The 53,656-nt window shown below is 66.3% G+C and carries 65 protein-coding genes (2 of these 65 only partly in view); 12 read left to right on the top strand and 53 right to left on the bottom strand.

Features of this window, described 5'->3' with window-relative positions:
- The 7 genes from PUN71_RS14030 to PUN71_RS14000 all read right to left on the bottom strand — a co-directional run.
- A protein-coding gene (locus PUN71_RS14030; RefSeq protein ID WP_277798903.1) for an AAA family ATPase crosses the window boundary here: on the bottom strand, window positions 1-1,682 show its 5' portion. Its footprint begins 1,108 nt before the window's first position; the window shows 1,682 of its 2,790 coding nt (coding positions 1-1,682); the start codon lies at window positions 1,680-1,682; the stop codon falls past the left edge of the window.
- Between the two features lie 328 nt (window positions 1,683-2,010).
- A complete protein-coding gene (locus PUN71_RS14025; RefSeq protein ID WP_133830737.1) occupies window positions 2,011-2,220 on the bottom strand; it encodes a hypothetical protein in 210 nt (69 codons plus the stop codon).
- Window positions 2,221-2,326: 106 nt separating this feature from the next.
- Entirely contained in the window at window positions 2,327-4,270 is a 1,944-nt protein-coding gene (locus PUN71_RS14020; protein ID WP_277798902.1) for an AAA family ATPase, read from the bottom strand.
- A gap of 147 nt (window positions 4,271-4,417) precedes the next feature.
- The gene (locus PUN71_RS14015; protein WP_277798901.1) at window positions 4,418-6,109 is read right to left on the bottom strand and encodes a hypothetical protein; all 1,692 of its coding nucleotides are present in this window, start codon (window positions 6,107-6,109) and stop codon (window positions 4,418-4,420) included.
- Between the two features lie 103 nt (window positions 6,110-6,212).
- A complete protein-coding gene (locus tag PUN71_RS14010) occupies window positions 6,213-7,457 on the bottom strand; it encodes an AAA family ATPase (RefSeq protein ID WP_277798900.1) in 1,245 nt (414 codons plus the stop codon).
- A gap of 220 nt (window positions 7,458-7,677) precedes the next feature.
- Window positions 7,678-8,709, bottom strand: coding sequence for a hypothetical protein (locus PUN71_RS14005; protein ID WP_277798899.1), 1,032 nt, complete (start codon window positions 8,707-8,709; stop codon window positions 7,678-7,680).
- A 137-nt stretch (window positions 8,710-8,846) separates the two neighbouring features.
- Window positions 8,847-9,803, bottom strand: coding sequence for a hypothetical protein (locus PUN71_RS14000; protein WP_277798898.1), 957 nt, complete (start codon window positions 9,801-9,803; stop codon window positions 8,847-8,849).
- Between the two features lie 171 nt (window positions 9,804-9,974).
- On the opposite strand from PUN71_RS14000, the gene PUN71_RS13995 reads away from it, so the two are divergent.
- A complete protein-coding gene (locus tag PUN71_RS13995) occupies window positions 9,975-10,532 on the top strand; it encodes a LysM peptidoglycan-binding domain-containing protein (protein WP_277798897.1) in 558 nt (185 codons plus the stop codon).
- A gap of 70 nt (window positions 10,533-10,602) precedes the next feature.
- On the opposite strand, the gene PUN71_RS13990 is transcribed toward PUN71_RS13995, so the two are convergent.
- The 7 genes from PUN71_RS13990 to PUN71_RS13960 form a co-directional block, all read right to left on the bottom strand.
- Entirely contained in the window at window positions 10,603-10,944 is a 342-nt protein-coding gene (locus PUN71_RS13990) for a hypothetical protein (protein ID WP_277798896.1), read from the bottom strand.
- Complete coding sequence (locus tag PUN71_RS13985; RefSeq protein WP_277798895.1) at window positions 10,937-11,239, bottom strand: hypothetical protein; 303 nt, start codon at window positions 11,237-11,239, stop codon at window positions 10,937-10,939. Before PUN71_RS13985 ends, PUN71_RS13990 begins: the two co-directional genes overlap by 8 nt.
- A gap of 217 nt (window positions 11,240-11,456) precedes the next feature.
- Window positions 11,457-11,984: a hypothetical protein gene (locus tag PUN71_RS13980; RefSeq protein WP_277798894.1), complete on the bottom strand. Its 528-nt coding sequence runs from the start codon at window positions 11,982-11,984 to the stop codon at window positions 11,457-11,459.
- Between the two features lie 170 nt (window positions 11,985-12,154).
- Window positions 12,155-12,601 carry a hypothetical protein gene (locus tag PUN71_RS13975; RefSeq protein WP_283532407.1) on the bottom strand — a complete coding sequence of 149 codons (447 nt, stop codon included), beginning with the start codon at window positions 12,599-12,601 and terminating at the stop codon, window positions 12,155-12,157.
- Between the two features lie 101 nt (window positions 12,602-12,702).
- A complete protein-coding gene (locus tag PUN71_RS13970) occupies window positions 12,703-13,341 on the bottom strand; it encodes a hypothetical protein (RefSeq protein ID WP_277798892.1) in 639 nt (212 codons plus the stop codon).
- The gene (locus tag PUN71_RS13965) at window positions 13,338-14,459 is read right to left on the bottom strand and encodes a hypothetical protein (protein ID WP_277798891.1); all 1,122 of its coding nucleotides are present in this window, start codon (window positions 14,457-14,459) and stop codon (window positions 13,338-13,340) included. Before PUN71_RS13965 ends, PUN71_RS13970 begins: the two co-directional genes overlap by 4 nt.
- Window positions 14,459-15,016, bottom strand: coding sequence for a hypothetical protein (locus PUN71_RS13960; protein ID WP_277798890.1), 558 nt, complete (start codon window positions 15,014-15,016; stop codon window positions 14,459-14,461). The genes PUN71_RS13965 and PUN71_RS13960 overlap by 1 nt, the downstream gene beginning before the upstream one ends.
- 116 nt (window positions 15,017-15,132) lie before the next feature.
- On the opposite strand from PUN71_RS13960, the gene PUN71_RS13955 reads away from it, so the two are divergent.
- Both PUN71_RS13955 and PUN71_RS13950 read left to right on the top strand, forming a co-directional pair.
- Complete coding sequence (locus tag PUN71_RS13955) at window positions 15,133-15,831, top strand: SDR family NAD(P)-dependent oxidoreductase (protein ID WP_056387495.1); 699 nt, start codon at window positions 15,133-15,135, stop codon at window positions 15,829-15,831.
- Complete coding sequence (locus tag PUN71_RS13950) at window positions 15,828-16,919, top strand: hypothetical protein (RefSeq protein ID WP_277798889.1); 1,092 nt, start codon at window positions 15,828-15,830, stop codon at window positions 16,917-16,919. The genes PUN71_RS13955 and PUN71_RS13950 overlap by 4 nt, the downstream gene beginning before the upstream one ends.
- Here PUN71_RS13950 and PUN71_RS13945 read toward each other — a convergent pair.
- The 29 genes from PUN71_RS13945 to PUN71_RS13805 form a co-directional block, all read right to left on the bottom strand.
- Window positions 16,916-17,605 (bottom strand): class I SAM-dependent methyltransferase, encoded by a 690-nt coding sequence (locus tag PUN71_RS13945; RefSeq protein WP_277798888.1) that lies wholly within the window; start codon window positions 17,603-17,605, stop codon window positions 16,916-16,918. The genes PUN71_RS13950 and PUN71_RS13945 overlap by 4 nt on opposite strands.
- 160 nt (window positions 17,606-17,765) lie before the next feature.
- Entirely contained in the window at window positions 17,766-18,113 is a 348-nt protein-coding gene (locus PUN71_RS13940) for a hypothetical protein (protein ID WP_133830752.1), read from the bottom strand.
- 28 nt (window positions 18,114-18,141) lie between these two features.
- Entirely contained in the window at window positions 18,142-18,504 is a 363-nt protein-coding gene (locus PUN71_RS13935) for a hypothetical protein (RefSeq protein WP_277798887.1), read from the bottom strand.
- 108 nt (window positions 18,505-18,612) lie between these two features.
- Entirely contained in the window at window positions 18,613-19,914 is a 1,302-nt protein-coding gene (locus tag PUN71_RS13930; RefSeq protein WP_277798886.1) for a replication-associated recombination protein A, read from the bottom strand.
- A gap of 3 nt (window positions 19,915-19,917) precedes the next feature.
- Complete coding sequence (locus PUN71_RS13925; protein ID WP_277798885.1) at window positions 19,918-20,370, bottom strand: hypothetical protein; 453 nt, start codon at window positions 20,368-20,370, stop codon at window positions 19,918-19,920.
- Between the two features lie 29 nt (window positions 20,371-20,399).
- Window positions 20,400-20,714, bottom strand: a complete 315-nt coding sequence (locus PUN71_RS13920; protein WP_133830755.1) for a hypothetical protein — start codon at window positions 20,712-20,714, stop codon at window positions 20,400-20,402.
- A 29-nt stretch (window positions 20,715-20,743) separates the two neighbouring features.
- A complete protein-coding gene (locus PUN71_RS23100) occupies window positions 20,744-21,154 on the bottom strand; it encodes a WhiB family transcriptional regulator (RefSeq protein ID WP_142133561.1) in 411 nt (136 codons plus the stop codon).
- A gap of 202 nt (window positions 21,155-21,356) precedes the next feature.
- Window positions 21,357-21,701 (bottom strand): hypothetical protein, encoded by a 345-nt coding sequence (locus PUN71_RS13910; protein WP_277798884.1) that lies wholly within the window; start codon window positions 21,699-21,701, stop codon window positions 21,357-21,359.
- A complete protein-coding gene (locus PUN71_RS13905; protein ID WP_277798883.1) occupies window positions 21,698-22,183 on the bottom strand; it encodes a hypothetical protein in 486 nt (161 codons plus the stop codon). The genes PUN71_RS13910 and PUN71_RS13905 overlap by 4 nt, the downstream gene beginning before the upstream one ends.
- Complete coding sequence (locus PUN71_RS13900; RefSeq protein WP_166185630.1) at window positions 22,183-22,524, bottom strand: glutaredoxin family protein; 342 nt, start codon at window positions 22,522-22,524, stop codon at window positions 22,183-22,185. The genes PUN71_RS13905 and PUN71_RS13900 overlap by 1 nt, the downstream gene beginning before the upstream one ends.
- A gap of 59 nt (window positions 22,525-22,583) precedes the next feature.
- Window positions 22,584-23,114 (bottom strand): hypothetical protein, encoded by a 531-nt coding sequence (locus PUN71_RS13895; protein ID WP_277798882.1) that lies wholly within the window; start codon window positions 23,112-23,114, stop codon window positions 22,584-22,586.
- 146 nt (window positions 23,115-23,260) lie between these two features.
- Window positions 23,261-23,530, bottom strand: coding sequence for a hypothetical protein (locus tag PUN71_RS13890; protein WP_277798881.1), 270 nt, complete (start codon window positions 23,528-23,530; stop codon window positions 23,261-23,263).
- A complete protein-coding gene (locus PUN71_RS13885) occupies window positions 23,527-23,727 on the bottom strand; it encodes a hypothetical protein (protein ID WP_056387535.1) in 201 nt (66 codons plus the stop codon). Before PUN71_RS13885 ends, PUN71_RS13890 begins: the two co-directional genes overlap by 4 nt.
- Window positions 23,724-24,041 (bottom strand): hypothetical protein, encoded by a 318-nt coding sequence (locus PUN71_RS13880; protein ID WP_277798880.1) that lies wholly within the window; start codon window positions 24,039-24,041, stop codon window positions 23,724-23,726. Before PUN71_RS13880 ends, PUN71_RS13885 begins: the two co-directional genes overlap by 4 nt.
- On the bottom strand, window positions 23,995-24,660 hold the full coding sequence (locus PUN71_RS13875) for a hypothetical protein (RefSeq protein WP_277798879.1): 666 nt from the start codon (window positions 24,658-24,660) through the stop codon (window positions 23,995-23,997). The genes PUN71_RS13880 and PUN71_RS13875 overlap by 47 nt, the downstream gene beginning before the upstream one ends.
- Window positions 24,661-24,749: 89 nt before the next feature.
- A complete protein-coding gene (locus tag PUN71_RS13870; RefSeq protein WP_277798878.1) occupies window positions 24,750-25,049 on the bottom strand; it encodes a hypothetical protein in 300 nt (99 codons plus the stop codon).
- Entirely contained in the window at window positions 25,046-25,219 is a 174-nt protein-coding gene (locus PUN71_RS13865) for a hypothetical protein (protein ID WP_156400143.1), read from the bottom strand. The genes PUN71_RS13870 and PUN71_RS13865 overlap by 4 nt, the downstream gene beginning before the upstream one ends.
- A gap of 202 nt (window positions 25,220-25,421) precedes the next feature.
- Complete coding sequence (locus PUN71_RS13860) at window positions 25,422-26,498, bottom strand: HD domain-containing protein (protein WP_277798877.1); 1,077 nt, start codon at window positions 26,496-26,498, stop codon at window positions 25,422-25,424.
- A gap of 104 nt (window positions 26,499-26,602) precedes the next feature.
- Window positions 26,603-28,471: an SNF2-related protein gene (locus tag PUN71_RS13855; RefSeq protein ID WP_277798876.1), complete on the bottom strand. Its 1,869-nt coding sequence runs from the start codon at window positions 28,469-28,471 to the stop codon at window positions 26,603-26,605.
- Window positions 28,472-28,510: 39 nt separating this feature from the next.
- Complete coding sequence (locus PUN71_RS13850; RefSeq protein ID WP_277798875.1) at window positions 28,511-29,341, bottom strand: hypothetical protein; 831 nt, start codon at window positions 29,339-29,341, stop codon at window positions 28,511-28,513.
- The gene (locus tag PUN71_RS13845; protein ID WP_056387550.1) at window positions 29,338-29,757 is read right to left on the bottom strand and encodes a dATP/dGTP diphosphohydrolase domain-containing protein; all 420 of its coding nucleotides are present in this window, start codon (window positions 29,755-29,757) and stop codon (window positions 29,338-29,340) included. The genes PUN71_RS13850 and PUN71_RS13845 overlap by 4 nt, the downstream gene beginning before the upstream one ends.
- Window positions 29,754-30,083, bottom strand: coding sequence for a VRR-NUC domain-containing protein (locus tag PUN71_RS13840; RefSeq protein ID WP_071416422.1), 330 nt, complete (start codon window positions 30,081-30,083; stop codon window positions 29,754-29,756). The genes PUN71_RS13845 and PUN71_RS13840 overlap by 4 nt, the downstream gene beginning before the upstream one ends.
- Window positions 30,084-30,089: 6 nt before the next feature.
- Complete coding sequence (locus tag PUN71_RS13835) at window positions 30,090-30,539, bottom strand: hypothetical protein (protein WP_277798874.1); 450 nt, start codon at window positions 30,537-30,539, stop codon at window positions 30,090-30,092.
- A gap of 163 nt (window positions 30,540-30,702) precedes the next feature.
- Window positions 30,703-33,927 (bottom strand): hypothetical protein, encoded by a 3,225-nt coding sequence (locus PUN71_RS13830; RefSeq protein ID WP_277798873.1) that lies wholly within the window; start codon window positions 33,925-33,927, stop codon window positions 30,703-30,705.
- Window positions 33,928-34,225: 298 nt separating this feature from the next.
- Window positions 34,226-34,462, bottom strand: a complete 237-nt coding sequence (locus PUN71_RS13825) for a hypothetical protein (protein WP_056387559.1) — start codon at window positions 34,460-34,462, stop codon at window positions 34,226-34,228.
- Window positions 34,463-34,469: 7 nt separating this feature from the next.
- On the bottom strand, window positions 34,470-36,311 hold the full coding sequence (locus PUN71_RS13820; RefSeq protein WP_056387561.1) for a DNA primase family protein: 1,842 nt from the start codon (window positions 36,309-36,311) through the stop codon (window positions 34,470-34,472).
- A gap of 1,206 nt (window positions 36,312-37,517) precedes the next feature.
- The gene (locus tag PUN71_RS13815; RefSeq protein WP_142133558.1) at window positions 37,518-37,883 is read right to left on the bottom strand and encodes a hypothetical protein; all 366 of its coding nucleotides are present in this window, start codon (window positions 37,881-37,883) and stop codon (window positions 37,518-37,520) included.
- A 215-nt stretch (window positions 37,884-38,098) separates the two neighbouring features.
- Window positions 38,099-38,923: a CPBP family intramembrane glutamic endopeptidase gene (locus tag PUN71_RS13810; RefSeq protein ID WP_277798872.1), complete on the bottom strand. Its 825-nt coding sequence runs from the start codon at window positions 38,921-38,923 to the stop codon at window positions 38,099-38,101.
- 19 nt (window positions 38,924-38,942) lie between these two features.
- Window positions 38,943-40,868, bottom strand: coding sequence for a DHH family phosphoesterase (locus PUN71_RS13805; protein ID WP_277798871.1), 1,926 nt, complete (start codon window positions 40,866-40,868; stop codon window positions 38,943-38,945).
- A 207-nt stretch (window positions 40,869-41,075) separates the two neighbouring features.
- On the opposite strand from PUN71_RS13805, the gene PUN71_RS13800 reads away from it, so the two are divergent.
- Entirely contained in the window at window positions 41,076-41,411 is a 336-nt protein-coding gene (locus tag PUN71_RS13800; RefSeq protein ID WP_056387574.1) for a histone-like nucleoid-structuring protein Lsr2, read from the top strand.
- Between the two features lie 125 nt (window positions 41,412-41,536).
- Here the strand turns inward: PUN71_RS13800 and PUN71_RS13795 are convergent, their stop codons facing one another.
- On the bottom strand, window positions 41,537-41,995 hold the full coding sequence (locus PUN71_RS13795) for an SLOG family protein (RefSeq protein ID WP_277798870.1): 459 nt from the start codon (window positions 41,993-41,995) through the stop codon (window positions 41,537-41,539).
- Window positions 41,996-42,193: 198 nt separating this feature from the next.
- A complete protein-coding gene (locus PUN71_RS13790; protein WP_056387581.1) occupies window positions 42,194-42,526 on the bottom strand; it encodes a hypothetical protein in 333 nt (110 codons plus the stop codon).
- A gap of 2,134 nt (window positions 42,527-44,660) precedes the next feature.
- On the opposite strand from PUN71_RS13790, the gene PUN71_RS13785 reads away from it, so the two are divergent.
- From PUN71_RS13785 to PUN71_RS13755, 7 genes are all read left to right on the top strand, one after another.
- Window positions 44,661-45,128 (top strand): hypothetical protein, encoded by a 468-nt coding sequence (locus PUN71_RS13785; protein WP_277798869.1) that lies wholly within the window; start codon window positions 44,661-44,663, stop codon window positions 45,126-45,128.
- A gap of 52 nt (window positions 45,129-45,180) precedes the next feature.
- Window positions 45,181-46,494 carry a hypothetical protein gene (locus tag PUN71_RS13780; protein ID WP_277798868.1) on the top strand — a complete coding sequence of 438 codons (1,314 nt, stop codon included), beginning with the start codon at window positions 45,181-45,183 and terminating at the stop codon, window positions 46,492-46,494.
- Window positions 46,494-47,033, top strand: coding sequence for a helix-turn-helix domain-containing protein (locus PUN71_RS13775; RefSeq protein ID WP_277798867.1), 540 nt, complete (start codon window positions 46,494-46,496; stop codon window positions 47,031-47,033). The genes PUN71_RS13780 and PUN71_RS13775 overlap by 1 nt, the downstream gene beginning before the upstream one ends.
- A gap of 3 nt (window positions 47,034-47,036) precedes the next feature.
- The gene (locus PUN71_RS13770; protein WP_277798866.1) at window positions 47,037-47,510 is read left to right on the top strand and encodes a hypothetical protein; all 474 of its coding nucleotides are present in this window, start codon (window positions 47,037-47,039) and stop codon (window positions 47,508-47,510) included.
- 235 nt (window positions 47,511-47,745) lie between these two features.
- Window positions 47,746-48,171 carry a site-2 protease family protein gene (locus PUN71_RS23185; protein ID WP_502860699.1) on the top strand — a complete coding sequence of 142 codons (426 nt, stop codon included), beginning with the start codon at window positions 47,746-47,748 and terminating at the stop codon, window positions 48,169-48,171.
- Window positions 48,172-48,219: 48 nt separating this feature from the next.
- Entirely contained in the window at window positions 48,220-49,200 is a 981-nt protein-coding gene (locus tag PUN71_RS13760) for a site-2 protease family protein (RefSeq protein ID WP_349361812.1), read from the top strand.
- A 79-nt stretch (window positions 49,201-49,279) separates the two neighbouring features.
- On the top strand, window positions 49,280-49,492 hold the full coding sequence (locus tag PUN71_RS13755; RefSeq protein WP_142938850.1) for a hypothetical protein: 213 nt from the start codon (window positions 49,280-49,282) through the stop codon (window positions 49,490-49,492).
- Between the two features lie 111 nt (window positions 49,493-49,603).
- Here PUN71_RS13755 and PUN71_RS13750 read toward each other — a convergent pair whose 3' ends face one another.
- From PUN71_RS13750 to PUN71_RS13725, 6 genes are all read right to left on the bottom strand, one after another.
- Window positions 49,604-49,846, bottom strand: a complete 243-nt coding sequence (locus PUN71_RS13750) for a hypothetical protein (RefSeq protein ID WP_277798865.1) — start codon at window positions 49,844-49,846, stop codon at window positions 49,604-49,606.
- A 39-nt stretch (window positions 49,847-49,885) separates the two neighbouring features.
- Window positions 49,886-50,608 (bottom strand): hypothetical protein, encoded by a 723-nt coding sequence (locus tag PUN71_RS13745; protein WP_277798864.1) that lies wholly within the window; start codon window positions 50,606-50,608, stop codon window positions 49,886-49,888.
- 155 nt (window positions 50,609-50,763) lie between these two features.
- Window positions 50,764-51,027 carry a hypothetical protein gene (locus PUN71_RS13740; RefSeq protein ID WP_277798863.1) on the bottom strand — a complete coding sequence of 88 codons (264 nt, stop codon included), beginning with the start codon at window positions 51,025-51,027 and terminating at the stop codon, window positions 50,764-50,766.
- 36 nt (window positions 51,028-51,063) lie between these two features.
- Window positions 51,064-51,444 carry a hypothetical protein gene (locus PUN71_RS13735; protein ID WP_021473549.1) on the bottom strand — a complete coding sequence of 127 codons (381 nt, stop codon included), beginning with the start codon at window positions 51,442-51,444 and terminating at the stop codon, window positions 51,064-51,066.
- A gap of 5 nt (window positions 51,445-51,449) precedes the next feature.
- Complete coding sequence (locus tag PUN71_RS13730) at window positions 51,450-51,779, bottom strand: hypothetical protein (RefSeq protein WP_277798862.1); 330 nt, start codon at window positions 51,777-51,779, stop codon at window positions 51,450-51,452.
- A 66-nt stretch (window positions 51,780-51,845) separates the two neighbouring features.
- On the bottom strand, window positions 51,846-52,085 hold the full coding sequence (locus PUN71_RS13725; RefSeq protein ID WP_277798861.1) for a hypothetical protein: 240 nt from the start codon (window positions 52,083-52,085) through the stop codon (window positions 51,846-51,848).
- 248 nt (window positions 52,086-52,333) lie between these two features.
- On the opposite strand from PUN71_RS13725, the gene PUN71_RS13720 reads away from it, so the two are divergent.
- Entirely contained in the window at window positions 52,334-52,555 is a 222-nt protein-coding gene (locus tag PUN71_RS13720) for a hypothetical protein (RefSeq protein WP_142938845.1), read from the top strand.
- A 63-nt stretch (window positions 52,556-52,618) separates the two neighbouring features.
- Here the strand turns inward: PUN71_RS13720 and PUN71_RS13715 are convergent, their stop codons facing one another.
- Together PUN71_RS13715 and PUN71_RS13710 are read right to left on the bottom strand one after the other, a co-directional pair.
- Window positions 52,619-53,212, bottom strand: a complete 594-nt coding sequence (locus PUN71_RS13715; protein WP_166187750.1) for a hypothetical protein — start codon at window positions 53,210-53,212, stop codon at window positions 52,619-52,621.
- A 141-nt stretch (window positions 53,213-53,353) separates the two neighbouring features.
- Window positions 53,354-53,656, bottom strand: partial view of a hypothetical protein gene (locus tag PUN71_RS13710; RefSeq protein ID WP_166187748.1) — the 3' portion only. The gene runs 36 nt beyond the window's last position; 303 of the gene's 339 nt are visible here — the last part of the coding sequence; its start codon lies off the right edge, out of view; it ends in the stop codon at window positions 53,354-53,356.

Raw genomic sequence — 53,656 nt, 5'->3', positions numbered from 1 at the left:
GTGTTGAGCGCCCTCGGGTTGGCCGAGCGGAACTCGTACAGCGTCTGGCTGGCGTCGCCGACGATGAACAGCGACTGGGCGTGCTTGGTGATGTACTTCAGCACGTAGATGAACTCGAAGACCGAGTTGTCCTGGACCTCGTCGATGATCAGGTACTTGCTCTGCACGTGGGCAGGCTCGGACATGTCATCGATCTTCTGGTAGCAGATGATGATCTGTAGCTCCAGCGAGGTCTGCTCGATGCGGTCGAGCAGCGCGATCACCTCGTCGAAGTGGTTCTCGACGAAGGTGTTCAGGGCCGTGAACGCGCCGGTCTTGTTCTGGTCGACCTCCAGCAGGCGGTGTCGGAACGTCGCCGCGAACTGGCTGTTCGGGTAGAAGATGTCGATCGAGTTGATGATCGTGTCGATGGCCGAGACCTTGTGGGTGGGGTGGTTCATCGAATAGATGTCGATGATCATCTTGGCGATCGTCATCGAGCCGACGTTCGGGTTCTTCTCCGTGATGTTGTCAGCCGCGGCGTTGGTGAACGACAGGACGGTGATGTCGCTGGCGGGCACCCCGCAGGTCTCGAGGTACTTGATGCGCTCGAGGATCACGGTCGACTTGCCTGTGCCCGCGCCGGCCTGCGTCATCACGAGCGGCTCGTGCGTGCTGAGCGCGTCGAGCTGCTGCTTGGACAGGTGCGGCGGGAAGACCGGGGCCGTGGCCGGCTGGGGCGGCGTGATGAGCTGGCCCTTCATGCGCTCCAGGTGGTCGAGGGTGTGGTTCATCAGCAGGCTGAGGTTCTGCTTGGACAGCTTCGCCGCGATCGGCGCGGAGAACGTGGTGTCCAGCTGCTGGTGGATCCGGCGGTAGGCCTCCAGCGGGACGTTGTAGTTCTCCAGGTAGCGCAGCTGCACCGCGAGCATGTTCAGCTGCTCCTCGGTGGGGCTGGCCGGCATGTCCTGCACGTACTGGCAGACGGTGTCCGAGATGGCCTCGGAGTCCCAGATCTGGGCCAGGCGCGTGATGCGCTCGTAGATCGGGTACTCGTCCATCCAGTCGGCGAGCTTGTCGAGGTTGGTGGCACTCAACCCTGCGGCCGAGAGCACATCCTCGATGACGTCGCGGGCATTCTCTGCGGGGCTGGTGTCCCACTGCAGGAACACCGCCGCGTCGTGGTTGCCGTAGCCGATGGAGCGGGACACCGATACGGCACGCTCGGGCTCGGCCAAGCCCTGCTTGAGGAAGTAGAGCTCCAGGCGGTACTGGATCACCAGGTCACGGCGGATCTTGTCGCCGGACTTGTCCTCGTACACGGTCAGGGCCTGGGGGGTCATGTCGAAGTGCACGTCCCAGGAGTTGGTCGGCGTGGCGATGTCGAGCTCGAAGCGGTCATCGACATGCGGTACCGGCAGCGTGAACGATCCGCCCGAGAGCAGGGAGCGGCGCGTGATCGGGGCCAGCGGCACCAGCGCGGTGGTGATGTCGTGGTGGGTCGAACTCTGCTTGACCTCGATGTCGCGGTCAACCGCGTAGGCGGTGTTGGTCGCAGTGTTGATCGGCCGCAGGCTCTCATTGAGCAGGCCGGTCTTCTTGCCGGACCCGGTCAGGCGCGAGGAGAAGAACTTCGGGTCGACGGTCTTCTGGGCAGCGACGGCGGCTGCGGAAAGGTCGATGTCGTCAAGCAGAATAGGCATGGTGTCGTCTTTCTTCGAACGAATCAGTAGGCGGGTCGAGAGGGTTTGTCGAATGGAAGCCACATAGACCATTCTCACAGGAGACGAATGGTCAGTCGAATGCTCGTAGACGAGCGCTTGGGTCACGGGCGCGGGCATGAGAGCGGGAGGGCTCGCCTCTGGCGACGAGCCCTCCCGCGCTCCTCTCAACCCACCCGTCAGGGGCCGTGAGGCCCATGAATCCGGGCGCGGCGGCGTCAGCCCCGCGGACCCGGACACCGCGCGCTACCCATGCGCGCGGCGGTCAATCGCAGGCTCACCTCTTGGGTAGGCCCGGCGGGAAGCACCTTCAGTCGGCGTTCCAGGGATTGGCCTTGGTGACGGACCCGGAGGGGTCCACCTCGACAAGGCCGAGCATGAGTGCGAGATCACGGCAGTCGGCCGCGTCCGCGGAGTGGGCGGAGACCAGCAGCAGTGCGTCGTCGCAGATCTGCTCGCTCCTGTCTTCGGGCTGTGCCGCACGGACTGTGCCGACGGCGGTGGTGGTCGTGGTGGTCATGGCAGTGACGTCCTTCTTCCTGTGTTCGCACGCGGTGCGCGCACGCACGAGCGCCCCCACCCCGGGTATCCGGGAAAGGGGCGCTCGAACGCAGTGTGGTGCCGGATCAATCGACGGCCAGCGCCTCCGGCTCGTCGGAGACGGCGGCTGCGGATGGGATGAACGCAGTCGACGCAGCCGACGCAGCCTGGGTGGCGAGCAGCCGGTCCTCGATCCATACGCGCACGGCCTTGCCGGCCGGACGCGCACCCTGGGAGTCGACGTAGGTTTCCTCGGCGACGGCACGCAGCTCGTCGTCGGGGATCGACGCGGGCAGCGTCTGGCCCAGGCGGGGCCTGGCGTCCAGGATCCGTTCGCGCTGGCGGGTGTACTCCGCCGCGAGGATCTCCCGGTAGGCCTGCTCGTCGACCGGGTTGAAACCCACGACGAGTGAGAACCGCCCGAGCAGCTCTGCGTCGAAGAACTGAGCCAGCTCCTTGGTCAGGGACCGGTGGGAGACCGCCGGCGGGGCCGAGCCGAAGCCGACCGGCTTGCGGTTCAGGGCTTCCCGCGCTGCGTTGGTCGTGCAGATCACCAGCGCCTTGGAGAAGTCCAGCACCTTGCCGTGGGCGTTGCGGATGTAGCCCTCGTCGAAGGCCGAGAGGAACAGCCGCTGCACGGCTTTGTCCGCCTTCTCGAACTCGTCGAGCAGGATCACCCGGTGGGGGTTGGACTCGAGCGTGTCGAACGGCAGCTCGCGGTTGGAGTCCGAGCCCACGTAGCCGGGAGGTGCCCCGACGATCTTCGCGGTGTCCGAGGGAGTGTGGAACTCCGTCATGTTCAGAATGATCGGCTCGGTGCCGGTCATCTGCTCCGCAATGATCTTCGCGGTCTCGGTCTTGCCCACGCCCGAGGCTCCGGCGAGCATCCAGGTTGTCGGGGTCGACGTCGGGAACAGGTCCAGCTCCTCGCGGGCCAGGCGGTCCACGAGCTTCTCGAGCACGTCGTCCTGTCCGCGCAGGCGGCCCAGCAGGGTCGCCCGGAGGGTTGCGACGTCGAACTCCGGGCGCTGGGCGTTTCCGGTCATCAGACGCTTGGCCACGTCCAGGACGCGCTTCGTAGTCAGCGGCACCTGCGGGATCGACCGCAGGGTGTTCACGAGTGCAGTGTCTCCGGCTGCCTCGGCCTGGACGATGAGCTTCTTCTGCTCCAGCACACGGTCGGCCATCGCCCGGTCCAGCAGCGTGATGGCGCTGTCGGGGCGGTGCTGCCCGGCACGGGAGTTCTCCTCCGCGATCCGGACCGTCTCCGCCAGGACGTCGTCGGAGACCGCGATCTGGTGGCGGTAGTGCGCCACCAGGCCCGGACGGACACTGCCGAGCACCGTGAGGGTTTGCTCGACGGTCAGTTCGTCGACGATGAGCGGGGTGAAGCGCCGCGCGAAGGCACGGTCGTCGTCGAAGGCCCGGGACTCCGTGGAGGTGGTGGCACCGATGACGCGCATGTCGCCCCGGGCCAGGGCAGGCTTGAGCACCTGCGAGACCTTTCGCAGCACCGAGTCGGTGTGGGAGGTGGATCCACCGGTGATTTGGTGGATCTCGTCCATGAACAGGATGACCTTGTTCTTGGGGTCTGAGGCGAAGTCGATGACGGCCTGGACCTTCTCCTCCAGCTGCCCGACGATGCCGGAGCCGGCGACGAGGTTGGTGATGGGCAGCTCGTAGACGGTGAAGCCCTTGAGCTGGTCGGGGATGAGGGTGTCGCCCAGGGCGATCCGGCGGGCGATGTCCTCGACGATCCGGGTCTTACCAACGCCGGCGGAGCCCTTCAGGAGCACGTTCGGCTTGTTCCGGCTGATCAGGACGGAGAGGACCTGCTCGATGAGCGCGTCGCGGAACATCGTCGGGTCGGCGTTCTTGAACTTCTCGTTGTAGTCGACGAGGAGCTCCTTGACGGCGTCGTCGGACTGGCCGCCCTGGCTGGGGATGCCGCCCATGGGCGGGAAGCTCGGAGGCGTGCCGCCGCTGTTCGTGTCGTCGTCGGAGCCCGACGTGAAGTTGTTGAGGCCCATCGCGGGTCCCTCCTTCGGTGGGGTTCGCCGGGCGGCGCGCTGGGTGGGCGCGCCGGGATGCCCGGCAGGGTTACGGGTAGGTCTGAGGGAGGAGGAGACGCCGGCCGCTTCGGCCGGTCGGCGTCTCCCCTGTGGCCGGGAGCAGGATCAGAGGACCATGCCCAGCAGCTTCTGCCGGATGCTCGGGTCGATGTGCTGCATGCCGTTCGCGTACGCCTCGGCGGAACGGACCATGTACTTCCAGTCCATGGCCGAGCACGGGGCGTAGTAGAGGTTCGGCGGGTGTTCCTCGCGTCTCGAGGGCGGAGACCACTCGAAGTCGGTGATCATCAGCGACAGCCGGCGCTTGCGCACCGGGGAGGCGTTGATGTAGTCCCACACCTGCTTGAACTCGGTGCCGCCGGTGACCTTGGGCACCTTCCGGAACTCCTGCCAGATCTGCCGCGTCGACTTGTTCTCGACCTTCAGCAGCGTCTCCTGGGAGAGCATGTGGCTGAAGGAGTTGAAGTACAGGTTGACGTTGAGCTTCTTGGCGATCCGGATGAGCATCAGCACCGCCTCCTGGTAGTTCTCCTCGGAGATCGACCCGGAGGTGTCGATGAAGACGTGCAGGTCGGGCATGTACTGCACCGAGGTGATCCGGCCCGGCTTGTTGAAGTCGTCCGGGTTGCGGCGGTTGGCCTTGAGGAAGGTCGTCTTCGTCGTCCGGTAGACGTTCTGGGACTTGTTGACCTTGCCCATACGCTTGAGCACCCGGGTGATGTCCTTGAACAGGTCCAGCTTCGTGGGCGGGGCCTTGCGGAACTTCACCTGGGCCGAGCGCGAGCCCGGCTGTCCCGGCTGCTGACGTGCGCCCATGGCAGCGGCCCTGGCAGCTGCTCGCGGGAGCGAGGTCAGCTTGGACAGCGCGGCGTTGGAGACGACTTTCACGGGTGAGGCGAGGGACTGGTTGATGAGGTTCCACTCCCCCGTTACCTTTGCGGCGGTGGCGCGGGCGTGGGCCTCGACGTTGACCAGGACCAGCGACCGCGGGCAGAACAGCTCCCCGACGGTAAACGGCATGATGCCGGTGTCGAGGGCGGCCGCGCCTGTTGAGGCGGCCTTGCGCTGCTGGTCGACGTAAGTCATCAGCATGCGGATGACCAGCCGGGCGAAAGAGAACTCGTCGTTGCCGTCGGAGTCGTCCTTGCGCAGCAGCAGCGATTCGGTCAGCCCCTTGAGCGAGAGGTTCGCGAAGTCGTTCAGCAGCCGGAGGGTGTCCGCCGGCATCGCGTTCGCGCCGGCCATCGTCTGCACCTGCTGGTTCAGCCAGATCTTGAAGCCGTCGAACGCGGCAGAGGACTGGAACCAGAACCCGAGGGTATTCGGGTGGTAGGTGTAGGCGACGGAGGCGAAGAAGGCGCTCTCGTCGGCGGAGCCTGCGAGCAGGCCCTTGGCCGCGGGGATGACATCGTTCTGGGCTGAGTAAAGGACCCGGGCTGACGGCGCGGGCCATTTGTTCTGCTGCCCGGCCTGGACAGCGAACAGTTCGCCCACCGGCAGGGGCGTGCCCTGGTCATAGCTGACCATGGTCTGCCCGAGCAGCGCCTTGGCGTTCTTCTCGGCGGCCGGGTCCATCGTCTCGCCGAGGCAGCGCATGATGATGTCCAGGACGTCGCCGGTGATGTCGTGGCCCGAGCCGTCGACGATGCTCGCCGGAGCGCTGGGGTTCAGCGGCTCCAGCAGCGGGTCGACCAGGACCTTCTGGATGGCCGGCATGGGGTCGTAGTCGCCCGTGCACGAGATCGTGTGCAGGGCGTCGAGCACCGCCGGCTTCTGGTTCGTGACGGTGATCGTCATCGTGGTCTCCTAATGCGGTCTGAGGCGACGGGTGTCGTGGGATGGCGGGGGACGCTCCGGAACGGAGCCGGTGGCGTCCCCCGCCGCCCGGTGCCGGGTCGGCTCAGAGGAAGGCCGACAGGGACGGCTTGACCGCGGCCACGATCGGCGAGTCGACCTCGAGGAAGGCCTCCAGGTTCTGCCGGTCGAACTGCCCGGTGGTCACCAGCTCGAACAGGGTGCGCGTGTGCTCCGGCTCAATCTGGACGGCGGCCTGCGCCAGCTGCTCGATGAGGCGCGAGTTGTCCTCCTTCTCCTTCATCGCGTAGAGCAGCGAGCCGGAGACCTCGTTCTGGGTCAGGCCCGAGATCTGCGCGGCGAGGTCGGTGACCGTGCCCGCGGACTTGAGGGTCGTGTAGCAGTTCGGCTTGGGCACGTTGACGCGGTTGTGTGCCGGACCGCCCGAGTTCGATGCGAGGTCTTCGGCGATAACCGCCACGAGCTGGGTGGTGAACATGGTGTCGCCGGTGAAGGCCTCGATCGCCTCGTTGAGCAGCGAGGTGTCGCGGCCGCCGATCTGGACCGGGGTCGCCAGGTGGCTTGCCAGCTCCTGGCGGTCGACGCGGTTCAGCCACCGGGAGAGGTGGTCGATGGTGCGCGGCGTGGTGAGCTGGTTCATCTCCTCGCCGCCGTCGAACAGCTCGGCCATGGTGACGTTGCCGTCGTCATCGTCGTCATCGCGGCCGTCGGCCACGATGGAGTTCGGCGTCGACTTCTGGAAGATGAGTCCGGGGTGCTGGGTGAGGACTTTCTTCACCCAGGGGTTGAGCGCGTCACCGAGGACGGACATGAGGGTTGTCGCATCGGGCTCGACGTGGAAGATCGCGAAGCGCGACAGCGAGGCCTCGTCGAGAGTCGTGACGTTGCCCTTGTCGTTGCCCGCCACGATGAGGCGCACGTTCTCCGGCAGTTCGATGTGGCCCATGCGCCGCAGGGTCACCAGGGTGAGCGCGCCGGAGGTCACGTCGGAGGTCGTGCGGTTGATCTCGTCGAGGAAGAGGATCGGCCACTCGCGCGGGTTCTCCAGCGCGTAGTCGATGCACTCCTGAATGACCTGGTGCGGGTAAAAGACCTGCTTGTAGGACTGTGTCCCGTCGGTCTTCTCGTAGGGCACCAGGCGCGCGCCGGTGAGGTCGGCCTTGTCGGCGAGCTGGTTGCAGGGCAGGACGAAGGCTTTGGTGCCCATCGAGTAGGCGAGAGCCTCGACGAAGGAGGACTTGCCGATACCGGGCTCGCCCATGAGCGCGGGCGTGGCCCCGACCTCGAGGGACTGCTGGATCAGAGTCGTCAGGGTGTCGTTGAACTTCATGGGAATGTCTTTCTGGTCGTGGGTGAGCTGTGAGCAGGTGAGACGGGAGACGGACCCACGGCAGGGCTGAGCGCCGTACGGGACATGTCGGAAGCAGGGCCACAAGGCCCGGTGACGGGGGCGGTCGGGCTCAGAAGCCCACCGCCTCCCCATCCCCGATCGGGCTCCGCCCGATCCAGTCCTTGTTCCACCGCCAAACCGATGGGCAACCCCCAAAGGTTCACCCCGCCTCGGCGGAGGCTTCCCGTGCCGCCACCAGGGCAGCGGCACGGTCCAGCAGGAACGGCCTGCCGTTGCGCATCTGGGCGTGCTTGGGCCGAGGCTCGATCACCGCCAGCGAGGTCTTGTACAGCAGCCAGGCCTCGTCACCGGAGGAGAACTGCGCGCCGAAGGACCGGTAGGTGCGCAACGGCAGCTGCATGCCGGTGTAGAGGACACCCAGGACGGAGAACTCCCAGCGGGAGCGGTCGTTGTCGAAGTCCTCGGGCGTCTTCAGCCGGTCGCGGGAGCCGGCGAGTGTCTGCTCGACGATGGCCTCGGCGTACGGGATGTCGGGCATTTCGCCGTCCGTGCCGACGGCGGTCGAGGGGATGCTGATGCTTGGCTTGGCCTTGGCGGCGAGGTCTGCATACAGGTCCGCCACCGAAGAGAACCGGTCGGAGGCTGGTCGCGCCGCAACGTGTTCGACGATCCGCTGCGGCACCGGGTTGCGGGTGAACGTGCACCAATGGTCCAGGAGGATCTCGTACCAGCCGTGCTCCTCGCGCAGGACGCGCTTGTCAGCGGCGATCGGGAAGTCGTGGAGGTTGGCAGGCAGCGGGGCGACCAGGTGGAAGCCCCGGCCCGACATCGACAGCTCCGAGTACAGGATTCCGGGCAGGCGCAGGATGTCTGCGGCCACGTCCGGCGGGCAACCGGGCTCGACGTCGATCACGATCAGACCGTCGGAGGGGGCCTGCAGGTAGAAGGCAGCGTTCGCCGCGTTCGGCAGTGTGTCAGCCAGCTGGTCGAGAGTGAGCAGGCAGGTCGCGTCCAGGGCGAAAGCTCCGCGCAGGGGGCCTGCGTGGCGGCAGCCCGGATTGCAGCCGTCGAGCAGGTGCCGCACATCGATCGGTGCCTTGCGGTCGGAGTCCTCGTCGTCGAGCTCGCCGAGCCGGCCGGAGATGGTCCAGCGGCAGGCGGTCGCCAGGGCGCGAATCGCGGGGTTGTCATAGAAGCTGGGGAAGATCGCGCGGGGATCGACGGCGGTCACATCAATGCCTTCTTGTCGGGAGCGGATGAAAACAGGGCCGGGTTGCACTCCGGCCCTGAAAGACGAGACCCCCGTACGGCATGGATGCCTGCACGGGGGTCTCGTCTGGGGGTTCGGTCGGTCGGATCGGCCTTGGATCAGCCCTGGTAGGTGATTCCGGCCTGCTGGGCATCGCCGGAGCCGCCCCACGGGCCCTGGCCGGCGGGAGCACCCACGGCCGAACCCGCGTTCTTCAACTCGGCGTTCTCACGCTCGAGGCGGGCGAGCTTCTGCTCGGGCGTCTCCTGCTGCGGCTGCACCGCGGGGACCGGGGCGGCAACCGGAGCCACGGCAGGGGCCGCCTGCGGAGTCACCGCGACCGGTTCGGTCAGGACCTGCGCGTGGGCCTGGGCGGGGACCGGAGCCGCGACTGAAGCCGCGACGGCGGGCTGCGGGGCCGGGAAGGACAAGCCGTCCTCGACCTCGGTGGCGACCGGCTCCTCGCCGTTGCCGACGGCGGAGCCCGAGCCCGGCTGGGCCTGGACCGCGCGGGGCGGGGCGTTGAAGACGATGCCGCGGGCCGCGAGCTCCCCGCTGGCGACGCCGCCGGCGTTGTAGTAGCGCGGGGTCTCGTGCACAATCACCTGGTCGAGCGACAGGCCGCGGTTGGCGAAGTTCTTCGGCTTGTAGACGCGGAGCACGAGCGTCACGTCCAGTCCCTGTGCCAGCTCCTGGTCGGAGGTGTCCTGGTCGTAGGTGCCATCACCCTTCTCGGACGGGATCGCGATGATCGGCAGGTTCGTGCCCTTGGAGTCGATCGAGTAGTTCGCGCCCGAGGCCGGGTTCTTCTTCGAGGTGTAGCGGCGCTCGGAGACGAACTGCTCCTCGACCGTGGGGTTCGCCGGGTCGGCGAACTGCACCTCGGCCTCGGTGATCGTCGCCGTGGTGTGCGGCTTGCCCACGGGGCTCATGCCGTTCTGGACCTTGCGCTGGTCGCTGGCGGCGAGGGCAGCACCCTCGATGAGGCTGGTCAGCCGGGCGAAGGCGAGCTTGCCGCGGATGAAGACGCTGGTGCCCTCGGTGAGCTGGTTGGCGGAGATGGAGTAGTTGGCCATGGTGGTGGGTTCCTTCTGTTGAGTGATTCGGTGGTTCGTGGCGGCCTGTCGGACTGGTCTATGACTCGTCTATCCCTTCTCCTATTCTATCAAGATGCACTGGACTACGAGTAGAATGTGCATGAGGACTCGAATGGTCACAAATGGTGAGCTGGATAGAGAGGGACAGGGATGACGGATACGATGCACAGGCCCGAGGAGAAGGTCGCTGATGCGGCTCCCCCGGCCCGGGTGGCGGTGCAGCGGCGGGACCGGCTTGGGCCCCTGGGCTATGGCGGTGGACCGGTGCTGGCCGCCGGGATCATGGCCGGTGGCGCGCTGCTGTTCGCCGGCTGGGGCGCGACTCAGCTCCTCACTGCTGACCGGAGCCCGGCAAGCGATGCGGCGGCAGCTTCCCAGCACGAGGAGGGCACCGTGACGGTGACCTTGCCGGACCGGGACCGCAACGGGGTCCCGGACGCCTTCGAGGCCAAGGCCGGTAACGGCAGCTCTGCGGACGGCCAGGGTTCGGGCACCTCGACGTCGGGCAAGGGCGACGAGGACAAGCCGGCGCAGGTCCCCGAGCCGAAGCCACAGCCGCGGGTGTACGTGATCCAGTGGGGTGACACCCTCACGGAGATCTCGGCGGAGACCGGAGTGCCGATCGGGGCCCTGGTCGAGAAGAACCGGATTCAGGATCCGAATCTCATCTACGCCGGGGCCTCGCTGCTCATCCCGCCCACGGCGTGAGAGCAGGCCTGGGGCCCGGACTGCGCCGACCTTCAGCGCAGTCCGGGCCTTTTGCTGTGTCCGGAAACGGTCAGTCGGCGGGTCCTGCAAGCATCTGCTGCAGCGATCGCAGCCGCGCCAGCTCGGCCTGCATGCGGGCGACGTCGTCCGGCGCGTAGTCCTGGGGGTAGTCGAGCTTGTACTCGGCGAGCAGCTCGATCTTGGCGGCGAGGAGGTCCGGCACGCCGAGTTCGTCGATCAGGGCCCGGGTGAAGGCCCGGAAGGCGTCCTCGTGGGTGATCGCCGCGCCCTGGGCCCAGCCGAGGGCTGCGAGGGCGGACTCCCGGTCCTCATGGGTGAGGCCCCAGGAGATGACGACAGCGGCTGCGGCCTTCTCGGTGAGGCTTGCCATCGTTCCGGTCGGGTCAGTCATCGGCACCGCCGCCTTGCTCTACGGCGCTGTCGCCGGCCGGGGGCGTCGGGGTCTGGATGTCCAGCCAGATCTGCATGGCCTCCAGGACGTTCGAGACCCCGTCGCCTTCGTCGAGCGTGATCAGCTCCGTCCATCCCGACTGCGTGAGCGTCGAGACGGCGAACTCTTCCCTGGCCACAGTCACCTGGTAGAGCCCGGAGCCGGCGACTTCGTAGATGGTCTGGCCGTGCCGGGCGGAGCCTTCGGCCCGTTCGTACTTGACGGGCAGCTGGGCTGCGCGGAGAGGGACGGTCATGGGCTACTCCTGTGGGTCGTGGCTCTCAAGAACAGACGATTCGGTAACGGTGGCCGCGCCGCGCACCGCGCGGCTGCGACCACCACGGAACGACCCCCGGGACCGGCGTGAGCCGGTCCACGGTCTTTTCCACCGGTTCCCCAGGGAAGCAAAAGACCCCGCCTCGGCCGAAGCCGGGCGGGGTCGATCGAGCGCCGGAAGAAGTGCTGCGCCGCGCTCAGGCGGCGTCGGTGTCGGCCTCACCGGGATCCTCGGCAGCGTCGTGCTTGTCAAAGAGGAAACCCCGGGCCTGGCCGCTGGCCATCATGTCTCCGAGGTGCGCCAGGAGCACCGCGCGCTGCGTGGTCCGGCGGTCCTCCAGCGGGTCGTAGTCGCGCAGGGCATCCAGGTTGACGACCCAGCCGTTCTCGCGTTCGACGGCTTCCTCAAGTTCGGAGCCAGCGGCGACGGTCATACCGGTGAAGTCGTGGTCGAACTCGGGTGTGACGTCGAGCCGCTGTGTCGGGTCGTCGATGTAAAGCGTGTCGCCGAACAGCATCCCGCCGGAGCGGTCGAAGGCGGTGAGAAAGACGCGGTCGGCGCGGGAGGTGTTCTCGACATGCACGGCGGCCACGGCGTCGTTGGCGAGAAAGTCCGTCTGGCTCAGACGGGCATAGGTGCGTGAGCGGGCTTCGTAGCACCACATGATCGACCGGGCCTCGTCGAATCCGCGGAACTCGTCGGAGGGGGGCTGCATATCGACCATCTGATGCTCCTTCACGGGCGTGATCACCTTAGTCCGGCGGGACATCACGATGTACGAAATCGCCGGGCTGTGGTTCCCATCCTGCCACAGGAGTGGAAAAGATTCCACTCAAATACCAAAACGCCGGCACGAGGAAGATGTCCGCAGGATGGTGGGACCCCGCGGCGGGATCAGTCTTGAGCGGAATCAGGGCCCTTGGGCGGGTCGTCGAGCTGCTCGCTCTTGCGCGCCAGCTCCACAATGGCCCGGATGCTGGCCAGTGCGCCGTCGCTGAGCCCGTGCACACGCAGGGCGATGGTGCGCTCCTGCGGGGTCAGCTCCTGCTCGGTTGCGCTGTCTGGCTCGTTCTCCTCCAGGAAGTAGGACAGGGGGACGTCGAAGGCGTCGGCCAGGGCTCGGAGGTGCTGCAGGCGGGGATTGTGGGCCTCCCCCTTGCGCAGTTGCTGCAGGTAGCTGAGCGACATCGAGGAGATGCCGCGCTGCTCCATTCTCTGGACGATTTCCTGCAGGGTGACGGGGCGACCGTGTGGTCCCGCCGTCTCCGCGAACAAGCGTTCTAGTCGCTGGGCGATGGTCACGGAGCTGGATCCTCCTCGTGATTTCAGACATGAAGTCATCGAGGCGAACGGTGCACGCGACGACACCTTCATACTAGTGGAAGATCTTCCAATGCGGTGGCATCGGCACATTTCCCGTTGCGCCGGAGCAGCGGGCAGTCCTAGCCGGCGGTGGGCATGTACGCACTGGCTCCGAGCATCACGGCGGCCGCCAGGCCGGATCCGAGTGCGAGCTCGAGGCGTGTGTGGTGCTTTAGCTTCAGCCGGGCGAAGGCGACCACGGGCAGCAGGGTTGGGAGGGCGAGCAGCCACCAGGGCGAGAGCCGCATCGCCGCGAGGACGACGAGGGAGGTGAAGCAGAACGCGTGCATGGAGACTTTTGGTCCCAGGAGGGTCACTCCCCCGGCAAGGACGAGCCCGGCGACCATCGTCGGCAGGATCCACAGCAGCGTGGGCGGTGCGTCCAGCAGCACCGCCGTTGCCATGCCTCCAAGCACAGACGCCACGCAGACCAGGAAGACCCACCAGCGTTGATCGCGCCGGGTGACGTGTCGGTCGGTGAGCTGCTCGCGCCGCACGGCGACATGGATGGTTGCTGTCGGGATCACTGCGCAGAAAGAGCCGATCAGGATGCCCCATCCGAGACCAACCCATGTATGCGGGTGGCCTGTGACGCCGCAGAGGACGCAGATGAGGAATACGGACACAGCGGGCGCGAACACGTCACTGAGGATCCGGGCGGCCCGGGCCGCAGGATCGCCGGCCGCGGGGATGCGGATTTTCGTTCCGTTCCCGGTCATCGCCCGTCCGTCCCATTCATGGCACTCATCGCCACTCGGATCTCGTAGAGGCTCTGCACAGAGGCGGCCAGGGTTTCGTCGTCTTTCAGCTTGAGCGTGCGGAGCCGGCTCAGGGCGAGTGTGAACCACCCGAGGCTGGGAACGGCGTTCTCGCCGCTGAGATGGCGCACCAGCCCCGCCGACAGGTGCGGATCCTCGGGGTGCTGCCTGTGCAGGGGTTCCAGTGCGGGGTCGTGGTCCTCGCGGATGAGTCTGAGCGCGTCGTGGGTTTCGATGGTGAGCCTTGAGAGCGTCATCAGCTGATCGAACCCCTGCCTGTCTTCGGGCGGAAGCTTTACGTCGGGGTGAAGAGTGGTGGTCGTTCGCCACAGAGGTACGACGACCTCGTGCGCGAGGCGGAGCGCGAGCCTCCCCTGCGTTTCTATGCTGATGCGGCGGATGACCCCTGTTGCGAGTCCCAGGAAGAAGAAGCTGACAACGGTGACGAGGAGTTGTGTCCTCAGTTCAGTTCCGCCGACGACCGGACTGCCAAAGAGGTCCAGGAGTGATGAACCGATGAACAGGGCAGATCCGATGGCCCCCGTAAAGACGAATGCAACCGGAAGGCGGGCGGAGAAGGGTTGGTTCTTCTGCGTCATGGTCCGCCAACAGCCGACGGCAACTACGGCAGTTGCCGCGGCGAATGCAGAGAGGTACAGGAAGTTGTAGGAGATCAGTGCCCAGGCCTGGCCGCGGGCAAGGGCGGCGTCGATGTCGACCCGGTCGTAGATGGTGCCGTCGGCATGGACGGGGATGAACCACACCAGCACGGCCTCGCCCAGGGCGATGATCCCGGCGAAGAGGTAGATGAACCGGGTTGCACGTCGTGAAAGCGGAGTCGCGCGGAACGTGAGGATGAGCAGCGCCACGGATACCTGGGCGGTCAGGATGGCAAGGCGCTTGAGGAGGTCGACGGCAGGTCCGTCTAAGGGCGGCTCCACGCCACGGCAGACCGTTGCCACGAAGAGGGCGGCACAGGTGACCCTGAGAAGGTTAACCCGGCGTCGGCGTCCTTGATACAGGGCAGAGACGATGATGATCAGGCCCATGGTGATACCGACAATGATGATCTCAGCCATCAGATCTCACCGTCCTCGTTTGATCCGGACAGGAAGGCGAGGACCTCGCTGCGTTCTTCCGATGCCCGCCGCTTCCGGTGCAGAGCATCCATCAGCCGCATGCCGGTGGTCTCGGCGCGCTTCTCCACCGGATCGTCGAACATGCTGCGCAGATGGGTGCAGTCGGTGTCGGCCCGGACGTCGCCGTGCAGGATATGGGCGAACTCGTGGAGGATTGTCTGCTCAATGTTGAGGGGCGGGAGCTCAGGGTCGTAGAAGACGTGGGCCACTCGTCCGATCACAGTGGTGAGGCCGCTGACCTCATGATGGCGCATCTCATCCGGGATGGGCCGTATCACGATCTCGAGGCCGCAAGCTGAGGCGATGGCTTTCCCGAGTGCTTCGAGGCTCAACTCGTTCGGCCAGTCGAAGAGGTCGAGCTGAGCGGGCTTCGGGGTGCAGCTGGTGGGACCGACCTTGGCAGCGCCTTTGCGCATCAGTCGGGCGAACAGGGGGTGACGGGGCTGGCCGTTCCGAGGCGTATCGGCGGTCGCAGCGGATGGAATGAAGGCAGGCATCAGCGTTCCTCTAAATAGCGAGAAGAGCGGACACCGCCTGTCGTTTGTCAACGAAGGGGTACAAGTCCAGTAAAGTTCCGTGTCACAACTTTACAACCTGGGAGGGTAAGAAAAAAATGAGCGACATGGGGAGAACTGCCCTGGTGATCGGTGCAACCCGTGGGATCGGGGCAGCCACGGCTCGAGCCCTGCTCTCCGCCGGCTACCGGACGGCGGGTACGCATCGTACCGGGGGGACCGTGCCCGAGGGGGTGCTCCCCCTCGAGATGGATGTGCGTGACGGTAATTCGATCGCAGCTGGCGTCAAGGCGGCTGCCGCCGACCTGGGTGGTCTGGATGTGCTCGTCGTCGCAGCAGGGATCACCCGCGACAAGCTGCTCATGCGGATGAGCGAGGAGGACCTGAGCGAGGTCATGCAGGTCAATGCGATCGGGCCGATGCTGGCCTGCAAGGCGGCCCTGGGGCCGATGCTGCGGCAGCGCGGCGGATCGATCGTGCTGGTTTCATCCATGTCCGTGAAGTACGGCGTTGTCGGCCAGTGCAATTACACTGCATCCAAGGGGGCATTGGAAGCGTTTGCACGATCGATGGCCAGGGAGTACGCAGCCCGGAACATCCGGGTGAACGTTGTTGCTCCGGGCGCAACTGATACGGACATGATGGCTGATGTTGCTGAGGAGGCACGGATGGCAATGCTGGAAGGAATCCCGCTGGGTCGGTTCGGGACGGCAGATGAAGTCGCTTCGGCGATCATTCACACCGCGGAGAATACCTACATGTCGGGGGCCACTGTGCAGGTCTCAGGCGGTATTTGATCGTGCAGGTCCAGCTGGATGTAGGTTCCTGGGGCCTTTTCTGCGGAAGCGACGGCAAGCAGCTGGTTCTGGTGGACGATAAGCCCTGTGGTCCGGTCTCCGCTCGGAAGCCCACGCGTGCAATTCCCAGGCGTCTTCTACTTGATGAGAACCGCATCGCCCAGGTGATGCGCAGTGGCAATGTAATTTCCGAGACAGTCCCCCATGCGGACGAGCAGTGGGCAGTTGAGGTACGGCCCGTCTTCTCTCCACGTACCTCCACGGTGATCGGTGTCCTCGCCGGCGTGGCCAAAGCGGCTGATCCGCTTCCGGAACCACCGCTGGTCGGTGGCTGGGAATGGGAGATCGAGCGTGACGCCGACGGTCAACCAACACTGCGCCGGCGCACGTACTGGGACCGGAACCTGTTTCGTATCTATGACGTCGATACAAGCGTCGCCCAGCAGCGCAGTGGCTATTGGGAAGCCGGGGAATGGGCGAGCGAGCTCATCGACCAGTCCGACCGGATGCGCGTGAACAGCCTCATCCGCGACGGCATCCAGGACGGGCTGATGGGCGTAACGGGCAAGGTCCGGTGCCTGACCTACAACATCGTCACAGGTTACGGCACGGCTTCACAGGACCGTCGGCACATGCGCCTGGTCGGCGTGATTCCGCCGATTGAGCCCGATCACGACAAGATCTATCTGCAGGGCTTCAGTTACGAGGCCCCGGAGACATTTCACGATATGGCCTTCGAGCAAGACGCCAATGCGGGGCGCGTGGACGACGTGCTTCGCGGAGTCATGGCCCTGGCCAAGGAACCGATGGCCGTCGTCGACTCTGCAACGCTGGATGTTCTTATGACGTCGCCATCGTGGCGTCGGGAAGACTTCGGGTATGTCGGCGGCCTTGGTGAATTTGCCATTGACTCTTCAGGTGAGTTGCATAGGTTCATCGCGGCTGCGGCGAGGGATACCGCTCGTTCTCAATCGATGGGTCTGGCGCTTCGCCGGGTCGACGGTTCCGTGCAGAATGTGCGCATCACCGCCACCGGAGTCAGGTCTGGGGCTGAAGGGCGGGATGCAGTCATCAGGCTCGACTTTTAGTCGAGTCCACCTGCCCCGCCGTTTCGCAACGGATTTCGTGCACTGAACACCGCCACGGTACCGATGACGTCGACCTTCACTTGGTCGAAGCTTCGCCGCAGTGCAGCCTCAAGTCCTGCGGCGTCGTCTTCGCGGTTGTGAAAGATGCCCAGGCGGTTGTACAGGGCCATGAAGCCGCGGCCGATGAGGTTGTGGCTCACGCCACTGCCCAGGATGGTACTGCCGAACAGCACACCGTCAGCAGCGAGCCGCTCCCCTAGGTGTTTGAAAGCTACGCCCTTGTCCGCCCAGGAGCCGGGAACGCAGTGGAAGACGTAGTTCGCCGCGATGGAATCGAATTGGCCGAGAGCCTCGGGGATCGGTTCGAGGACGTCCGCGGTCACACCTCTGGTGCTTACGTGGGTGTGGGCGAGTCTGGACGCTGCGTGCTCCACGCTGTTTTCGTTGAGGTCCATGAGTGTGATCTCAGCAGATTCGGGGAGGTCGGCATTGGCGAGGTACCAACCAGTGCCGGGACCGACATCGAGATGGCGGGTGCCGATGCAACGGTTGTACTGGTCTAGCATGAGCTGGCTGGGGCATCGCCAGGCCAGCGAATTGGAGAACTTCACGACGAGCAGGTCGTAGAAGCCCAGCACCGGCTTGCTGTAGATACCTGCGCCGCGGCGCACTTCCTGGTCGTTCATGTGATCGGAGCCTATCGGTCGAGGTCGGCGAAGTGAGGGTGAGCAGGGTGGTTTCACGAAGGAGCAAGGACGGCTGTGCTGGGGTCCGTGTCCACTGGGTAGCTCTGAGATTGCATCCTAGTGGAAGTAGTTCCACTGGTGAAGTCGAGCCGGTGTGGCGTCAGCCGAAGACCAGCTCGCCGTAGCAAGCGGTCTGAAGGATGATGTCAAGGTCTTGGACGCAGCCGAATCCGAGCTGTTCGGACTCGATGGCGGCAGAGCAGCAGAGGTGGTACCCCTTCTGCTTGGCCTTTCGAAAGGCTTCCTTGATTTGGGCAGCCGACAGCTCGTAATCCTTGGTCTTGGACTCGTCATCAGACTCTGGATCGTCAAGTGTGATGCTCACGTGCAAGCCGTCCTCTGTCAGCTTGCTCCCGTGGTACCAGGGAAGCGCGCCACCGAAGTAGAACTCTTCGACGTCCTGCAGGACTGAAGCTGCTGATTGGGTGAAGATACCGGTGTTGGTCATGTTTCCATTCCTTCGCGATTCCGTGCGATCAGGGCAAAATGACTTCGCGGGAGGCGAGGTCGGAGAGAACGGCCGGATCCGGGACCCGTGCATCGACGCTGTCCTCCTCACAGAGGGCATCGATCAAAGGGTGGCCTTCCAGCGCGCTGCGGGCTTCTGTGGGAGATGCGAAGACGACAGCTGTGCGGGGATGGAACTCCCGGTCGATGAGCACGTAGCCTAGTTCGCCGGGCTCGCGGCGCTGCATGCGCAGCAGGTCGAGATGCAACCGTGCCTGCGCTTCGACGGCGGCGACGTCGATACCAAGATCTGCTGAGAGTTGGTCGTCCACAGTCCTGGGCTTGTCGGACTCCGGGGTCTGCCTCGCGCGTTCAGTGTTGTCGTTGATCATGCTCATCCCCTCTCGTAGGTCTTGTGGAAGCCGACGACTTTGCTGGTGATTTTCCATGCAGCGACGATCCAGGATGATGCGGCCACGGTTCTACCTCTGGTCCGCGATCTAGTCGAGGGGGTTCCTGTCCTCCCCGGTCATCTGATCGATCGCAGCCAACCGTCTGGCGATGGTTTGTTCGAAGCCATTGCCGGTAGGAAGGTAATACTGTGTGCCGCGGACGGCATCGGGTAGGTATTGCTGCAAGACAACTCCATGTTCGAAGTCGTGAGGGTAGAAGTAGCCTTCTCCGTGCCCGAGGCCCTTCGCGCCCGGGTAGTGCGCGTCGCGCAGGTGCACTGGCACGCTCCCGGTCCGGCCGCGCCGGACGTCTTCCAGCGCTTGGTCGATGCCGCGGATGACGGCCGGCGACTTGGGGGCCGTGGCGATTGCGACCGTTGCCTGAGCGAGGTTGAGCCGCGCCTCGGGCATACCGATCAGCTGGACTGCCTGGGCGGCGGCCACTGCGATGCCCAGCACCGAGGGGTCGGCCATGCCGACGTCCTCGGAGGCGTGCACCACCACGCGTCGTGCGATGAACCTCGGGTCCTCCCCCGCCTCGATCATCCGGGCCAGCCAGTGCAGGGCCGCATCCGGGTCGCTGCCTCTCATGCTCTTGATGAATGCGCTGACGACGTCGTAGTGCTGGTCGCCATCGCGGTCGTAACGCTGCAGCGCAGCGCCGGTGACCTGCTCCAGCACCTCGCGGTCGACGACGCTCTTGCCTGCGGCCTGCGCAGTTGCGACAGCGGTCTCCAGCCGGTTCAGCGCCTGGCGGACGTCGCCGCTGGACAGCACTGCAATGATCTGCAGCGCGGGGTCGGCGTACCCGATCCCGGTGGCTGAGAGGACCGGGTCCTCCTCTAGGGCACGCGAGAGCAGGTTCACGACCTCGCCGTCCTCCACAGGGCGTAGGACCAGCAGGATTGAGCGCGAGACCAGTGCCGAGTTGACCGAGAAGCTCGGGTTCTCGGTGGTCGCGCCGATGAGCGAGATGACCCCGGCCTCCACGGCGGGCAGGAGGACGTCCTGCTGCGCCTTGGAGAAGCGGTGGATCTCGTCAATGAACACGAGCGTCTGGAGGTCGTCGTCGAGGGCCTTCTGGGCTCCGGCGAGCGTTTTGCGGACATCGGCTACGCCGGCGCTGGTCGCAGAGAGCTCGACGAAGCGGCGGCTGGTCTGGCGGGCGATCACCGAGGCGATGGTGGTCTTGCCGACGCCGGGCGGACCCCAAAGCAGGACAGAGGTCGCACCCTCGCCCTGGGCGAGCAGCTCGAGCGGCGAGCCGGGAAAGACCAGGTGCTCCTGGCCCACGACCTGGTCGAGGGAGGTGGGCCGCATGCGGGCGGCCAGGGGTTGGATGGCACTCATGGTCTACTCCTTCTTTGGTTCGAGGCGGGCGATCTCGGCCTCGACCCGGGCTTCTTCGCTCTGTGCCGCGGCGGTGCGCGCCCTGGCCTCGGCGAGCCGGGCACGCGCCTCGCGCAGCGCCTGCGCGTCCGACATGGCCTCGACGGCGTGGATCGCTTCGAGCACCGGTGCGGCTGCGTACGAGGGCACCCGGACGCCGATCTGCAAGTAGAAGTCGTCACCGTCAGATGCGTGACCGACGCTGGGCGGCCGGCCGAACGCTGTCGTGCACTCCTCGTTCTTGCGCGTGTGGATCCGGCCGGCGAAGACCTGGGCGGCGTTCACGCTGCAGTCCGCGACGGCGGCGTGGATGGCCCGGAGCACCGGCTCGACGAGCTGGGTGTCGGTGCGCTGCTGTGGATTGACGGTCGGCAGGAGTCCGGGGTCGAGGTGGCTGTCTTCGATGCGGGGGTGCATGGTTGCTCCTTTTGCGGCGGTGGTGGCCATCAACTCTCGATGCGCGTGAACGGGCCGGAGTTGTGGACGAACAAGGCGATGATCGGCGCGTACCGGGCGTCGCGGTGTACGCCGCCGGCGTCGGTCCAGCCGCCTTGGGCGTCGAGCGTCCAGCGGTCGCCCGTTGCGTCGAGGTACTCTCCCGGCTCGGCCGGGAGCCGATGCTGTTTCACCATCCGGCGGAGCTTGCGGTCAATGGCGGCGCGTTTCCTGGCCGGCATGGGCGCGCCTGTAGTCCGTTCAGGGGGATAGGCGTCCCCGGGCAGCAGGTTCTGCTGCCTGAAGCGGCGCGGGAACAGTGGCATGGCGGTCCTTTCAATTGACGGTGCTGCGCTCAGGCGGAGACGGCGTCCTCCCGCTCCTTGTGCCGGGCGAGCACCCGGTAGACGGTGCGGTCGGTGACCTCGGCCATGTCGGCGATGGTCCGGGGGTCGATCCCTCTGCCGGCCATCGCGACGATGAGGGTGTCGCGTTCCTGCTTTTGCGCCTGGGCGGCGCTACGGTGTGCCACCGGTGAAGTCTTGATAAGGCGGTCGCGTTCGGCGGTGCTGAGTCCGCCCCAGATGCCGAAGCGCTCGTCGGCGCTCAACGCGTAATCCAGGCACTGTGCGCGCACCCCGCACTGGGCACAGACCTTCTTGGCGTCGGTGGTGTTGCCGCCCTTCTCCGGGAAGAACGCGTCGGGGTCTGTTTCTGCGCACAGGGCATCCCTGCGCCACTTCTCGTCGGGGTCCTCGCCGCTCATGACGGTGCGGCCGGGAGGCGGGTGTTCTGCTGTGCGTGCACCGTGGCTCCTCCTAGAAGTTGTCGTGCGTGTGTCGGTACTTCGTTCTCGGGGTGTGCGGGCACAGAGCCCCGGAGGATCCCATTCCTCCGGGGCTCTGTGCGCGAGGCTTCCGTCCTGTACTCCGGGGCGGCTGCGCCGCGCGCTGCTTCCGCTGTTCCTTTTAGTCACTGAAAAGGTGCGCGAAGTGTTCGTCGCTGAGGTCAATCTCGACGCGCTGGCCCTCACGAGAGACCGTGAAGACGCAGCCCTCGTCAGCGCTGGGCTGCCATGGTCCGCGCTGGAAGACCTCCCGCCAGCCCTTGCTGGCGGCCTCAGCGGGCGATGCAGCATCCTGGTCGATCGTCCATCCGACGAGGTACTCCTCGCTGCCCGTGCCCTCAAACGGGTCGAGCTGATCCCGGGGGAAGGCCTGGTCGAGCGCACGCTCGAAGTCTTCCCGGGTTGTGTCGCCGCCGGACACAGCTCCGCGGACGAGGTCGGCAAGGCTGTCGATGTGCAGGCTCATGGGGTTGCTCCCTGGGTTTCGGTTCGGGTGGGGTCTGCTGCCACCAGCGCGGCGATGAGCTCGAGGTCGTCTCCGCTGTCGGGGTCGATGAGGGTCCCGGCGGATCCGATGTCGGTCAGCGGCTGCTCGTGCGTCTTGCCTGCCGCGTCCCGGTAGACGAGCGTCACGCCGGACAGGTCCACGGCCGTGGTGCTTACCGGGGAGGACCCGGAAGCCTCGAACGCCGGCCGGATCGCCTCGATGAGCGCGATGAGGCGCTGTACCTCTGCTTTCCGTTCGAGCAGCGCCTTGCGCTGGAGTGCGCGCTGCTCGAACCGGGCCAGGTGCGCGTCGCAGCAGGTGTCGGTCTTGTCGGGCTCGTCCTTGAGACAGGACAGCAGGTAGTGGTCCGTCTCGACGGATTTGTCGACGAGCGTGTCGAGCAGGATGTCGGCCTGCCCGGCGGTGATGCTGAGGTCGAGGCGCTGCTGCGCCGCTGCCATCAGGACGCCGCCTTCCGGTCCTCCGGGACGATGCCCTTGGTGCACAGCCGGACGAGGGCGGTGAGCATGTCCTGGCGGTGCCCGCCCCAGTGGACGGTGCGGCCGGAGGCCAGCTTGACGACGATCACGGGTGCTTGGGCGTATCCGAGGTCTTCGGTGATGTGGCGGTGGTTTTCATCGCCCTGCTCGATGTCGATTTTGGTGTACTGCATCGCGGGCTGGTGCCGATCGAACAGGCTCTTGGCCTTGTCGCAGTTGGGGCACTCCGCCGGCCCGTAGATGGTGATTTTCGGCGCGGTGTGGGCGGTCCGGGGCAGGTCGCCGATCGTGGTGGGGGTCATGGGACTTGGTTTCCTTCTCTCCCCTGCTGGGGGTCGTTGTGGTGTGGAGGCCCTGGCTCTCAGACGTCGGGCTCCAGGTCGAACAGCCCGGGCTGGGCCACACGCTCGCGCAGCTGCCGGGCGGGTTCCTCGCCGAGGCGCTCGACGGCCTTGTCCAGGTCGCGGTAGGCCTCGGACTCGCCGAGTCCACCCATGGCCTCGATCTGGAAGTACAGCTCGGCGAGCTCCCGCTCGCTCAGGCGGTGGCCGAGCACTTCGGGGGCAGCGAGGTCGGTGTACGAGGCGCTGTAGCCCAGCTCCCAGTCGGACTCGGTCTGCTGCTTGGCTGTAAAGGCCACGAGGATGCCGTGGTCGGGCACGAGCGCGCCGACGAGCAGATCCGCCAGCTGGTCCGGTGTCGGGCTCCACGGCTGCGCCTGCTGGAGGACTGCGCGGACCTTGGTCCGCAGCACCGAGTCGGCGTACAGCCCGGGCTTCCCGCACGGGCAGGTGCCCGCGAGGGGGCCGCGATCGATGGGCACCCAGAGCCCGTGGTCATGCTCGAGGTGCTGGTCGGCGTCGTGCCGGGCGATGGCTGCTGGTGTCGACATGACCGTGCTGTGCTGCCAGCTGCACCCGATGCACGCCATGCCGTCTGCGCGCTGCTGGCCGTAGACGTAGACCTCGTGCTTGCCGGGGTGCTTGGCGCGCTTGCCGTCCGGCGTCGCGTCGACCCACCAGTCGGGCAGGGGCGCGTTCACGGCTCCACGTCCTTGGCTGTGCTGTGCATCTCGGCGAGATGGGCGATGGTGCGCCGGCGGAGCCCGTCGTAAAGCGCCCAGAAGGCGTCGTCGCGCGCGGCGAGCTCGTGTATCCAGCTGTTGATCTGTCCGTCCGGGAGCGCTGCGATCTCCGCCGCCTGCTCCGGATCGAGGCCGTGGGCCTCCGGGGCCTCCCGCAGCTCGGCGCGCAGTGACTCTGCGTCGAGCGCGATTCCGGTTGCGGGCCCTCGGTTGTTGTCGGTCATGGGTGGTCTCCTCGGTGTCGCTGCTGGTCGCGGATCGCCTGTCGCTCCCGCTCGCGGCGGGTGCCCTTGCGGGGCTTGGGGGTGTGCCGCTGCGTCGCACTGGACTTGCGGAGTTCCCGCATCCAGTGCGCCTGTTCGGGATTCGCCGACGGCCGGAAGCCCTCGGTGGAGTAGTGCTGCCTGCGCTTTCGGCTCATGGGTTCTTCTCCTCCGCCACGCGGGCGATGTGGCGGGCGCAGTCAGCCGCCCACGTGCGGGCATCGACGGTCTGCGCGTCGGCCACCGCCTTCGCGGCGCGGTCGGCGTCGATGGGCAGCCGATGCCTGATGAGCAGCGCCAGGGTGACGTCGAGCATCACGGTGCGCTCGTGGTCGCTCAGCTCCGTCTGCTCGGAGTGCTCGTGCACCCCACGGCGTTCGTGCAGGGCACGGTCCGCCCGCGAATCGAGCAGGGTCTGCTCGATCTCAGGGACGAGCTCTTCTGCGGTGGTCGTGGTGGTCTGGGGCGTCATGCGGTTCTTTCCGCCGGGCCGCTTGGCCCGGGATCGAGGAGCCCCGTCGCGCCGCCGTCCCACAGGGACCCGGCCGCGGCGAGGCTGCGGTCGTGTGGTCTGGGTCAGTCCTTTCGTCGCGGAATTGGAGGTACTCCCGCAGGGTCGGCGCGTCCGCGCCGGGAAGCAAGATCCGGTCGAGGGCTCCGTACAGGTCCTCGTCTCCGATCAGCTCGCCCTCGTGGGCGACGATGGCTTGCGCCAGGCGGACCAGCAGGACCTTCATCTCCTCGGCGCGCTCCTCGTCGGCGGTCCGCAGGCGCTTGATGTCGATGAGGCGTTTCTCGCAGAGGCTCTTGAGGTAGAGCGCGCCCTTGCGCCACTCGAGGAACTCGATCAGCTGTGTGCTGTGATCCAGCGGGGACAGCCGCCAGATCTCGGCGTCGTCCTGGCGGAATGAGAGCTGCTGGTCGATGCTTGAGGCGGTGGTCTTCAGCCAGTGCTCGGTCTGGTTGAGGCCGGCCGGCGTGGTGGTGACCTCGGCCCAGACTGCGTCATCGCGCAGGCAGCTGCGCATCACGGCGTCGAGCGGGTCCTGCAGGCGTGGAGGTGCGGGGCGGGCGGTGGTCGTCATGATCATGGCGGATGTCCTTGTCGGTCGTGTCGTTGATGGTCTGCGGAGCGTCGGCCCCGACAGCGCGCCCGTGGCGCTGGTTGTGGAATTAGGGCTCAGTCCCTGGTGCCGAAGCGCAGGTCGGGCCAGATGGGCTCGACCGAGACGCCCAGCAGCTGGATACGGGGGTCGCGGTCCTTGGCGCATTTCCAGGCGCGGCGAACGGCCGCGGCCTTGTTCCGGGCCTTCTTCTGGTCGTCGAACGGCCCAATCAGGCGCGAGTAGGTCTGGGGGCTGGCGGACTTCAGGCTCTCGGCCTGCATCATCACCACGACGCCGTAGCCATTGGCCTCCTCGGCCACCAGGTCCTCCCAGGAATCGTAGGTGCGTTCGGTCTGCGTGCTGTACGCCTTCATGGCGAGACCTCCTGGTCGTCGTGACGGATGTCGATGGGCCGCTCCCAGAGCGGCATCCCGTCCTCGCCGGTCTCGGCCGAGAACTCGAGGCGGACCTCCGGCTGGTCTATGTGTGCGCCGAAGTCCGACCAGCCCGCAGGCGGGAGCCGGTAGATGGGCTGCTCAGCCATGGGACTCGCTCCTTCTCGTTGTGGTGTCGTGGCAATGAGGGGGGACCGGGCCGGGACTCGACCCCCGGCATCACTGCCCCGGCACCCGGGTCGGCCCTGCCGACCCCGACGCTGTGCCCTCCGGTGACCAGCACCCGCAGGGTGCCGGTCACCGGTCGGTCATGAACCAGCTGCGATGCGTTCTGTCCCGGTCATCCTGGTCTCAGCCATGTGGCTGTTCTCCTGCGTTTCCGGGTTGGGTCTGCCGACGTTCGGCGGCCCAGGGGAGGCGGGAGTCCTGGTCAGCGGAGCACCAGAGCCCGCCAAGCGAGGCGCTGCGGTGGGTGTGGGGCAGGTGGTCCTCCCGGTCTCCGCACAGCCCGACGGGCAGACCGGCCGGGTCTCCAGTCAGCTCGGCGAAGCGCAGGCGGTACTCGAGCTCGGCAGCATCCGGGCTCCAGGCCTGGATCTCGATCCCGAAGGGCTGACCTGGAACCTCCCAGTCCCCCGCCGGCTCGCCCAGCAGCGCCGCGCGCTCGTCGAGCAGGATCCGCGAGTCGGCGTGCTTCACCTCGGCGGGCATGGCGGGGTCGATGCTGAACTTCTGGGCGATGGCGACCATGACGCCGTCTTCGACGGCCCGGTACTCCGGCATGTGAAGCTTCAGCGGGCGGACCATGTCGCCCACGTATGCCTCTGTCGCGTCGTGCAGCAACGCCCAGAGCGCATGCTCCGGGGCGACGAGTCGCGAGAGGAGTACGCAGTGCTCGGCGACGGACATGAACCGGCGGACGTGGCCGTTGTAGCGGCACTGCATGGACAGCGCGTATGCGATGTCCGCGATGTCCACGTCCTCGGGCCGTGGGTCCAGCGGGTAGAACCGGCGACCCGTGTAGGTCTGCATCCAGTTGCCGCGCGGAACTACGGTCGTGGCGGGCCGGGCTCCGGCTGTGGCCATCCCTGCTCCGTGATGGCGAGTGACGCTCCTTGTCCCCCGGGCGGGGTCGAAGCTGGCCGGCAGCTCGCGGTCGAAGAGCTCCTCGAGCAGCGCGACGTCGGGGTCGACGGGTTCGTGCTCTGCGCTCTGGAGCCAGAGCACGCCGTAGCGTTCCCCGGTCTCGCGCAGCACGACGTCGTGCAGGCCGTCGTCGGTGTTGTCGATCGTGTAGTCCGTGTTCGGCCCGAGGGCCGGTGCGCGCAGCGGCTTCGTTCCGGGCCGCGCTTGCATGGCTTCCCTGGCCTCGGCGGTGAAGCGCACGCGCGCTCCGTCGGGCCAGGCCTGGTGCTTCGGGTCATTCATGGATCAGTCCTCCTCGGGCCGGGTGGCACTGGCACTGGGGTCGGGGTGGTGCGCCGCGGAGCGCCGGCGTGTGGCTGGCGCTCCGCGGCGTCGGAATGGGTTGGTCAGACCCGTTCGGAGACCCACAGGTCGTTGAGGTCGTCCTGGATCTCCTCCTCGAGGGCGACGAGGATCGCCTCCTCGCCGGACACAGCCGAGATGAGGTCGTCCTGGACCTGCTGCTTCTCTGCCAGGACTCCGGGCATCCGCTCGTCCTGAGTGCCCTTGGTGATAATCCGGTGGATCACCACGGGCTTGGTCTGCCCCGTGCGGTAGAGACGGCCGTTGGTCTGCAGGTAGTGCTCGAGCGAGAACGGCAGCGTGTACCAGATCATCGTCGAGCCGCCGTCCTGCAGGTTCAGGCCGTGGCCGGCCGCCGCGGGGTGCAGCAGCATCACCTGGATCTGCTTGGCGTTCCACCGGCGGACCATCTCCCGCGAGCCGTCAAAGACCTGCGCGTCGATGCCCGCCTTCTTGAAGCGCGCCATCAGCTGCTCCAGGTCAGAGCGGAAGTGGTACGCGACCAGCACGGGGTCTCCCCCGCTGTTGCGCACCAGGTACTCGGCCATTTCGAGCTTCTTGTCGTGGATAACCTCGTACTGGCCCTTGGTCGCCGGGTCCTCCGGGTCGGCCGTGTAGAGCGTCCCCGAAGCGAACTGCATCAGTTTGCTGGTGAGGACCGCCTGGTTCTCGGCGACGATCGACTCAACGCTCTGGGTGAGCTTGCCGTCCTCGTCCTGGTAGGTCTTCACGACGTCGAGCACGAGGTCGCGCCTGAACTCCTTGTAGGCCTGCAAGAGGTCCGGCGGGAGGGTGACGTTGGCGTCCTGGATCGTCAGGCCCGGCAGGTTGAGGTTGGTGTTCTGCGCGCTCATCACCAGGTGCCTGATGGCCTCATGGATCTCGGCCTCGGCGTTCGGGGTCGGGATCCACTTCGCCGGGGTGGTGGTGCCAGGCACCATCTTCGGGATGAACCACCGGTTGCGGAACTCCGTGATGGTCCGGCCCAGGGCCTCGCCCTGGTCGAGCAGGTAGATCTGGCTCCACAGGTCGTGCAGCCCGTTCGGGCTCGGCGTGCCGGTCAGCTCGATGAGCCGCGTGATGGCCGGGCGGACCGCCTTCAAGGCCTTGAACCGGGCGCTGCTGTGGGACTTGAAGCCCTGCGACTCGTCGATGATCATCGTCTGAAACGGCCAGATGAGGGTGTCCTGTCCGTTGATGGACTGGATCGGCATCTGGTCGACCAGGCCGTAGCGGCACTGCGCGCAGCCGTCGCCGCCGCAGCTGCGACAGTCGTGGCTCTCGCGCTCCAGCGCGCCGCGGGTGACGAGCTCGCTGATCGCCTCCTTGACCGCGGTCTTGGTGGGGGCTTTGGTTCCGGACTGCCCGGCAGCCAGCTGCAGGAAGCGTCCGATCAGCTGCTCCTGGGCCATTGGTCCGATCGTCTCGATGAGCCCGCGCAGCCGCACGGCCTCCGGCGAGATCCCGGCGGCGATGGCATCGCCGGTGGGGTCGCCGGTCAGCTGGAGCAGACGCGCACCCTGGGAGGGCTGGGTCAGCAACTCCTGGTTGACGAAGTACATCGTCGGCGGGTCGGAGAAGACTTCCCGAAAGCGTTCCAGTCGCTTCTCCTTGGGCAGCTTCCGGTCGTTCTCGTTGACGATGAGCGACTTGGTTCGGATCGGGAATCCCCATTTGTCGATCTCGTCGAGCCAGGTCGAGCGAGCGATCGCGATCGGTGCGACGACGAGGATGTGGCCCATCGGCCGGACTGTCTGCAGGACGCTGAGGGTCGAAAGCGTCTTCCCGGCTCCGACACCAAGCCAGGCTCCGGCGAAGGGGCGGCTGACGAGGAAGTCGTGGATCTGCTGCTGGTAGGGCTTGAGCACGATGGGCGCGGGTGACGGCTGCGGTGGTGCGATGGTCGTGGTCATGGTGTGCGGCCTCCTCTCGTGGGTTGTCGGTAGTCGGGATCAGGCATGGAATGCCTCGCGGATAAGGCCCAGGCGGACCTCGGCGTCATCGGCCCGGCGTGTCTGGGCGGCGAGCTCTGCCTCCAGCCCGACGATCCTGCGCTGCAGGGCGGTGACAAGCGGGTCTTCACCCAGCGCGGTGCGTACGCGCTCAAGCACCGCTTCGGCAGAGGCATCCCCGACGGCCGCATCGGGTATGGGCGTCGCAAACGGCAAATCTTCCTTGGCCTCGGCGGTCATGTCGTCCTCTGCTTCCTGCCCGGGCTCGGGCGCGATCATCAGGTGTCCCCGGCGGCGGGTGGGCCGGGCCGTCGCGGGCTCCGGCTGGTCTTGTTCCGGTGCATCGGGCTGTGCGGGCGCGTCGACGGGCACGGCCTGGAAGGCCGGCTCCCCGGCCCCGTCGAACGAGACCTCGATGAGCTGGTCCGCAGGCAGGCCCTCGGGCTGGGCGTCGAACCAGCGGGAGAAGGCGGCTGGGTGCTCCACGAAGGCCACCGCGACGGTCATCTGCCGTTTCCCGCGTGGCCTGCGGTCTGCGGCGGATACTGCATGATCGGCCCTGTGCCCGCCGAGCAGCCGTTTCATGTCGGCACGGGCGTTCTGCGCCGTGCGGTTGGGTGAGGTCATGTTGCGCGGCACCGAGACGGATCCGCCGGCATTGTTGCGCAGGATGGCGTGTCCCCGGGACGAGACACGCCCAACGCAGCCAGCCCGCATTGCTTCGAGCACGAGCTCCGTGGCCTCGCGATCGAAGGTGCCCAGGTCGGCCCGGGTGAGCTGGCGGAAGGCCGAGGTGGCCTGGCCGTTGCCCTTGGTGACGCGGCCGCTCATCGGGCGGCCTCCGGGGTTCCGGCGTCACCGCGGGCGATCACCGTCCGGGTGCTTTCCGCGGCCAGGAGGTTGAACACCACGGCAGCCGCGTGGTCCTCATCGTCTTCGCCGCACATCCACTGCATGAAGTGGCGGAAGGCGCTGGCGCGGAACTCCTCCATCTCTGCGGCAGTGCTGGCCTGCTCCCAGTCGCGCGAGTCGTACTTGCGCGCTCCACGCTCCACGAGCGCGGCCGTCCTTGTGAGCAGCTGGTCCTGGTAGGGCACCTGAAGCGGTACGAGCAGGTCGAAGCGGGGCTGGCCTGTCTTCACCTCGCGCTGCATGCCGGAGGCGGTGACCCTGCGTGATCCCGAGTCTTTCGTTTCGTAGTCGCGGGCGGCTGTCTCCGGGCCCGCGGCCGTGGCTGTTGCGGTCATGATGCTGCTTTCTGCTGGCTCTCGATCCGGCGGTAACCGAGCACGTGGGTGATGAAGGCGTCGACGGCCTGCTCGTCATCCACGACGTGGATCTCGGCACCGAAACGGCGCATCTTGGCGTGCATGACGCGCTGGCGCTTCTCGAGGTCTCCGCCGGGTCGCTTGACCTCGACGAAGACCGTGCCGGTGGGCGTGAGGACGATTCGGTCGGGGACGCCCCCGCGGGCCGGGGACACGAACTTCAGGCAGAACAGACCGTGCCGGCGGCACTGCGTGAGCAGGTACTGCTCGACGGCCTTCTCCCGCTGGTTCTTCTTCCTCGGCATGGGGGCTCAGTCCTCCTCGGTCCCGGCAGCGTCGGAGGCGTCGCCGTCAAGGAAGTGCCCGAAGCCGACGATGTCCTCGTCGTCGATGTAGGCAGCGATGGCGTCCGGGTCGTAGACGAAGCTCGGGTCGTCAGGGTCGACTACGACCCAGCGCTTGGCCGCATTGCCGTAGTTGGAGAAGCCGTCGATGTCGGCGACGGTCACCAGGCCCTGGTGGGCGAGCTCCTTGAGCCGGTTGCGGATGCCGGAGTCCGAGGAGCGCGGCACCTCGCCGAGGCTGGTGACGACGCGGTCGTGGTAAGCGGCGATGAGTTCGTCGTGGGTGAGCGGGCCCTTCTCGCGGACGATGTCGAGCACGATGGGACGGACGCGGGATGCGCCGAGCGCGGCCTTCACGGCGGCGCCGTAGGAGGTCTCCGGGTCAGTGGAGCGGACAGGGAGTGTTGACTGGGACATGATGGCCTCTCGTGGTCGTGTCGTGTCGAGTCTGAATTGCCTTTCATACTCAATTATGACTCGAAGTGAATGATCTGTGCGGAACTATTCGCAATGGTGCACAGAGTTGAACAAGGGGGCCGCGGCGTGCGCGGCCCCCTTGTGCGGGCTATGGTGGATCGGCTCAGGCGGCCTCGTTCATCCAGTTCTTGGTGAACGTCTCCTCGAGCATCCGGACGTAGGTGGCCAGGTCCAGCGAGGCGATGAGCCGCTCGATCCGGTCGGTCGGCAGCTGGTGCAGGTCGTCGTTGACGACGACCATCGACCAGGTTGGGTCGATGGCGTTAATGCGCCGCACCACGACGTCCTGGTCGTCTGGGAGCACGGCGAGCCCGTCCGACATCCTGGCCTCGGCGCGGGAGCGGGCCCAGCCGTGATGGCGCAGCACCTCCAGCGCGACCGGGTCGCGCTTGGTCCGGCCGATGTCCTCTTCGCGGCGTTTAGCCTGGCTGGCCGCGGCGACCTTCCAGGCACCGGCGTTGAGCAGGCTCCGGGCGTTCTCAGTGCCCTCGCGGACGATGAACACCCGGTTGACCATCTGCAGCACCTGCGGGTCGCGGACGTTGGTCACGTGACCCTGCTCGCTGTACTTCACACCCACGGCGGGGTCGATGGGTGCAGCCGAGAAGGGGTAGGTGATCGAGCCGCGGGAGGCCGCGATGACGTTCTGGAACAGCAGGAGCGACCGGATCGGGTCGTCCTCCAGGACCGCCTCCTCGATCACCTTCCGGCCCAGCATCAGGTCGAAGGGCTCCGCGATCGCCGACTCTCCCCTGCTCGCCACCGTCTGCAGGTAGCGGGCCAGGGCGAAGTCGATCACGGCCGGGTGGGCCATCGACTTCGTCGGAGTCGGGCCCGCGTGGCAGGCCAGCGTGCCGCCACCGGCGGCGATGATCGGACTGTCTGCCACGGACCGCCCCGGCTCCGGGGCCTCCAGCTCCAGGCGGTTGTTCGAGTCCTTGCTGATGAGGAACATCAGCTCAGGCTCGATGTCGACGCCGATGGCCTCCTGCTGCTCGGCGAGCACCCGGTTGTTGGTCGCTTCGTCGAATCCGTTCTCGCCGCCGACGACCGAGTAGAGGCCGTCGGTGTTGGTGGAGATGATCCGCGCCCCGGCCAGGGTCTGGGCCTGTCCGATCCGCCAGCTGAACAGCTGGCCAAGGATACGCATCGAGATGATGCGGTTGTTCATCCGGATCGGCGTGCGGTGACTTGCGTCGCCTGCGCCCGAGGCCGAGTTGAGGATCAGCTTCGTGCCGTTGCGCAGCACGCCGAGCCCGGCGATCTGAGCCTTCAGCTGCGCAGCTTCAGGGCTGTCGCCCGGAAGCTGGGCCAGCTGCTTCTTTAGCCCCTTGATCTCCTGGCCGCAGCGCTCCTTGTCGAAGAAGATCTTCGCGTAGCGGTCCTCACCCAGCTCGGGGTTCCAGAACGCCCGCATGTTGCGCAGCAGGTTCGGGTAGTAGCTGGTGAAGTCCTCGTGGATCACCAGGCCAGCCGAGGTGCGTGCGAACTTCGGGTGCAGCTTGTCGGAGCCGTCTTCCTTGGCGATGAACAGCTCCGGCTTCTTCTTGGCCGGCTCATCGCGGTAGGCGGCATTGGTGGCCGTGCTGTTGGCGAGTACCACCTTGCCTTCCAGGACACCGCCGTCGGGCAGGACGACGTTCAGCGCCTCCGCCTCGGGCCGCTGGGTGGTCAACAGGTCCGCCGGGTCAGGCACCTGGGCCTCGGCGCGGGCGAGCTGCCAGGCCTGGTCAGGGTCGTCCTTCTTCGGCTTGCGGTACTTGACCTTCTCCGGGTCCGAACCCAGCAGGACCAGCCGCTTGTCGACGAAGGTGCCGTCGGGCAGGCGGAGCATGGCGTGCTGACGCTTGGCCTCTGCCACGAAGTCCTTTGCGTCCGGGAAGGCCTGCGCTGCCCGGATGAGCATCATGGTCTGATCGTTGTGCTCGACCTTCTCGGCGTTGAACACCGACAGGTCGGCTTCGGCCCCATGGATGCCGCCGGTGGAGAACGTGGCGAAGCAGGACGACGGCGAGGCGTCCGCCCGGAAATACGGCACGTTGTTCGGGGTCTTGGGCACATCGCGCAGAGACCGGGCCGGAAGGCTGAACTTGTCGCGGTACTCCTCGGAGTCGTTGAAGTTCTGCCCCTCGATCGAGCGGTAGTACGCCACGACTTGCAGGAATTGCCGGTGGGCCTCGCGCTGGGCTGCAGTCACTTCGGAGTGGGTGGCCGGGTCGGGCGCGACGTTCTCCTCGAAGAAGCGCACGCACTCGTCGAGCACGTTGACCGGCTCGATCCCGCGTTCTTTAGCGACCTCGGGGTGCGGATATACGAAGGACACCGCCTCGATGTCATCCAGTGAGGCGTAGGGTGCAAGGATGCGGCCCACGAACTTTGCCGATGAGGAGTCGACTGCCAGCCGGTCCTTGCGCACCGCACCGTTCTTGGTGAACACCGTTTCGGTGAACTGGGTGAGCAGAGCGGCCTTGAGATCGAAGTTGCTCGCGTACGTCGGGTGCCGGAACAGCTGGGCCAGACCAAGGCAGTCCGAGACGTTGTAGGCCAGCAGCTCATAGAGATCCTCTACCGCCTCGATGCTCGTGTCATGGCTGAGCTTCTCGGATTCCTTGATCTGGCGGCCGAGCATCCCGAGCAGGCGCTTGAGGCTGACCTTGGACTGCAGTTCGTTCAGCCGGGCCACGTCCAGGTGCCGGCCCGAGTGAAGCATGGCGCGGCGGATCTTCGCAGCCGCCCCGTCCCAGCCGAGGTAGCCAGGCATGTACTCGATGTGCTGGGACGAGAAGAGCTGGTCGTTGTGGTCGCGCAGAGTACGGGCCGTGGTCGGCTGAAACGGCCGACCGCTGCCCGGGGCCGGAAACGCCTCGTTGAGGTAGAGCGCGACCATGGTCGTGTCATAGTTCATTGAGTTGTAGCCAGCAAGGAACGGATGCAGTGCCGGGTCGTATTCGGGGTCTGTGTCGCAGACCGGACGCAGCGCCGCGGGGTACCCGCCTGGGTCGGAGTGGTTGCACACCTGGTCGGCGTTCGAGAGGCCCATCAGTTCGGCGAGCCGGAGGCTGCCCCGTTCGGTGCCGAGGTTCCAAAGCTGGACGCTGACCGCGGGCAGCCCCGGGTTGGAGCGGATCACGGTGTCGTAGAGGGCCTGGGGCTCGACGGAGGCGACCAGCGCCGGGTCGTCGGCCAGGAAGAAGATCTCCAGGTCGTGGACGGCGCGGCCCGGCCGCGGGGTGTAGGCGCACAGCGTGAAGACGTTCGACAGCGATTCGATGTCGTAGAACGTGAAGAGCGCGGTCTCAGCTGTGACGGGGGTGCGCTGGGTGGTCATGGGTCTGGCCTTTCGGTCGTCACCGGCCGTCACGGCCGGGGTATACAGTTATCTGGTCGGGGTGCCGGGCGCTGCCGCGGATGGCCTTAGGCGGCGCTTCTTCCTTGTGACGGGCGCGGGGACCGGCCGGGCACCGCGGGCCCATCGACCTCCCACCAGGGAGTAGCCGAAGTGCTCACGCTGGCCGGTGCAGTCGGCGCATTCCTTTCCGGGTGAGACTCCCTCTCCTGCACATCCGTCTTTCCAGTTCGGTTCGTTCGGGTGCGGCTGCGTCATGTCCTGTTTTCCGTTCTTGTCTTCAGTCGATCGGGTTGTGTGGAGAGCGGCGGCGCGGGGCGTCCATCCGGCTGGAGGCCTCAGCCACGAGCCGCCGCTTCTCCTCCGGGTCGGCACTGATCTGCGAGCGGACGATCAGGTTGGTGATCCGCTGTTCGCGGGCGACATCGGCCAGCGCGGTGCTCGCCCTGCCTTGTTGCTTGGCGAGGTCGGTCACCGCCCGGGCGAGCTCGGTGATGGCCCTGGCGATTGTGGGCATGGTCGGATCAGTCCTCTCCTGTGGTGTCCTCGTCGTCGGCGTCCACTTGGGCGGCGGGACCTGTGTGCCGGAGCAGGCCGCGGTAGTTGGCCTGAAGGACCGGCTGCGACTTCTTTTTCGGGTCCGAGCCGCTGTAGTGCGGGTTCATCCACTTCTTCAGCTCGTACTCGGCGATGGTCGTCTCGGGGGTGGCCATCATCTGGCCGGGGCGGATCTTCTTGTTCTTGTCCGGGCAGTGCCACAGCGGGTCAGGCCGCACGATCGCAACCAGGTCCGTGATGAACTGCTTGTTGCTCACCGGCGACCCCGAGGGCGAGACGTCCGCGAACCAGGCCTTGTAGAGGTCATAGGTGAAGGTGAAAGGCACCAGGTCCCACACCAGCCGCTCGCGGAACTCTTCCCAGAAGGCGCGCACGGGGTCGTTGGCCTCCTTGTACTCGGCCAGGACCACCTTGGTCGCCACCGGCTCGGAGAGCTGGTAGTAGTTGCCCGGGTCGGCTGCGCCGGCGCGGTTGAGCACGTACCAGAGGGCGTACTCCAGGACCTCGCGGCGCTGGAGGTAGTCGTCCTTGATGTACTTGCGCTCCATGCCGGTGAAGCTCTTGTTGAACGGTACGAACAGCTGCCGGCGGTAGAAGCTTTCGGACTTGTCCTTCACGCGCGGGAACTCGTTGAGGCACTGGACCATGAAGCCGAAGAACTGGTAGGCGATCGGCATCCGGTACTTCCGGTTGATCTGGATGACGTCGTTGGTGACGATCGCCTTCAGGTTGGCCGCTTTGTCGATGAAGGTGCCCACGTCGTTCTCGTCGACGATGATCGCGTTGGCGCGCACGAGCGGCTCGAGCGCGAAGTCCTTGCCGAAGTCGCTCAGCGGGATCGAGGTGTGCGAGCGTGGCCCGCACAGGTTGCGCATGAGCGAGCACAGCGTGCCCTTGCCGTTGTTGCCCTGTTCTGAATAGAACCAGGCAGTCTTGCCCCAACTGACGTGCGGCCGAATGATCGCGCCGATGACCTCCCAGAGCAGCTCGGGGATACCCTCCTCGTCGGAGAGCTCGCGGATCCAGGACTCGATGTCCCAGACCGAGCCGTCGACAGGGTGGACGATCACCGGGTTGTCCGGGTCTTCGACGTAGTCGATGTGGCACTTGGCCAGGAACACCAGTGCCGGGTCGAAGGGTACGAGCGACTTGGGTTCGAAGTGGAAGGCCTTGCCGCCCTCATGGATGTCCCGGGCCTCGCGGCCGTAGTGGAACACGCCGTTGTTCACGGCGATGAGGTCTCTGTGGCTGCACTGGTGCCGGCGCGGGCTGTCCTCGCGGAGTACTGCCAGGACCTCAGCGAACTCCTTGAGTGTCAGCTGCGTGTTGTAACGGCGTGCCGTGGTGCGGATGTCGTCCTCGCTGGTGGTGTACGTGCCGCGGCCCGGACCGGTGGCCTGGTACATCGCCAGCAGGTCGTACTCGCGGTCAGTGTCCTTGGCGCTGGGGGCGATGCGGATCACGTGGTGCAGGCTCAACAGGATTTGCGCCACTTGCCAGTAGGTCAGGTGCCGGGCCAGGGGCAGCTTCTCGGCAGCCACCTTGGTCTTGCTGTTCTCGGCCTTGGAGACGCCGTTCACGATCGCGAGCAGCTGCTTCTCGAGCAGGCGCGGTGCGGGCGGGTCCGACGGGTCGATCAGCTGGAGGTAGACCTCGGTCGCGCGCGTGACTATTTCGTTTTGCGGGGCGATGTCGCCGCCGTCGGCGAAGTACGTCATGACCTCGGTGAAGGCGTCGGCGACAGGGTTGGTCGAGGGGGTGTCGAAGTCCTCGTCGAAGACGGGCGTTGGGTCGTCAGGAGTCGTCATGCTGCTGTCTTTCTCGATCGCGTCGAGTACCTGCCGGCAGTGAGTGGGAAGCCGATTGGTCTCGTAATCGAATAGGAACGTGCTCACGACTCTATGCCACCCGAATAGTCTTTCGCAACGAGTCGACTGATAGTCGACTCATGGTCCGACAGAGGTCCCGGGTGGTACCCGGGTGGGGCTCGGAGGGGTCGCGCGCGAGACCCGGAGGCCACGGCGACACGACGAGAGCGTGCGGTCTGGAATGAGAAACAGCGGCTCCGGGGGCGTATGCCCCACGGAGCCGCTGGCTTCTCGTGCTCGAGCACTCCCCCGCGGGCGGCGTGAGCCGCCCGACCCCCTGGTCGGGGTTCGGGGAGTTCTTCCGACCGGCCGGCCGGGAACCTCCAGAGCTGGGATCCGGCTGCAGCAGCGAGCCGGCATACCCCCAATGGGTATCGGAAGGTGTACCACTTGACGTGGTACACCTGTTTCCCCTGGTCAGTCGGGGATTTCAGGACTTCTCCAAACGGGGTGTACCACATGGAGATTTGCACGTGGTACAGGCGTTTGCCCTGGTCAGACGGGCTTTATATACCCCCTGTACCACTTGTACCACTAAATAAAGACTAGATATACGCGCATGGGGATAAGAGCTCTTACTGGCTGGATGACCGATCGGAGGCGTCCTTCGCGCACATATGTAAACGCTCGGAATCTGGTGGTACTCGTGGTACACCTGCCGAAAACGCTGATCTACCAAGGCAATACGGCGTACCACGTCCGCTCGGGCACGTGGTACAGACTCCCTCGGCCGCGGTCGCCTGACCCGCGGTTTGAGCAGGCCAGCACCGGGATCGGGAGGTGTACCACGACACGTGGTACACCTCGGCGCTGCGTCCTCCCGTGCAGCGGAGCATCAGGCCCTGACGGCCCTGACGGGAGCGATCGCGATGGGTCCCGCGTCCTGGTCGACCGGGCTTCCGAGTTATTCCGAGTGATTCGAGACAGGCCTTCGAATGGTCGCCGGAATGGGACGCCGACTGCATTGCACATGATGAATCGACACTGATAGAGTGGGCATCGGTGTTAGGGCCAGGAACCGTCACCAGGTGTTGTTGTCACAGGAACGTGAAAACAGAAAGGCCGGAGAAGCATCCCCGTGGGAAGGGAGCTCTCCGGCCTTTCTGCGCGTTCACGCTGGTGCGAGGCCCTGGGTGCGCCGGCCGCCTAGAAGGCGGCCGCGCTGCGGCCTCGCCGGTATCCCGCATTGGGGGACTCGGGTATGTGGGCACGGACCCGGTGGCCGTCCTCGACGGCGTACAGGATCTCGTAGGTGATGGAGACGTTGCGGTTGCAGGGCATCACACCCTGCCTCCGGCGCATCTCGAGCTTGCGGAAGCCAGCGACGGACTCGGCGCGTTCGAAGAAGCGGGCAAGCATCTCGCGGGCGCGTTCGTGCGCCTGCTCCGCCGTGCGGCCGCTGGTGCTCATGGTGAAGAAGTGCATGGACCCTCGATCGAAGGTCGGCCTCTCACCGGTGTCGAAGTCGCTGGCGAACCGCGCGCGGCGCACTTCGCTGCCGCTGGGGCGCACGAGCCGGCCTTGCGCGTCATACGCGCACTTGTTGACGACTGCCATGGTGGATCCACCTCCTCTCAGGTCTGGCTGACGAAAATCCTTCAGCCAATCCCCCGGTGACCGGATCACCCCGGTCACCCAAGAGCAGGCCCTCCGGAGAGACCGTCGGCCCACGGCCGAAAGGTCGCCCGGAGGGCACCAGCGTCAGTCCTGCACATTGAGCCCGGCCGCTATGCGGCCTGTGGCTCGCTTTCCCTGCCTTCTTCCCCGCCGGCTTCCCTGTCGTTTTGTGCAGGCCCGGGCGCGGGTGCGGCCATGCGGTACACCGCCAGGGCGCACGCGAGGAACGCCGCGGTCATCAGCAGCGCTGAGACGGGGTTCGCCAATGCGCCCAGCAGCTGGGCGGGGACAAGGACGGCCGCGAGGTTGAAGGCCAGGTGGAGCAGCACGCACGGCCACAGGACGCGGGTGCGTTCGTGGACCAGCGCCAGCAGCACCGCCAGGGGCAGCGTGGCAGCAAACTGGACGACGTTGGCGTGCAGCAGGCTGAAGCCCGCGGCGGTGACGAGCACCGCCGCGACGATGCCGACCCTGCGCCGCAGCAGCGGGTAGAGCAGGCCGCGGAAAAGCATCTCCTCGGCCACCGGCGCTGCCACCAGTGCGAGCAGGAGGGCCACGACGGGACCGGCGTCTGTCCTGGCTCGGGTCGATTCATCGAATCCCGCCGAGCCGCCCAGGATATAGAGCCACAGGGCCAGGGACTGGCCGGCGAAGAACGCCAGAGCCAGGCACCCAAGCACCGTTCGGGTAAAGCGCGGTGTTCCGGACATCGGTCGGACCGTTGGCGCGTTGGCGAACCACCGGGGTCGGAAGAGCCTGGCAGCGCCGACGAGCAGCGCCACCAGGCCTCCGAGCACCGCCGTACCCAGGACGGGCTCGCCGACCACGGAAACTACGGCAAGGCCAAGTCCCAGGTAGGCGGCGAGCACGCCGAGGGGCACGAGGACACACCACGCGATGGAGACGAGCCGGGACTTGATGGGTGGAGCGGGCATCCCCGCCTCCTTTCCGTGGTCAGACAGACGCGGGGATCTGCTCTTCGATGACGGCCTGGACGCGGGTCTCGCCGCGGAAGGTGTTCAGCTGCAGCTTCGCGATGAAACGCAGCGTTCCGACCTCGGTGCGGCTGGCCGACCGCGTCAGAGCCGAAATCTCCGGCCCCTTCTCCTCGGCGACGTTCCACCACAGGCAGGACAGCCCGGACCTGGTGACCAGCCGCAGATGCTTCTTGCACAGGCGGCACACGCGGTAGCCGCGGGCGTTGGTCATCAGGTTGGCGTCGGTGCGCTCATGGCCGCAGTCAGTATCGGAACCGATCCGGTCCACCCGCAGCCCAAGGGGCTCGACAGCGATTTCGACCACCGGCTCGACGAAGCCGTGGCCGAAGGGCCGCAGCGCTTCCACACGCCGGACGAAGCCGACCAGAGGCTCCAGGTCGTCCAGGCCAGCATCGCAGTCCCGGTCCGGGCCCAGGACCAGGTCGGCCCGGCGCTCATCCTGGACGACAGCCAGCAGGGCAACCTGCGTGGCCTCCCGCAATGCTTCGACCAGACCGTCGAGCAGTTCCGCCCGGTCGACCTTGACGCCGCAGGCCTGCTGGTGGCCGATGGCACGCATGCCGTCCTGGTGCTCGAGCGTGTCGATGATGCCGAACCACGACGGTGCCCGGCCGGAGCCTCCGACGTAGTCATCCGGCCCGGCGGGACGGTTGAGCACGACGACCGGGTGGCCGTGGCGCTCCATCAGCCGGTTGGCGAGCAGACCGTACATGCCCGGGTAGGCCTCGGAGAAGTAGACCCAGGGGGCCAGCGGCTGATCACCCTCCTCGAGCTCCTGGGTGTGGACCTCGACAAGCTCCTTGCGGCTCTCGTTGGTCGCGATGACCTGGTGTGCCGCCTCGAGCATCAAGTCCTGGTCAGGCGCGGTGAACACACCGAAGCACGGTGCGAGCGGGTCGCCCGTGCGGCGCGGGGAGTTCATCGCCGGCGCGAGGTAGAACCCGTAGAAGCCCTCGTCGATGCTGTCGATGTCGCGGACCTTGCCTGCCTGGCCGAAGGCCTTCAGCAGGACCGCGAAGCCCTCGAAGGCCCGAACGAAGGCCGGGTGGTGCGGGTCGACGCGCAGCAGCTGCATCAGCGTCGACTGCCCGACGTCGATCGCCTCGGGGTCCGGGTCGAAGCCCCAGGGGGTCGGGACGGTGCGCGGCGCGGGCGCGTACAGCAGCCGTGCGATGGACAGCGAGTCGCGCACCAGCTGCCGGTTCTCGTACAGCACTGGCATGACATCGGAGACGGTGCCCAGGCCGGCGAACAGGCGCAGCAGGCGGATCTCCCAGAGCTTCTCCGGCCGGTGGACGCGGGCATAGGCCTCCAACACCTGGTAGAGCACGTGTGCGCCGCAGATGCCGGTGTTGGCGTAGGTCTCGTCCATCCGACAGGGGTCGACGGTGACGTCGGCGCTCGAACCGGGTTCGAGCTCCTCGTGGTGGTCGGTGACCAGGGTCTTCCATCCCAGAGCCCGGGCGGCGGCGATCCCGCGGTGGGAGTTCACTCCCCCGTCGCAGGTCAGCAGGACCTTGGTGTCCGGCCACGTCGCGGCGATCTCTGCGATGTCCTCGGCCGTGAGGTCGTGGCCGCGGCGGTAGTCGGGCACGTGCAGCTCGACGTCGAAGCCGAGCTCTGACAGTCCGGCGTAGCCGAGCACACCGGAGGAGATCCCGTCCATGTCGAAGTCAGGGGCGATGGTGACCTTGTGGCCGGCGGCCCGGGCGTCTTCCAGGGCCTCGACCATCTCGGCCAGGCCCAGGAGCTCGTCGTGTTCAGCTGATTCGATCTCGCGGAGGTACTCGTCGGTCCAGCCGCGGCGCTGGCACATCAGGGCGAACAGGTCGACGCCGTCGTCCGTCAGTGGATGGTCGTCGACGGTCTGGAGAATGGTCATGGTGGGGGGCCTCTCGATCGTGTCGAATGGTCGGTTTACAGGGGTGGGGAAAGGCACCCGCTGGCAGTGTGATTTTAGCAGTGCGGCGGGTTTATTATGCTGGTATAGCAGCGTTTTCGGCCTATGATGAAGGCATTCGAAAGATCTGTCGTTCTGGCGTGCCCAAAGACTTCTCTAAGGTGGTTCGGATCGTCTACCATTCAAGACATGGCTATTCGAAATATTGTGGAGTCGGACATCAGTGGCAAGCCGGATGCTGCCACAGTCACCTTCGGACTGGGCGACACCTGGTTCGAGATAGACCTGACCGACGAAGAGCGCAAAGAGCTTGAGAAGAATCTCAAGGAATACATTAGTAAGGGTCGAAAGGCCACTAAGAAGGGCGAGAAGAAGCGACTCGTGCCCGAGACGACGCCCGAGGAACGCGAGGAGATCCGTAAGTGGGCGCGCGAGAACGGTCATGAAGTGCCCGAGTTCGGTCGCATTCCCAAAGCGGTCATGAAGGCCCACGATGAGGCACACGGCATCGAGCGGACTCTCTAGCCCCATCCTTCTCGCAGTCTTTCGGGGCCATACCGGAGAGATTTCCGGCCACCTATTCGAATCAAGGATCAACAGCCCTGCAGCACCAGCTGCAGGGCTGTTGTCATGTCCGGGGTGTGCACTTGTCAGAACGGAGGCAGGCGCGGGTGGATGATGTCTTCGACCTCGATGCTTGCTGCCAGGGCGCGGGAGCGGGCGTGCACGGTGCCATGTGAGAAGTGCCCTGGCGTTCCGGGCATCAGCTGCTGCTGGCCGGTGCGTTGGTCGCACTTGCTGCAAAGGTCCAGGAAGGCGGCGACACGGACCTTCGCTCCCCCGGCGCGCATGGCGACGAGGGCATCGACCATCCGTTGGTTCCGGGTGAAGCCCGCCGCCTTGGGCTCAGCGCTCCAGTCGGCCGGGAACTCAATTACTTCGAAGCCGGCAGCCCGCCACAGCCGCTCGGCCATGGCGTCAGCACCCTTGGGACAGTGCCCTGAGAGGAGCACGGGTCGGGCGACCGCAGACGGTCCCCAGGCTCTCCAGGCCTCGTTCAAAGCCGCCTTCATGGCCTCCGCGGCGTCCCAGGTCCGGGAACCGGTCACGAGCAGGGCATGGCTGAATCAACTGGTCATCGTGATGCCTCCCGGCTGGTCATCTTGGTCATCGGCATAGATCCCGCCGAGGCCGCCGCGGTGGCAGTCCGGATTGTGATACTCGTCTGTCGCTGCATCATTCGCGTCCTCTTTCGCCGCAATGTTTTCCGGAATGATTCCCGGTGTTCCTTCTCAGTCGGCAGGTCACTACGCGGCAGCTGCCGACGCCTGGGCACTGTTGACCCTGGCACCGCCGCGTTCGTAATGGATTGCCACCCGGACCTTCCGGTCCTCGCTGAGCGGTGCGACGTGAAGGGTGTATCCACCGTCCTTGTCGCGCTCGAGGTAGGCGACGCAGACCGTGCCGCTCTCTTCATCGTCGAAGTCGACCTTGCCAAAGCTCTCCGCCGGAGTCGCCTCAGTGACTCGCTCTCCGTAGGGGATCCACGGCTTGGCCTCGCACCTGGCTCCGGTGTCGTAGGGCGAGAGCTGCGGCTGCGGCCGGCGTGCGGACCTGGATGCCTTCCGGGCGTGTGTCATGACGATGCCCCTTCTGTTTCTCGGGATGCAGGTGTCGGGCATCGAGTGCAGGTCCCGCCAGGGGTCCGCGGAGACTCGATGTACGGTCCAGCTCCCGTGCCAGCTCCGCTGGCCTGACGGCCTACTGGTGAACCGTGTCGGGAACTGCTCCGACTGGGCCGCGCAGCGGGCCGGCCGACGGGCCGTCCTCCTCGGACAAACCTGGTGCGCAGCGCCAGGTGATCCACCGCCTGGCTGCACCCTTTGCCGCGTCGTCCACCTGTGGACAAATGCGGCGGGGCAGGCGGGGGTGTCCTCCACTCAAGCGCAGCGCTGGGCATAGCCGGAGGGAGCGCAGCGACTGACGGACCGGCGAGCGAAGCGAGCGGTGGAACCTGTCGGCTATGCCGACCAACAGCGTCTCGAAGCGCAGCGAGAGACCGGAGCGAAGCGGAGGGTCCGCAGGACCGCTGTTGCCAGGTTCCCTTATGCCCTTTTCCTCTCTTGCCGCCATTTCGCCATTCCACGGCTGGAGCGTTAGCGGAAGCCTGGAATATCAGGGGAAACGACCCGTACACCCTTGACCCGTACACCCCCTCTCCATCCGCGCAGCGGGTGTACGGGTCATGTCGTTTCCGCTGGATTTACGGGCTTTTGGGTGTACAGCCCTTTTGCCGTTCGCTGCAACGCCGTACGGATGCATCTTCCGCACCACCGCGAGGCACGAGCGGGTACCCGTACGGGTCCTCACATGTAGCGTCAGCGACGTCGGGCGCAGCCCGGTCCGCACCCCCTGGTGCATCCTGCTGCCGCAGGCGCATCAGGCCCGGCGCGCAGCGGTCCACCACTCCTCGCGACCTGTCGCGTCAGGCTGTGGAAAACTCTGCTGTCACAGCACTGCACTGATCTGTCGGTGCGCTCGTCGCACCGGCGTGCGGGCGCTCACTCCGGCTCCGTTTCGCGGTCGCGCCAGCACCTGTCGCACCGCGTCCGAGGCGGGCCCACACCGCTTCCTTGCCGGGGTCCGTTCCGGGCCGGCCGCCTGCCCCTCCTAGTGGCAGCTGCACCCCAGGATGAGCGACAGCGAGTCCTCGACGGCCACCGCCCGGCCTGTCCCTCGTGGACGCATCAGAAGAGGAGCTTTCCCGGGAAGCATGAAGCCTCCCTGGATCCAACGGGAGCCCCGCTTCCCAGCGTCACCGAGCCGCCCGGGTCTCCCACCAGGTGCAGCTTCCTGGAGAGGCTCACGGGTTCTTACCTTTGGACCCCCACCGCCCGTGAGCCTCTCCAGGAAGCGGAGTTTTTGCCCTTTCGCTCCATGCGGGGCCCTACTACCCGGTTCGCCTTTTCCCTCCGCTCTCCTTGCGGCCCCCGGGCGGGTCGGTGACGCCACAGGCGCAACCACGGCTGCTCCACCCTGCTCCGACAGCCCCTCCGTTCGCTCCGGCACTGCCTCGAGGTGTCGCAGGCGGGTGTTCCAGGTACCGGTCCGGGCCCGCATCGCTGGACCCCTTCTGGTCCCGGAGTGGACAGATCATTGCACCGGCATGGCCAGACAGGGACACAGACCAGACCCATACAAGACCCGAGAGAGTCCAGAAAGGCCATTCAGACCCCATTGAGTTCCGGAGGGCACTCCTCGGGGCCGCTTCGGGCGTCCTGCTGGTCCCATGATGGTCTCTTACAGGTCTGCTCTGGTCCGGCTCGCGACGGTGGACTGTTACTGGTCTCTTCGAGGGCGGTTCTGTGCTTTGTGTGGGACCACCGAGCGCCCTCCAATGTGCCGCGGCCTGATCGAGGTCTTCTGCTGGTCCGCAGCGGACCGCGTGCCGGTCCCGGGTGAGCCCTTGATGAGTCCTGTGTCTTCTGGTTCCTCGGCTGACCCGTGGTCTTCTGCGGGTCCTGCCGGCGGCTCCCACGGGCCCCGCCGCGGCCAGGGGTTGCTCACGGTGATGCAGGCCTGATCTGCTGGTGGCCTTTTGCTGGTCTTGGCGTGGTCCTTGCAGAGACCATTGAAAGACCAGTAGAATGATGGCTAATAAATGAGTCGAAAGGTCCCCGACTGGCAGTAGCGCCTCGGGGACCGCGCATGAGAGGGGGCCGCGATGACCGAGGACAGTGTCCATCAGCACGAGGGCGCAAGGGGGTGCTCGCAATGACCGATAAGGCCGAGCCGCGCCGTCTGCGCTGGAGCGTCCCGCGGGCCGACGAGTCGACGAACCGGTGGCTCGACGAGCAGTACGACATCTCGAGGTCGCTCCAGCTGTTGATCCGCGAGTCCATCCAGCGCGACGGCTACATCGACGTGGTCAACCGTCCCGTCGAGCAGCTTCCCCGGCGCGGCCGCCCGCCGCAGGGCGAGCAGGACCCTGGGCGCAGCGAGCCCCATGAAGGAGAGGAACGCGGCGATGACGGCCGTGACGGGAGTGAAAGCCAGCACGAGAGTCGCGAAAGCCGTGACGAGGCTGCCGTGCCTGTTGCTGTTCCTTCAGAGCCCGTGCAGCGCGTCGAGGCAGCCCAGGCTGTTCAGCCGCCGCCCACGCCTCCCGTCCGCGAGCCCCACCCTGTTCCCGTCGAGGAGCCTTCTGTCCCTTCGGGGCTGGACGCCTTCCTCACCCGCTGATCCGCACCGCACTTCCTGAGACACCGACTTCCTGACCGAGAGGGACACAACCATGAGCAACACCCGCACCGCCGAGAAGACCATCCAGCTCACCGGCGGCATCGACGTCGGCAACGGATACGTCAAGGGCGTCATCCGCGGCGAGGTCCACGGCAAGGAGGTCTTCGACACGATCGACCTTCCTTCGGCCGTGGTGAGCACCTCGCGCTCTACGCCCAAGGTGCCCGAGGCTGACTCGGATGCCTTCAAGATCGTGGTGGAGGACGACTTCTACAACCGCGTCGCCGCCTCGTTCACCACTCCCCTGATCGGGCACTCGGACCTGCGCACCTTCGGCCGCGCGGCACTGAGCACCCCGGGGTCGAAGTTCACGCAGTTCGAGGTCGTCGGATCCCGCTCGAAGGCTGACCAGGAACTGAGCTCGGTGCTTGTCCTGGGCGTCTTCGCCGCCAAGGCCCTGCGCGACTATGTCCGCGAGCACGGCGCGCTGCCGGACCGCGAGCTGCGTGCCTCAGTGCGCACGGGCCTCGCTCTGCCGATTGCCGAGTACGTGCAGCGCCGCAGCGCCTACGCTGCCCAGTTCGTGGGACTCCTGGGCGCGGCTGACCCCACGGTGCACCTGGTGACCGTGAAGAACTTCTCCACGCCGGTCACCGTGCGCCTGCAGTTTGAGGATGTGCAGGTCCTGCCCGAGGGCGCGTCCGCGCAGTTCGCGATCACCGACAAGGGCGCGCCGCTGGCGCAGGCTCTGCTGGACGATCTTCGGGCCTCGGACCCCGAGGAGGCCGCGCGCCTGCAGGGTGTCACCGCCGAGCTGCTGGTCGGTGTGCGCAACACCGTCGGCGTCGACGTCGGCGAGGGCACCGTGAACTTCCCCGTCTTCACCGACGGCGCGTTCAACTCCGAAGCGGCCAGCACGCTGGACCAGGGCTACGGCACCGCGCTGACGAACGCGCTGGACCGCATGAGCACCAGCGGGGACAAGGACCTGCGGTTCAAGAACCGCAAGGCGCTGGCCGACTTCCTGCAGCAGGAGCCCAGCGTATTCCTCCAGGGCAGGTTTGACCGCGCCAGGGGCTACGTCGACGAGGAGGCCGAGTACCTGGCCGAGGAGATCGGCGCACGCTTCGAGGACGTCCTCGCCGAGGTCGGCGGCACCACCGAGGTGGTGTACGTCTACGGCGGCGGTTCGGGTCCGATCAAGGAGATCCTGCGCCCTGTCCTGCAGAAGGCCGCCGGCGGCATCCCGGTGCTCTACCTCGACGCCGCGTACTCGCGCCACCTGAACCGCGAGGGCCTGTACCTGGCGGCGAAGGCCGTCGAGGTCCAGAAGCCCGAGGGCAAGCGCAGCAAGGCGGCTGCGTGATGAGCGTGGTTATGACCCTTCGACGTCAGCTTCGTGATGCCGCGTTGAAGGAGGGGCGCGACTATGTCGGATCGGAGTGCGCGGCTTCCTATTTGGGCTTCGCAGAGCAGACTCTGCGAGGCTGGCGGACGAAGCACCGCGGGCCACGATATCAGAAGGCGGGCGGCGAGATTCGGTATTACTTCACCGACATGGATGCTTGGCTGAACGACCAGTTTGTCGAGACGTCCGAATCTAGGTCGCATCGAAATGGCCGGTCAGTTCAGACCCCGGCGGCCAATGCCAGCGTCACCGCAGATTACGACTCGACCACGCCGGAGGTCGTAGTGCACAAGGGCGTCGAGCTCGGCGCTCACGTCATGCTCGACGAGGACGTCTACGACGGCACTAACGTGCCGCCTCGGGTCTACGTCTTCGAGGAGTATGACTCGGAGGCGACCGCCGGGTCGAACTGCACGCTCGTCAATGTGGCGAGCGGCGACTGGACGGTGCGCGGCATTGGCGAGCTGGTGCCGGTGGACGACGACCAGGAGAGCTGAGCCGTGGCTGCTCCGGTCAACTACTCCACGAAGATCTCGGCGGCGCAGACCGTCGCCGAGATGCAGGCGCTGCTCGCGCAGCACGGGGCCCGCCGGATCAGCGTCGACTACGACGCCTCTGGCGTGCCCAGTTCCCTGGACTTCCTGCTCGCGACGCCGCATGGCATGCGCGGCTTCTCTCTTCCAGCCAGCGTCGACCGCATGGAGGCGCTGCTGCAGAAGGAGGACGCTGCCGGCCGGCTGAAGGCGGGATCGCGCGCCGAGCGGACCAGCCGGGCCCAGGCTGAGCGTGTTGCGTGGCGCGTGATGAAGACCTGGCTCGAGGCGCAGCTCGCGCTTGTGGCCGCCGGGATGATCGACGTCGACCAGGCGCTGCTGGCGTTCCTGCAGGTCGATGCGGCGGGCCGGACGCTCTACGAGGTCTACAGGGAGCGTGAGGCGGCTGCTCTTGAGCTGACGCGCGGTGACTCGAACTGACCCGGGTCCGCGCGGGCGAAGAGCCCTTCCTGATCATCGAAAGAGGATCAGGAAGGGCTCTTCGCATCTCTCGTCATCAATGCCACGTCCTGTCTGAATGGCATTCGACATGCGAGAATTGACGTATACGAGTCGATGCTCCCTGTTATCGCGATAGAGCATCGACAGACGAGGCATGACGAGGAGATGCACCGATGACGATCGCACAGAGCCGGCCCGACGAGGGGTACACACCGTGACGGGCCCGGAGGTCGCCCTGTACGTGCTCGGTGTGGTGATCTTCCTGGCCGCGATCTTCGTCTCGATCGCGCTGCACGAGCTGGGGCACTTCTACTTCGCGAAGAAGTTCGGGTGCCGGGTGAGCCAGTACATGGTCGGCTTCGGCCCGACGGTCTGGTCCCTGAAGAAGGGCGAGACCGAGTACGGTATCAAGCTCATCCCGCTCGGCGGCTACGTGAAGATCATCGGCATGTTCCCGCCCGAGACGGACCGCGAGCAGCAGATTTCCCGCGGCGAGCAGGTGCCAGCAGATACAGCAGCCGCGCCGGCATACCAGGAAGCGCACAGCGACGTCCTCGTCGCAGCCAGCACCGCGACCCCGGACGCGCCCCTCACGCTGCGCAAGTCCAACACGGGCCTGTTCGCACAGATGGTCTCGTAGACCCGGGCGGCGGAGTTCGAGCTCGTCGAACCCGGCGACACTGACCGTCTGTTCTATAAGCTGCCCGCGGCGAAGAAGATCCGGGTGATGGTGGCGGGCCCCGGGGTGAACATCGCTTTGGCGTTCCTCTGCTTCCTCTGTGTCTATGGCATCTACGGCGTGCACTCGGTCGAGCCGACCGGCCGCCCTGCGGTTTCCGTCGTCTCCGACTGCGTGATCCCCCAGGACGCCAAGCGCACTGCGTGCCAAGACAGCGACCAGGTCTCCCCCGCCCGGGCGGCGGGGCTGCGTCCCGGCGATGTGGTCGTCAGCTTCAACAGCCAGCCAGTCACCTCGTGGTCACAGCTGTCGGACCTGATCCACGCCAACGGCGACAGCGTCGCTGCCATGGAGGTGGAGCGCGATGGTACGCAGGTGAAGCTCCAGGCCTCGCACACGATCGCCATGCCGCGGGACCTCGATGGTGACGGCCCGAAGCAGACTGCGACAGTGGGCTTCCTCGGTGTCGAGCCGGAGTCCCGCGAGGTGGTGACCAGGCACGGCCTGGTCTACACGATGGAGCGCATGGGCGAGATGACCGGGCACGCAGTGTCTTCCATCGTGCAGCTGCCCGCCCGCGTGTACAACGTCGCCCAGGCGATCTTCGGCCAGGGCGAGCGTGCCCAGGACGGACCCATGTCGGTCATCGGTGGATCCAGGCTCGCCGGCGAGGTCGCGGCATCTACCAAACCCGGCCTCGACATCGGCGGCAAGGCTGCGCTGCTCGGGCTGGTGGTCGGCTCGTTCAACCTCTTCATCGGGGTGTTCAACCTGATACCGCTGCTGCCGCTGGACGGCGGCCACATCGCGGGCAGCGCTTTTGAAGGGGCCAGGCGCTGCCTGGCACTGCGGTTCAGCCGACCTGATCCCGGTCACGTCAACGTCGCCAGGCAGCTGCCGGTCGCCTACGTGATCGGCTTGGCGATGCTGTCGATGAGCCTGGTGCTCATGGTCGGCGACATCGTCGTGCCGCTGAAGTCGGGGCTCTGACGGGACCCGCACCAGCCCTCGACGAGACCATCCACCGCCCAGTACCAGACCACACACCGATCAGAAGGGATGCAGACCCATGACCGACCACGACGAGACCCGGAAGAGTCCAGCAGGAGACCCGAACAAGACCAGTAAGAAGCCACAGAGCCTCGTCTCCCGGCTGCGGCAGATCTACGAGGACCGGCCGGTGGCTTTCGCCGTTGGTCTCATCGGCGTCTCGGCACTGCTGTTCCTGTGCGGCGGGATCCTCTCCGGTGACGTGCGCTTGCCCTTCAGCTCCGGCTGGTAGCCGGAGTATCCGGTCCGCGGGAGAAAGGAGTGACCAGAGAAAAAAGAGACCCCGCCGCCGGAGCTGATGCTCCTGACGGTGGGGTCTCTGCTGTAGTCCTGGTTCTCTGGTTCAGGCACGGTCGGGCCTGCGGATCACTTTGACCGGCAGCACTGCTTCCATGGCCATGAATTTGAGGAAGGCCTTCACGCAATCGGGACAGAGGAAGAACCACGGCTGGATGTAGTGGAATTTCAATGTCCGCCATACGTGGGCGGCCGGGTCGTAGTTGTCTGAATTTTCATGGGCAACATCCGACTCCGTCTCAACTCCACAGCGATCACACGAGGTGAGAGTTACCTGCCTGCTTCCCATCAGGTTCCTTTCTGAATTTTGCGACATGCGGCATGCTGATCAGTCGATGCCATGCTCGGCCGACAGGGCTGCGAGATCGTGGCTGAGATCTTCCATCGCGGCGATGGCAGCCATGGTGCACTGCTGGGTCGCAGGGCAGCAGAGCGAGCGGCGCAGACCTGCTCCGACGATCTCGACGGCCGGCATGTACTTGAAGAGCATGCGGTACATGCGCGAATCCTGGCCGTGACCGAGCTGGTGCCGGATCGAACCGGCGTTGTCCTTCAGGTCGCTGGCCTTGATGAGCAGCGCCCGGGAACCGGAGTTGGCAAGCCGCGTGAGGTGCTCCTCGTAGGAGGTGCTGCCGCCAGGAGTCGTCACCGCCCCAACGAGCACCGAGGCGCGCCGGCCGTACAGCCGCGCCAGGCAGCCCAGGGGATCCTCACCCGGCTGGCCGAAAGCAGCAAGCAGCTCTTTGCTGCAGTCCTCGACGACATTATGCAGCAGTGCTGCGGCAATCAGTTCAGCGTCGGTGACGCCCCAGCGCAGGAGGCGCAACGCCACGCGCAGCGGATGCTCGATGTACGGCACGCGAGGCATGTCTCCCCTGATGAAGCGGGTCTGCTTCCGGTGCAGGAACGAAGCCGTCGCAGCTGCGCGGGTCACGAGCTCCGTGTTCGTGGTGCCGGGCATGAGGTGTTGGATCTCCCGCTCGAGTTCGAACACGAGCATCGCAGGGTCCATTTGCTTGAGCGGGACACGCGTCGTGGTCAGGGTGGTCATGGCTCTTCCTTTGTTCGGGATGGTTCTCTTGCTGTTGCAAAACACCAGGCGCTGCCCCGCAGCGCGTGGACCCGCCTCAGAGACAGAGCAAGAGCCCCGGCCCCGCGCCGGAGCGCAGGAGCCGGGGCTCTGGTGGGATCAGGCAGGGCGACTGGTCATTGGTGCTGGCTGGGCTGGGTGTCGTTGTGACGGCGTAGCCGGGCAGCCCAGGTCTTCAGGCCCAGAAGTCCAGCAGCCCAGACTGCACCGGACAGGACCACGAGCACCACGCTCGCCGTCCAGTGGCCGGTCCAGGCGCTGGCTGCGATCGCGGGCAGCAGGGCGAGGACGTTCAGCACGATCCCCGTGACGAGGAGCGCCCTGCCGACACTCCGGAGGATCCGCTCGCGGCGGACGGTGGTCTGCATCGTGTCAGGCATGGTGGTTCACGCTCCTTCGTCGTTGGATTTGTTCTCTCAGAGCTCGATCCGCTTGCCGCGGGCGAGCTCGGCAGCGGGGATGCTCAGCCGGTAGCCGCCGACCGGGTAGCTGGGGTGGTCGCTGGCGACGACCGCGCAGTTCCACCAACCAGCGTGGCGCTTGCGAGGTCGGGGTTCTTCCTCGCCCTCGGTGCGGGCCTCGCCGCGGTATTCGATGGGCACCACGACGACGCGGTGGCCTGAGCCCCGCTCGGTGGCGTGCCAGGGCAGCTCGATGAGCAGGTCCTGGGGCCACTGCTCGATGGTGACCGGCAGCTTGGACAGTTCGTGGTTGGCCGAGCCCTCGGGCGACTGCGCGAGGCGCTGGGCCTCCTGCTCGGCGGTCTCGACGAATCCGATCTTCTCGAGGAAGGACATGGTGATCAGTGCTCCTGGTTCATGGGTCGGGAAGTCGACGGGTCAGCCTCAACGCTGGACTCGCCGCGGATGAGATCAGCCAGCGCCTGGGCGTAGGCGTCTTTGGCCCGTTCGATTGCAGCCTGCTCGTAGAGTGAGTGGATCTTCTCGCCGGCGGCGATGCGGTCCTCGACCTCGTCCATTGCTATGACGGCGGCGGCGAGCTGGACCCGGGCCTGAGCCTCGGCACGCCGCAGCTCCGGGTAGAAGGCCTTGCTCGTGGCGAGCCGGTGGACGGCCGCAACGCGTTGAGCTTCAGCGTCGAGGTCGGGCTCGGAAGTGGTGGCAGTGGACACGGTGATCCCCTCCTGTTTGATGAAGTCGTTTGTTCGATGCGGACCTGTATCAGCTGCGCTGGTTCCTCAGCCCTCTGCCAGACGGCGGGCGGCCGCCTGGAAGTCCGCGAAGGTAGTCTCGGCGCGTTCTGCCCGTGTTCCGTCCGCCGTGAACGCCGTGCCGCACCATCCGGTGACGTAGCGCTGGCACAGCTCGCGGTCGGCCTGGCGGGCCTGCTCGTCGTAGACGGGCGCGCTGATGACCAGCACATCAGAGCCGAAGTCGAACGGCAGCGCGTCCTGCATGGGTGCGGCGATGGTGCTCATGGCGGTTCTCCTCGGAATCCTGTGGGGCACGGCGCTGCACTGCAGGCCGTCCTTCGTCGATGACTCCTCCGTGACAGCTCTGCTGTCACCTCCACCGGCTGCATCTGCAAAAACGAAGAAGAAGAACAACAAGAAGGTTCCAACCCCGCGGCGGCAAAGCGCGAATGATCCGCAGCATCGGCACAACCCCTCCACGACCCTGGGATAGGCTTTCGGCGGAGTTCAAAATTCAACAAAGGGAGAGATTCGTGGCGGGAAGCGCGGTCTATGGCAAGGGCTACTACGCAGGCAAGCAGGATGCCCGTACAGAGGACCTGATCGCCGCGGGGGTCTTGGCGGCTGCAGGTCTGGTCATTGCAGGTGGCGTCAAGGTTTACCGGAAAGTCAAAGAGGCCCACGCAACCCGGCTGGAACAGCGGCTGAAGGACATCGACGACGGAGGTAACTCCGAAGATTCCGGCCAGCAGTAAACCATGGACACAAAAAAAAGAGACCCCACCGCCGGAGCACGCGCTCCGGCGGTGGGGTCTTCTTCAGGCGAACGTCCTGTCCGCAGCGAAGTGCTCGTGCACGGCCTCGCGGGCGGCGGGGTATTCGTCGTAGGGATCCGGGTAAGCGGCATCGAACCGGGCAGCGGTGGTGATGCCCTGGAATCGGAGCAATTCCAGGAGATCCGGCAGGTCCTGTGCACGACCGGAGAACTCCGCGGTGTCCGCGGCGATGATCTTGGCGCGGGTCAGCGTGGGGACACTGGCCAGCTGAAGCCTGATGCACTCGTACGCTGTGTCGTCGTCGATCCAGCGCGCCTGGTATATCGAGGCCACCAGCTCAGTGTCGTCGCCGTCCATCACGTTGTCGTTGTTGATCCAGTCGCGCTCCAGGTTCAGTTCGTCGGCCACCTCATGGATTGCCGCCATGACCTCTGGCGCGAAATCACCGGTGACGCTGTCGATGTCGACGGTGAATGCCCGGTCCGCAGCACGGATGCCGTACTTCATGAGCGCGAAGCCGCCGATCGCACGGATCTGCACCGGGGCGTCCAGCCCCAGGCGCTTCAGCTTTCCGTCGAGCGCCTCGAGCGCCCGCTCCAGCTGGGCCAGGCTGCACTTGTGGTCGTCGTTGCTCATCGTGCTGCTCCTTCTGGTCGGGAAGGAGCGGGTGTCTCCTTCGAGTCCAGATCCGGATCGGCTGTGCCGATCTGACGAGCCGCCAGGAAAGAGACGAGCCCGGCACCAGGGGCTCTCCCCCGTGCCGGGCTCTGTTCAGGCTCAGTGCATGCGTTCGATGCGCGTGGATCCGGACCCGTCCTGCAGGCCGGTGGCGCAGTCGTACCAGAAGCCGTTGGGCAGGCGGACCAGCGTGTGCGCGTCACGTCCCGGCCAGTTGCCGGCAGCTGCGATCGCGGGTACCGCCCGGCGGTCCATCACGCTGCTCACCCCCAGCTCCTCCACGACCTGCGGGTCGCGGACGTACTTCGTGGTGGAGCCATTGCGGGGATCGCACGGGACCTGTTTCATCCAGGCGGGGTGGTCGAGGACCCTCTTGACGAGGACCTTGTCGCCGACCTGGAG

This window comes from Arthrobacter sp. NQ7 (genome assembly GCF_029581595.2).
GTDB classification, from domain to species: domain Bacteria; phylum Actinomycetota; class Actinomycetes; order Actinomycetales; family Micrococcaceae; genus Arthrobacter; species Arthrobacter phenanthrenivorans_B.
This window is presented reverse-complemented; position numbering and strand designations above follow the sequence as displayed.

Bases quoted from the DNA above. Each gene is read 5' to 3' on its own strand.
- PUN71_RS13875 (WP_277798879.1), bottom strand. From the start codon at position 24,660: ATGATCATGACGACCACCGCCCGCCCCGCACCTCCACGCCTGCAGGAC.
- PUN71_RS13735 (WP_021473549.1), bottom strand. From the start codon at position 51,444: ATGTCCTTCCTCGAGAAGATCGGATTCGTCGAGACCGCCGAGCAGGAG.
- PUN71_RS13985 (WP_277798895.1), bottom strand. From the start codon at position 11,239: ATGACCGTCCCTCTCCGCGCAGCCCAGCTGCCCGTCAAGTACGAACGG.
- PUN71_RS14000 (WP_277798898.1), bottom strand. From the start codon at position 9,803: ATGGCCAACTACTCCATCTCCGCCAACCAGCTCACCGAGGGCACCAGC.
- PUN71_RS13870 (WP_277798878.1), bottom strand. From the start codon at position 25,049: ATGAAGGCGTACAGCACGCAGACCGAACGCACCTACGATTCCTGGGAG.
- PUN71_RS13810 (WP_277798872.1), bottom strand. From the start codon at position 38,923: ATGCCCGCTCCACCCATCAAGTCCCGGCTCGTCTCCATCGCGTGGTGT.
- PUN71_RS13990 (WP_277798896.1), bottom strand. From the start codon at position 10,944: ATGACTGACCCGACCGGAACGATGGCAAGCCTCACCGAGAAGGCCGCA.
- PUN71_RS14010 (WP_277798900.1), bottom strand. From the start codon at position 7,457: ATGAAGTTCAACGACACCCTGACGACTCTGATCCAGCAGTCCCTCGAG.
- PUN71_RS13930 (WP_277798886.1), bottom strand. From the start codon at position 19,914: ATGAGTGCCATCCAACCCCTGGCCGCCCGCATGCGGCCCACCTCCCTC.
- PUN71_RS14020 (WP_277798902.1), bottom strand. From the start codon at position 4,270: ATGGGCCTCAACAACTTCACGTCGGGCTCCGACGACGACACGAACAGC.
- PUN71_RS14025 (WP_133830737.1), bottom strand. From the start codon at position 2,220: ATGACCACCACGACCACCACCGCCGTCGGCACAGTCCGTGCGGCACAG.
- PUN71_RS13745 (WP_277798864.1), bottom strand. From the start codon at position 50,608: ATGACCACCCTGACCACGACGCGTGTCCCGCTCAAGCAAATGGACCCT.
- PUN71_RS13865 (WP_156400143.1), bottom strand. From the start codon at position 25,219: ATGGCTGAGCAGCCCATCTACCGGCTCCCGCCTGCGGGCTGGTCGGAC.
- PUN71_RS13920 (WP_133830755.1), bottom strand. From the start codon at position 20,714: ATGCCACTGTTCCCGCGCCGCTTCAGGCAGCAGAACCTGCTGCCCGGG.
- PUN71_RS13780 (WP_277798868.1), top strand. From the start codon at position 45,181: ATGAGCAACACCCGCACCGCCGAGAAGACCATCCAGCTCACCGGCGGC.
- PUN71_RS13850 (WP_277798875.1), bottom strand. From the start codon at position 29,341: ATGAGCGGCCGCGTCACCAAGGGCAACGGCCAGGCCACCTCGGCCTTC.
- PUN71_RS13880 (WP_277798880.1), bottom strand. From the start codon at position 24,041: ATGACGCCCCAGACCACCACGACCACCGCAGAAGAGCTCGTCCCTGAG.
- PUN71_RS13830 (WP_277798873.1), bottom strand. From the start codon at position 33,927: ATGACCACCCAGCGCACCCCCGTCACAGCTGAGACCGCGCTCTTCACG.
- PUN71_RS13855 (WP_277798876.1), bottom strand. From the start codon at position 28,471: ATGACCACGACCATCGCACCACCGCAGCCGTCACCCGCGCCCATCGTG.
- PUN71_RS13900 (WP_166185630.1), bottom strand. From the start codon at position 22,524: ATGACCCCCACCACGATCGGCGACCTGCCCCGGACCGCCCACACCGCG.
- PUN71_RS13825 (WP_056387559.1), bottom strand. From the start codon at position 34,462: ATGCCCACAATCGCCAGGGCCATCACCGAGCTCGCCCGGGCGGTGACC.
- PUN71_RS13740 (WP_277798863.1), bottom strand. From the start codon at position 51,027: ATGCCTGACACGATGCAGACCACCGTCCGCCGCGAGCGGATCCTCCGG.
- PUN71_RS13970 (WP_277798892.1), bottom strand. From the start codon at position 13,341: ATGACCGGGAACGGAACGAAAATCCGCATCCCCGCGGCCGGCGATCCT.
- PUN71_RS13800 (WP_056387574.1), top strand. From the start codon at position 41,076: ATGGCTATTCGAAATATTGTGGAGTCGGACATCAGTGGCAAGCCGGAT.
- PUN71_RS13785 (WP_277798869.1), top strand. From the start codon at position 44,661: ATGACCGATAAGGCCGAGCCGCGCCGTCTGCGCTGGAGCGTCCCGCGG.
- PUN71_RS13725 (WP_277798861.1), bottom strand. From the start codon at position 52,085: ATGAGCACCATCGCCGCACCCATGCAGGACGCGCTGCCGTTCGACTTC.
- PUN71_RS13965 (WP_277798891.1), bottom strand. From the start codon at position 14,459: ATGGCTGAGATCATCATTGTCGGTATCACCATGGGCCTGATCATCATC.
- PUN71_RS13910 (WP_277798884.1), bottom strand. From the start codon at position 21,701: ATGAGCCTGCACATCGACAGCCTTGCCGACCTCGTCCGCGGAGCTGTG.
- PUN71_RS14015 (WP_277798901.1), bottom strand. From the start codon at position 6,109: ATGACGATCACCGTCACGAACCAGAAGCCGGCGGTGCTCGACGCCCTG.
- PUN71_RS13845 (WP_056387550.1), bottom strand. From the start codon at position 29,757: ATGACCGCAACAGCCACGGCCGCGGGCCCGGAGACAGCCGCCCGCGAC.
- PUN71_RS13790 (WP_056387581.1), bottom strand. From the start codon at position 42,526: ATGACACACGCCCGGAAGGCATCCAGGTCCGCACGCCGGCCGCAGCCG.
- PUN71_RS13955 (WP_056387495.1), top strand. From the start codon at position 15,133: ATGAGCGACATGGGGAGAACTGCCCTGGTGATCGGTGCAACCCGTGGG.
- PUN71_RS13750 (WP_277798865.1), bottom strand. From the start codon at position 49,846: ATGGGAAGCAGGCAGGTAACTCTCACCTCGTGTGATCGCTGTGGAGTT.
- PUN71_RS23100 (WP_142133561.1), bottom strand. From the start codon at position 21,154: ATGAGCGGCGAGGACCCCGACGAGAAGTGGCGCAGGGATGCCCTGTGC.
- PUN71_RS13925 (WP_277798885.1), bottom strand. From the start codon at position 20,370: ATGCACCCCCGCATCGAAGACAGCCACCTCGACCCCGGACTCCTGCCG.
- PUN71_RS13890 (WP_277798881.1), bottom strand. From the start codon at position 23,530: ATGACCGACAACAACCGAGGGCCCGCAACCGGAATCGCGCTCGACGCA.
- PUN71_RS13995 (WP_277798897.1), top strand. From the start codon at position 9,975: ATGACGGATACGATGCACAGGCCCGAGGAGAAGGTCGCTGATGCGGCT.
- PUN71_RS13975 (WP_283532407.1), bottom strand. From the start codon at position 12,601: ATGACTTCATGTCTGAAATCACGAGGAGGATCCAGCTCCGTGACCATC.
- PUN71_RS13840 (WP_071416422.1), bottom strand. From the start codon at position 30,083: ATGCCGAGGAAGAAGAACCAGCGGGAGAAGGCCGTCGAGCAGTACCTG.
- PUN71_RS13945 (WP_277798888.1), bottom strand. From the start codon at position 17,605: ATGAACGACCAGGAAGTGCGCCGCGGCGCAGGTATCTACAGCAAGCCG.
- PUN71_RS13775 (WP_277798867.1), top strand. From the start codon at position 46,494: ATGAGCGTGGTTATGACCCTTCGACGTCAGCTTCGTGATGCCGCGTTG.
- PUN71_RS13885 (WP_056387535.1), bottom strand. From the start codon at position 23,727: ATGAGCCGAAAGCGCAGGCAGCACTACTCCACCGAGGGCTTCCGGCCG.
- PUN71_RS13905 (WP_277798883.1), bottom strand. From the start codon at position 22,183: ATGGCAGCGGCGCAGCAGCGCCTCGACCTCAGCATCACCGCCGGGCAG.
- PUN71_RS13805 (WP_277798871.1), bottom strand. From the start codon at position 40,868: ATGACCATTCTCCAGACCGTCGACGACCATCCACTGACGGACGACGGC.
- PUN71_RS13940 (WP_133830752.1), bottom strand. From the start codon at position 18,113: ATGACCAACACCGGTATCTTCACCCAATCAGCAGCTTCAGTCCTGCAG.
- PUN71_RS13960 (WP_277798890.1), bottom strand. From the start codon at position 15,016: ATGCCTGCCTTCATTCCATCCGCTGCGACCGCCGATACGCCTCGGAAC.
- PUN71_RS13860 (WP_277798877.1), bottom strand. From the start codon at position 26,498: ATGAATGACCCGAAGCACCAGGCCTGGCCCGACGGAGCGCGCGTGCGC.
- PUN71_RS13755 (WP_142938850.1), top strand. From the start codon at position 49,280: ATGACCGACCACGACGAGACCCGGAAGAGTCCAGCAGGAGACCCGAAC.
- PUN71_RS13895 (WP_277798882.1), bottom strand. From the start codon at position 23,114: ATGTCGACACCAGCAGCCATCGCCCGGCACGACGCCGACCAGCACCTC.
- PUN71_RS13835 (WP_277798874.1), bottom strand. From the start codon at position 30,539: ATGTCCCAGTCAACACTCCCTGTCCGCTCCACTGACCCGGAGACCTCC.
- PUN71_RS13980 (WP_277798894.1), bottom strand. From the start codon at position 11,984: ATGGTCGATATGCAGCCCCCCTCCGACGAGTTCCGCGGATTCGACGAG.
- PUN71_RS13935 (WP_277798887.1), bottom strand. From the start codon at position 18,504: ATGATCAACGACAACACTGAACGCGCGAGGCAGACCCCGGAGTCCGAC.
- PUN71_RS13715 (WP_166187750.1), bottom strand. From the start codon at position 53,212: ATGAGCAACGACGACCACAAGTGCAGCCTGGCCCAGCTGGAGCGGGCG.
- PUN71_RS13820 (WP_056387561.1), bottom strand. From the start codon at position 36,311: ATGACGACTCCTGACGACCCAACGCCCGTCTTCGACGAGGACTTCGAC.